The sequence below is a fragment of the Calidifontibacter terrae genome (genome assembly GCF_054778835.1).
Map to the genome: position 1 here is coordinate 1 of NZ_BAAGZF010000006.1, position 55828 is coordinate 55828.

At 66.6% G+C, this 55828-nt stretch carries 55 protein-coding genes, 3 tRNA genes and 3 pseudogenes (1 of these 61 cut by a window edge); 18 read left to right on the forward strand and 43 right to left on the reverse strand.

Annotated elements, in window-relative coordinates; all coding sequences use genetic code 11:
• Positions 1-126: 126 nt before the first annotated feature.
• Positions 127-444: a WhiB family transcriptional regulator gene (locus tag ACYU98_RS08170; RefSeq protein ID WP_460467717.1), complete on the reverse strand. Its 318-nt coding sequence runs from the start codon at positions 442-444 to the stop codon at positions 127-129.
• 344 nt (positions 445-788) lie between these two features.
• Between ACYU98_RS08170 and ACYU98_RS08175 the strand changes: the two genes are divergently transcribed.
• Positions 789-862: transfer RNA gene (locus ACYU98_RS08175), tRNA-Pro, on the forward strand.
• A gap of 118 nt (positions 863-980) precedes the next feature.
• On the opposite strand, the gene ACYU98_RS08180 is transcribed toward ACYU98_RS08175, so the two are convergent.
• On the reverse strand, positions 981-1439 hold the full coding sequence (locus ACYU98_RS08180; RefSeq protein ID WP_460467718.1) for an SRPBCC family protein: 459 nt from the start codon (positions 1437-1439) through the stop codon (positions 981-983).
• 70 nt (positions 1440-1509) lie between these two features.
• Here ACYU98_RS08180 and ACYU98_RS08185 point away from each other — a divergent pair, with 70 nt between their 5' ends.
• On the forward strand, positions 1510-2274 hold the full coding sequence (locus ACYU98_RS08185) for a lysostaphin resistance A-like protein (RefSeq protein ID WP_460467719.1): 765 nt from the start codon (positions 1510-1512) through the stop codon (positions 2272-2274).
• The gene (locus ACYU98_RS08190) at positions 2262-3308 is read left to right on the forward strand and encodes an NAD(P)H-binding protein (RefSeq protein WP_460467720.1); all 1047 of its coding nucleotides are present in this window, start codon (positions 2262-2264) and stop codon (positions 3306-3308) included. The genes ACYU98_RS08185 and ACYU98_RS08190 overlap by 13 nt, the downstream gene beginning before the upstream one ends.
• 43 nt (positions 3309-3351) lie before the next feature.
• On the opposite strand, the pseudogene ACYU98_RS08195 reads toward ACYU98_RS08190, so the two are convergent.
• Positions 3352-3783 (reverse strand): annotated as a pseudogene (locus tag ACYU98_RS08195) (ATP-dependent DNA ligase); the annotation flags it as partial.
• A 323-nt stretch (positions 3784-4106) separates the two neighbouring features.
• Between ACYU98_RS08195 and ACYU98_RS08200 the strand changes: the two are divergent.
• Positions 4107-4460, forward strand: a complete 354-nt coding sequence (locus ACYU98_RS08200) for a hypothetical protein (RefSeq protein ID WP_460467721.1) — start codon at positions 4107-4109, stop codon at positions 4458-4460.
• 68 nt (positions 4461-4528) lie between these two features.
• Here the strand turns inward: ACYU98_RS08200 and der are convergent, their stop codons facing one another.
• From der to xerD, 9 genes are all read right to left on the reverse strand, one after another.
• Positions 4529-5995 carry a ribosome biogenesis GTPase Der gene (gene der, locus ACYU98_RS08205; RefSeq protein ID WP_460467722.1) on the reverse strand — a complete coding sequence of 489 codons (1467 nt, stop codon included), beginning with the start codon at positions 5993-5995 and terminating at the stop codon, positions 4529-4531.
• A gap of 36 nt (positions 5996-6031) precedes the next feature.
• Positions 6032-6700, reverse strand: coding sequence for a lysophospholipid acyltransferase family protein (locus ACYU98_RS08210; protein WP_460467723.1), 669 nt, complete (start codon positions 6698-6700; stop codon positions 6032-6034).
• Positions 6697-7380 (reverse strand): (d)CMP kinase, encoded by a 684-nt coding sequence (gene cmk / locus ACYU98_RS08215; protein ID WP_460467724.1) that lies wholly within the window; start codon positions 7378-7380, stop codon positions 6697-6699. Before cmk ends, ACYU98_RS08210 begins: the two co-directional genes overlap by 4 nt.
• Entirely contained in the window at positions 7373-8449 is a 1077-nt protein-coding gene (locus ACYU98_RS08220) for a prephenate dehydrogenase (RefSeq protein WP_460467725.1), read from the reverse strand. The genes cmk and ACYU98_RS08220 overlap by 8 nt, the downstream gene beginning before the upstream one ends.
• Before the next feature lie 31 nt (positions 8450-8480).
• Entirely contained in the window at positions 8481-9320 is an 840-nt protein-coding gene (locus ACYU98_RS08225) for a pseudouridine synthase (protein WP_460467726.1), read from the reverse strand.
• Positions 9317-9967: an SMC-Scp complex subunit ScpB gene (gene scpB, locus ACYU98_RS08230; RefSeq protein WP_460467727.1), complete on the reverse strand. Its 651-nt coding sequence runs from the start codon at positions 9965-9967 to the stop codon at positions 9317-9319. The genes ACYU98_RS08225 and scpB overlap by 4 nt, the downstream gene beginning before the upstream one ends.
• Complete coding sequence (locus tag ACYU98_RS08235) at positions 9957-10886, reverse strand: segregation and condensation protein A (protein ID WP_460467728.1); 930 nt, start codon at positions 10884-10886, stop codon at positions 9957-9959. Before ACYU98_RS08235 ends, scpB begins: the two co-directional genes overlap by 11 nt.
• Complete coding sequence (locus ACYU98_RS08240; RefSeq protein ID WP_460468350.1) at positions 10855-11655, reverse strand: ParA family protein; 801 nt, start codon at positions 11653-11655, stop codon at positions 10855-10857. The genes ACYU98_RS08235 and ACYU98_RS08240 overlap by 32 nt, the downstream gene beginning before the upstream one ends.
• A 201-nt stretch (positions 11656-11856) precedes the next feature.
• Positions 11857-12783 carry a site-specific tyrosine recombinase XerD gene (xerD, locus tag ACYU98_RS08245; protein WP_460467729.1) on the reverse strand — a complete coding sequence of 309 codons (927 nt, stop codon included), beginning with the start codon at positions 12781-12783 and terminating at the stop codon, positions 11857-11859.
• Positions 12784-12844: 61 nt separating this feature from the next.
• Here xerD and ACYU98_RS08250 point away from each other — a divergent pair, with 61 nt between their 5' ends.
• Positions 12845-13450 (forward strand): hypothetical protein, encoded by a 606-nt coding sequence (locus ACYU98_RS08250; protein WP_460467730.1) that lies wholly within the window; start codon positions 12845-12847, stop codon positions 13448-13450.
• On the opposite strand, the gene hisS is transcribed toward ACYU98_RS08250, so the two are convergent.
• On the reverse strand, positions 13441-14784 hold the full coding sequence (gene hisS / locus ACYU98_RS08255) for a histidine--tRNA ligase (protein ID WP_460467731.1): 1344 nt from the start codon (positions 14782-14784) through the stop codon (positions 13441-13443). The two genes, ACYU98_RS08250 and hisS, sit on opposite strands and share 10 nt — an antisense overlap.
• Positions 14785-14806: 22 nt before the next feature.
• Positions 14807-15502, reverse strand: coding sequence for an MBL fold metallo-hydrolase (locus ACYU98_RS08260; RefSeq protein ID WP_460467732.1), 696 nt, complete (start codon positions 15500-15502; stop codon positions 14807-14809).
• Between the two features lie 115 nt (positions 15503-15617).
• Between ACYU98_RS08260 and ACYU98_RS08265 the strand changes: the two genes are divergently transcribed.
• Genes ACYU98_RS08265 through ACYU98_RS08275 form a run of 3 tightly spaced genes read left to right on the forward strand, consistent with a single transcriptional unit; the run spans position 15618 to position 18982 of the window.
• Entirely contained in the window at positions 15618-16334 is a 717-nt protein-coding gene (locus ACYU98_RS08265) for a peptidylprolyl isomerase (RefSeq protein WP_460467733.1), read from the forward strand.
• A 2-nt stretch (positions 16335-16336) separates the two neighbouring features.
• Positions 16337-17695: a DUF349 domain-containing protein gene (locus ACYU98_RS08270; RefSeq protein ID WP_460467734.1), complete on the forward strand. Its 1359-nt coding sequence runs from the start codon at positions 16337-16339 to the stop codon at positions 17693-17695.
• A gap of 3 nt (positions 17696-17698) precedes the next feature.
• Positions 17699-18982, forward strand: a complete 1284-nt coding sequence (locus tag ACYU98_RS08275) for a M18 family aminopeptidase (RefSeq protein ID WP_460467735.1) — start codon at positions 17699-17701, stop codon at positions 18980-18982.
• A 51-nt stretch (positions 18983-19033) separates the two neighbouring features.
• Here the strand turns inward: ACYU98_RS08275 and ACYU98_RS08280 are convergent, their stop codons facing one another.
• The 11 genes from ACYU98_RS08280 to pdxT form a co-directional block, all read right to left on the reverse strand.
• Complete coding sequence (locus ACYU98_RS08280) at positions 19034-21313, reverse strand: RelA/SpoT family protein (RefSeq protein WP_460467736.1); 2280 nt, start codon at positions 21311-21313, stop codon at positions 19034-19036.
• A 19-nt stretch (positions 21314-21332) separates the two neighbouring features.
• The gene (locus tag ACYU98_RS08285; RefSeq protein WP_460467737.1) at positions 21333-21854 is read right to left on the reverse strand and encodes an adenine phosphoribosyltransferase; all 522 of its coding nucleotides are present in this window, start codon (positions 21852-21854) and stop codon (positions 21333-21335) included.
• Positions 21851-22981, reverse strand: a complete 1131-nt coding sequence (gene secF / locus ACYU98_RS08290) for a protein translocase subunit SecF (protein ID WP_460467738.1) — start codon at positions 22979-22981, stop codon at positions 21851-21853. The genes ACYU98_RS08285 and secF overlap by 4 nt, the downstream gene beginning before the upstream one ends.
• A complete protein-coding gene (gene secD / locus ACYU98_RS08295) occupies positions 22981-24975 on the reverse strand; it encodes a protein translocase subunit SecD (protein ID WP_460467739.1) in 1995 nt (664 codons plus the stop codon). Before secD ends, secF begins: the two co-directional genes overlap by 1 nt.
• A gap of 4 nt (positions 24976-24979) precedes the next feature.
• Positions 24980-25312, reverse strand: a complete 333-nt coding sequence (gene yajC, locus ACYU98_RS08300; RefSeq protein ID WP_460467740.1) for a preprotein translocase subunit YajC — start codon at positions 25310-25312, stop codon at positions 24980-24982.
• A gap of 141 nt (positions 25313-25453) precedes the next feature.
• Positions 25454-26542, reverse strand: a complete 1089-nt coding sequence (gene ruvB, locus ACYU98_RS08305; protein WP_460467741.1) for a Holliday junction branch migration DNA helicase RuvB — start codon at positions 26540-26542, stop codon at positions 25454-25456.
• 6 nt (positions 26543-26548) lie between these two features.
• Complete coding sequence (ruvA, locus tag ACYU98_RS08310; protein WP_460467742.1) at positions 26549-27148, reverse strand: Holliday junction branch migration protein RuvA; 600 nt, start codon at positions 27146-27148, stop codon at positions 26549-26551.
• Positions 27145-27708 carry a crossover junction endodeoxyribonuclease RuvC gene (ruvC, locus tag ACYU98_RS08315; RefSeq protein ID WP_460467743.1) on the reverse strand — a complete coding sequence of 188 codons (564 nt, stop codon included), beginning with the start codon at positions 27706-27708 and terminating at the stop codon, positions 27145-27147. Before ruvC ends, ruvA begins: the two co-directional genes overlap by 4 nt.
• Before the next feature lie 155 nt (positions 27709-27863).
• Entirely contained in the window at positions 27864-28625 is a 762-nt protein-coding gene (locus ACYU98_RS08320) for a YebC/PmpR family DNA-binding transcriptional regulator (protein ID WP_460467744.1), read from the reverse strand.
• 61 nt (positions 28626-28686) lie between these two features.
• The gene (locus tag ACYU98_RS08325; protein WP_460467745.1) at positions 28687-29208 is read right to left on the reverse strand and encodes a globin domain-containing protein; all 522 of its coding nucleotides are present in this window, start codon (positions 29206-29208) and stop codon (positions 28687-28689) included.
• 17 nt (positions 29209-29225) lie between these two features.
• Positions 29226-29849, reverse strand: coding sequence for a pyridoxal 5'-phosphate synthase glutaminase subunit PdxT (pdxT, locus tag ACYU98_RS08330; protein ID WP_460467746.1), 624 nt, complete (start codon positions 29847-29849; stop codon positions 29226-29228).
• Between pdxT and ACYU98_RS08335 the strand changes: the two genes are divergently transcribed.
• Positions 29850-30818 carry a GNAT family N-acetyltransferase gene (locus tag ACYU98_RS08335; RefSeq protein WP_460467747.1) on the forward strand — a complete coding sequence of 323 codons (969 nt, stop codon included), beginning with the start codon at positions 29850-29852 and terminating at the stop codon, positions 30816-30818.
• A 20-nt stretch (positions 30819-30838) separates the two neighbouring features.
• Here ACYU98_RS08335 and pdxS read toward each other — a convergent pair whose 3' ends face one another.
• The 6 genes from pdxS to ACYU98_RS08365 all read right to left on the reverse strand — a co-directional run bounded on the left by pdxS (position 30839) and on the right by ACYU98_RS08365 (position 35683).
• Positions 30839-31753 carry a pyridoxal 5'-phosphate synthase lyase subunit PdxS gene (gene pdxS / locus ACYU98_RS08340; RefSeq protein ID WP_460467748.1) on the reverse strand — a complete coding sequence of 305 codons (915 nt, stop codon included), beginning with the start codon at positions 31751-31753 and terminating at the stop codon, positions 30839-30841.
• 80 nt (positions 31754-31833) lie between these two features.
• A complete protein-coding gene (locus ACYU98_RS08345; protein ID WP_460467749.1) occupies positions 31834-32412 on the reverse strand; it encodes a hypothetical protein in 579 nt (192 codons plus the stop codon).
• Positions 32412-33581 (reverse strand): glycosyltransferase family 4 protein, encoded by a 1170-nt coding sequence (locus ACYU98_RS08350; RefSeq protein ID WP_460467750.1) that lies wholly within the window; start codon positions 33579-33581, stop codon positions 32412-32414. The genes ACYU98_RS08345 and ACYU98_RS08350 overlap by 1 nt, the downstream gene beginning before the upstream one ends.
• Positions 33578-34489, reverse strand: coding sequence for a phosphatidylinositol mannoside acyltransferase (locus tag ACYU98_RS08355; RefSeq protein WP_460467751.1), 912 nt, complete (start codon positions 34487-34489; stop codon positions 33578-33580). Before ACYU98_RS08355 ends, ACYU98_RS08350 begins: the two co-directional genes overlap by 4 nt.
• Positions 34486-35112 (reverse strand): phosphatidylinositol phosphate synthase, encoded by a 627-nt coding sequence (gene pgsA, locus ACYU98_RS08360; RefSeq protein WP_460467752.1) that lies wholly within the window; start codon positions 35110-35112, stop codon positions 34486-34488. Before pgsA ends, ACYU98_RS08355 begins: the two co-directional genes overlap by 4 nt.
• 28 nt (positions 35113-35140) lie before the next feature.
• Entirely contained in the window at positions 35141-35683 is a 543-nt protein-coding gene (locus ACYU98_RS08365; RefSeq protein ID WP_460467753.1) for an HIT family protein, read from the reverse strand.
• Between the two features lie 79 nt (positions 35684-35762).
• Here ACYU98_RS08365 and ACYU98_RS08370 point away from each other — a divergent pair, with 79 nt between their 5' ends.
• Entirely contained in the window at positions 35763-36203 is a 441-nt protein-coding gene (locus tag ACYU98_RS08370; RefSeq protein WP_460467754.1) for a nitroreductase family deazaflavin-dependent oxidoreductase, read from the forward strand.
• On the opposite strand, the gene ACYU98_RS08375 is transcribed toward ACYU98_RS08370, so the two are convergent.
• The 5 genes and pseudogenes from ACYU98_RS08375 to ACYU98_RS08395 all read right to left on the reverse strand — a co-directional run bounded on the left by ACYU98_RS08375 (position 36175) and on the right by ACYU98_RS08395 (position 41680).
• Positions 36175-36876: a gamma-glutamyl-gamma-aminobutyrate hydrolase family protein gene (locus ACYU98_RS08375; RefSeq protein WP_460467755.1), complete on the reverse strand. Its 702-nt coding sequence runs from the start codon at positions 36874-36876 to the stop codon at positions 36175-36177. The two genes, ACYU98_RS08370 and ACYU98_RS08375, sit on opposite strands and share 29 nt — an antisense overlap.
• Positions 36877-36886: 10 nt before the next feature.
• Positions 36887-37339: a GNAT family N-acetyltransferase gene (locus tag ACYU98_RS08380; RefSeq protein ID WP_460467756.1), complete on the reverse strand. Its 453-nt coding sequence runs from the start codon at positions 37337-37339 to the stop codon at positions 36887-36889.
• A 34-nt stretch (positions 37340-37373) separates the two neighbouring features.
• Positions 37374-38819: pseudogene (locus ACYU98_RS08385) on the reverse strand (sugar porter family MFS transporter); the annotation flags it as partial.
• A gap of 329 nt (positions 38820-39148) precedes the next feature.
• Entirely contained in the window at positions 39149-41152 is a 2004-nt protein-coding gene (gene thrS, locus ACYU98_RS08390) for a threonine--tRNA ligase (RefSeq protein ID WP_460467757.1), read from the reverse strand.
• Positions 41153-41320: 168 nt separating this feature from the next.
• Positions 41321-41680: an antitoxin gene (locus tag ACYU98_RS08395; RefSeq protein WP_460467758.1), complete on the reverse strand. Its 360-nt coding sequence runs from the start codon at positions 41678-41680 to the stop codon at positions 41321-41323.
• Between the two features lie 194 nt (positions 41681-41874).
• On the opposite strand from ACYU98_RS08395, the gene ACYU98_RS08400 reads away from it, so the two are divergent.
• Positions 41875-42675: a COG4705 family protein gene (locus ACYU98_RS08400; protein ID WP_460467759.1), complete on the forward strand. Its 801-nt coding sequence runs from the start codon at positions 41875-41877 to the stop codon at positions 42673-42675.
• Between the two features lie 12 nt (positions 42676-42687).
• Here ACYU98_RS08400 and ACYU98_RS08405 read toward each other — a convergent pair whose 3' ends face one another.
• Complete coding sequence (locus ACYU98_RS08405; RefSeq protein ID WP_460467760.1) at positions 42688-44364, reverse strand: serine/threonine-protein kinase; 1677 nt, start codon at positions 44362-44364, stop codon at positions 42688-42690.
• Positions 44365-44696: 332 nt separating this feature from the next.
• Here ACYU98_RS08405 and ACYU98_RS08410 point away from each other — a divergent pair.
• Together ACYU98_RS08410 and ACYU98_RS08415 are read left to right on the forward strand one after the other, a co-directional pair.
• Positions 44697-45165: pseudogene (locus tag ACYU98_RS08410) on the forward strand (transposase); the annotation flags it as partial.
• A 256-nt stretch (positions 45166-45421) separates the two neighbouring features.
• A protein-coding gene (locus ACYU98_RS08415) for an IS3 family transposase (protein ID WP_460467761.1) occupies positions 45422-46617 on the forward strand; the annotation gives its coding sequence in 2 pieces (ribosomal slippage) (positions 45422-45694 and positions 45697-46617; 1194 coding nt in all).
• A 216-nt stretch (positions 46618-46833) separates the two neighbouring features.
• Here ACYU98_RS08415 and ACYU98_RS08420 read toward each other — a convergent pair.
• The 3 genes from ACYU98_RS08420 to ACYU98_RS08430 form a co-directional block, all read right to left on the reverse strand.
• A tRNA-Val gene (locus ACYU98_RS08420) sits at positions 46834-46910 on the reverse strand.
• A 75-nt stretch (positions 46911-46985) separates the two neighbouring features.
• Positions 46986-47417 carry a TIGR02611 family protein gene (locus tag ACYU98_RS08425; protein WP_460467762.1) on the reverse strand — a complete coding sequence of 144 codons (432 nt, stop codon included), beginning with the start codon at positions 47415-47417 and terminating at the stop codon, positions 46986-46988.
• A 25-nt stretch (positions 47418-47442) separates the two neighbouring features.
• The gene (locus ACYU98_RS08430; protein WP_460467763.1) at positions 47443-48273 is read right to left on the reverse strand and encodes an aminotransferase class IV; all 831 of its coding nucleotides are present in this window, start codon (positions 48271-48273) and stop codon (positions 47443-47445) included.
• Between the two features lie 178 nt (positions 48274-48451).
• On the opposite strand from ACYU98_RS08430, the gene ACYU98_RS08435 reads away from it, so the two are divergent.
• Genes ACYU98_RS08435 through ACYU98_RS08445 form a run of 3 tightly spaced genes read left to right on the forward strand, consistent with a single transcriptional unit; the run spans position 48452 to position 52248 of the window.
• A complete protein-coding gene (locus ACYU98_RS08435) occupies positions 48452-49498 on the forward strand; it encodes a cupredoxin domain-containing protein (protein WP_460467764.1) in 1047 nt (348 codons plus the stop codon).
• Between the two features lie 9 nt (positions 49499-49507).
• The gene (locus ACYU98_RS08440; protein WP_460467765.1) at positions 49508-51601 is read left to right on the forward strand and encodes a sensor histidine kinase; all 2094 of its coding nucleotides are present in this window, start codon (positions 49508-49510) and stop codon (positions 51599-51601) included.
• Positions 51598-52248: a response regulator gene (locus tag ACYU98_RS08445; RefSeq protein ID WP_460467766.1), complete on the forward strand. Its 651-nt coding sequence runs from the start codon at positions 51598-51600 to the stop codon at positions 52246-52248. Before ACYU98_RS08440 ends, ACYU98_RS08445 begins: the two co-directional genes overlap by 4 nt.
• A 4-nt stretch (positions 52249-52252) precedes the next feature.
• Here the strand turns inward: ACYU98_RS08445 and ACYU98_RS08450 are convergent, their stop codons facing one another.
• Both ACYU98_RS08450 and ACYU98_RS08455 read right to left on the reverse strand, forming a co-directional pair.
• Entirely contained in the window at positions 52253-53290 is a 1038-nt protein-coding gene (locus ACYU98_RS08450; protein WP_460467767.1) for a chorismate-binding protein, read from the reverse strand.
• A 103-nt stretch (positions 53291-53393) separates the two neighbouring features.
• Positions 53394-53466, reverse strand: a tRNA-Gly gene (locus ACYU98_RS08455).
• Positions 53467-53583: 117 nt separating this feature from the next.
• Here ACYU98_RS08455 and ACYU98_RS08460 point away from each other — a divergent pair.
• Positions 53584-54282, forward strand: coding sequence for a TetR/AcrR family transcriptional regulator (locus ACYU98_RS08460; protein WP_460467768.1), 699 nt, complete (start codon positions 53584-53586; stop codon positions 54280-54282).
• A complete protein-coding gene (locus ACYU98_RS08465) occupies positions 54279-55514 on the forward strand; it encodes a glycosyltransferase (protein WP_460467769.1) in 1236 nt (411 codons plus the stop codon). The genes ACYU98_RS08460 and ACYU98_RS08465 overlap by 4 nt, the downstream gene beginning before the upstream one ends.
• A 106-nt stretch (positions 55515-55620) precedes the next feature.
• Here the strand turns inward: ACYU98_RS08465 and ACYU98_RS08470 are convergent, their stop codons facing one another.
• Positions 55621-55828 carry the 3' end of a hypothetical protein gene (locus tag ACYU98_RS08470; RefSeq protein ID WP_460467770.1) on the reverse strand. The gene runs 395 nt beyond the window's last position, so 208 of the gene's 603 nt are visible here — the last part of the coding sequence; its start codon lies beyond the right edge, outside the window; the stop codon is at positions 55621-55623.

Consider the following 55828-nt stretch of genomic DNA (forward strand, 5'->3'; position numbering starts at 1 on the left):
CCGCCAGCCGAGTACGAAGCAGCGTTCTATGCTGCCCAAGAAGCTGACCCCGCCGGGGTTGGAATCCAATAGATCGAGCCTCCATCAAACCCAGGGTGGTTCACATGTAGTTCGGGTCCCGGCCACTCATGCTGCACCTCGTGCCAGCGCCCGACGTTCGGCCCGGGTGGTTGCGCCCCACACGCCCCATTCGTCCCGAGCGATCGCAACCTGAAGACATGAGTCGAGGACTGGGCACTCCTGACAGATCTTCTTGGCCTGGCTGATGCGCGACCGCTGAGACGAGTGGAACAGGTCCGGGTCGACCTGGGCGCACGAGAGTTCGTTGTCCTCGACCACCGGGAACGGGTGGGCGTCGACCAGGAGCGCATGTCCGGAGGGTTGTTCGGCCGTGTTCTTCCTGCGGGCCTTGGTCAGTGTGGTGTCTGCGAGGGCGGTGCTCATGGTGCACCGCAGTAGCGCGAGAGGTTCATGCCGTGACGGTGAGACGTCGGCTGGCAGGCCTCACCCCGGCCAGGCGCAGGTACGCCGCTGAGGGACGTAGGTAGCCGTGCCGCGCCACGTGGTGCCGCCCCAGTCGTCCTTGCCGAGTATGCATGTCCATCGCGCGGCTTTCTCGGTTTGACGCCTGGCCCGGGTGGGCCTACCGGACACGGTGAGACGGCCCGTCCAACGCCTCGTCGCGGAGTCTCGATTCGGCCACAGGAGGGTGTCGCGGTATAGTTCACCCGCTGTGCAGACGCGGTCAGACGCCCTGAACCAAGTACGTGCAGCGCACGATTGAACAACGGGCTGTAGCGCAGTTTGGTAGCGCACCTGACTGGGGGTCAGGGGGTCGCAGGTTCAAATCCTGTCAGCCCGACCGTGGGATGTCTCAGGACACCGGCAAGAAGCCCCGAACCCTCATGGGTTCGGGGTTTCTTGCGTTTGGGGGTGGGTTCAGGGGCGTCGCCGGAAGACTTCACCGGCGGTGACGTCGCTTAGCGCAGATGGTTGTCGAGATTGCGCGCGAATCCGTTGCCCATCTGGGTCATCACGACGGTCATCGCGGTGCGGACGGCCGGACCCATCAGTTTCGGGAAGGGCAACCGCGCGATCATGTCGATGTCGATCCTCAGGTCGGTGCCGTCGTTAGTGGGTGTGAGGGTATAGATGCCATTGACCGCGACGAGTTCCTTAGTCTCGGCCGGGTCGGGGGCGTAGGAGATCTTCTCCCGAGGCTGGAAGTCCATCAACACGGTGAAGGTCGGGCGGATCTTCTGGTTCAGCACCGGCACGGAGGTCATCTCCCACAACCAGCGGTTGCCGTCTGGGGTGATCTTGCGCACCAACGGCGTCAGCTGTTGCAGGGTCTTCGCGTCAGTGAGCACCTCCCACAGGCTGTCGACGTCGTAAGGCACGGTCGCTTGGGAGACGTTGCGTGCGGAGAATGAGTTCAAGGCGATCATCCTTCGTGGCGTGGGGTGTCCCAGACTAGGAGCAACCACCGATCCTGAGGAGTTTGCCGCCATGCGTCGTTCGTCGCGCTTGTCCGCGTCCGTTGCACGCGCTAAGCAGTTGCCCTGGATGCGTCCGGTCGACCGGGACCACTGGCAGACCCCGGCTGATTTCCGTCGTCGGCAACTGGTCTGTCTCGGCACGCTCGTCGTCGGTGCACCCGTACTACGGACGGCGCTCGGCCGCCCCCCGGGAAGTCGATCATTCCAGCGTTGGACGGTCGCGCTCGCTGGCATCTGGACGGCCGGGGCGTTCGCCTCCGGGCCGTTGTACGTGGGGCGCTCCCCGTCCTCCCACGGACCGGTGCGACCGCTGGTCCGGCCGGTGATGATCGGCACCACCGCAATTGCCGTGTTCGCTGTGGGAGGCATGCTGGTGGTGCAGATTCCCCTGTTGCGCAAGGAGATCGAGAGCGTCGTCCGGCATGCGCGACTCGGCGACCTGAGGGTGGTGTTTCCACTGACCATCGCCACTGGTGTCGCTGAGGAACTCTTCTTCCGAGGTGCCCTGTACGCCGCGACCCCGCAACCACACCAGGTGGCGGTGACGACCGCGGTGTACGGAACGACGACGATGGCCACGGGCAACCCGATGCTGGTGTTCGCCTCGGCGTTGCTCGGCGCGATGACCGGCCTGTCCCGCCGCGTGACCGGAGGGGTCGCCTCGCCAATCATCATTCACGGGGTTTGGTCCAGCGGGATGCTGCTCATCCTGCCGCGGCTGACCGAACGCGCCGCCGACTGGCACGAACTGCTGTCCGCCAGGTGGCGCCGTTGATCCTGGTCACCGGCGCCGGCGGCTACGTCGGCAGTCGGCTGGTGCCACGGCTGTTGGCCGACGGCCACCGCGTACGCGCGACGTTCACCGATCCTTCTCGGGCCGCTTCGGTGTGGTGGCGGTCCTACCCACTGGTGGACACCGTGCAGATGGACGTCTTCGATCCGGCGTCCGTGGACGCCGCGCTGGCCGGGGTGACGACCGCCTACTACCTGATCCACGGGCTCGCCGATCGCGACTTCGAGCGGTTAGACCGCCAGGGCGCCGAAATCTTCGCGGATGCCGCGACGAAGGCGGGTGTCGAGCGAGTCGTCTACCTGTCCGGGATCGTGCCCGAGCTGCCGGCCGCGCAGCTGTCGCCGCATCTGCGCTCCCGGTTCGAGGTCGAGCGGGTGCTCACCGCCCGCGCACCCTCCGCCGTGACGCTGCGCGCCGCGATGGTGATCGGCGGCGGCTCCACCTCGTTGGAGATCATGCGCCAGCTGAGCGAGCGCCTACCCGCGCAGCCGCTTCCCACTTGGATGAACTGCCAGCTGCAGCCGATCGCGGTCGTCGATGCGCTGGAGGCACTGGTCGGAGCGCTCGATCCTGGAGTGCCAGCGCGCTGGTACGACGTCGGCGGACCGACCGCGATCGGTTACGGGATGTTGTTGTGGCAGTTCGGTCAGGCAGCGGGGTTGTCGCGCCGCCCACGCGCGTTCGTCCCTTTCTTGCCGCCGCGCCTCGTCGCCGAACTCGCCGGCGCGCTGATTGAGGCTCCAGGTGCGACGGTCGAGGCGCTGGTCGAGAGCCTGGCCCACGACATGGTGTGTTCGAGCGACGACTTCGTCGGCGATCTGCTCCCAGCGGGATGGCGCCTGGTCGACCTGCCGCGAGCCATGGCCAGGTCGGTGGCTGATTCCGATTCGGCTGGCGGCCAACGCGATCCCATGCAGCGAATGCCGCACGACGCGAGTTGGACCGCGTCTTCGCGGGGGGTGTCGGGCGGGATTGCCCGGATCGCGGCCTACGGCGTCCGACGACTCGCGCACTGACGCCTCGTTGACGGCTTGACCACGACGCGAACGTACGGCTGTGGGCGAGCGGGTCGAGCCGGCGCTGCAGGTTCGCCAGGGTGCGGGCGTCGAAACCGGTGCCAACCTTGCCGACGTAGGTGAGTCGGTCGCCATCGGTCACGGCGAGCAGCAGCGACCCGATGCGGCCGCTGCGAGCGCCGTTGCCCGGCTTCCAGCCGACCACGATCACCTCCTGCGCGCGCACGTTCTTGATCGTGATCCACGTGCGGGCTCGGGCACCCGGGCGGTAGATCCCGTCGACCGTCTTGGCGACGACTCCCTCCAGCTGCATCTCCTTGCTGGTGTTCAGAGCCAGCTCACGGTCGCGACCAAAGGTCACCGGCACGTGCACGTGGCGCCCCTCCACTCGCAGTGCTTCCAGCGCGGCGCGGCGCTCCTCGTACGGTGTGTGCAGCAGGGACTCGCCGTCCAGGTGCAGCAGGTCGAACGCCATGTAGTGGGCCTTCACTTGTCCGCCCCACCCTGTTTCGTGTGGATCAGCGCGAACTTCGCGACACCGCCGAGGCCACCACCGTCGCGACCGTGCAGCACAGCCACGACCTCCGCGCCGTCGTGCTCCATAGGTGGCCTCACGCTCGTTGTGCGACAAGGTCAGCGCCTTAGTGGTCCCGGTCGCCGGATAGGTCCGCAAACCACGTCGGTCGCTACGGATGTATTCGGCTACCCCTGAGTAATTTGCGTGGTGGGTTGGCTGACACACAGAGTGATCCACGGCATAATGGGCTTCGACGTTTCCGTGGATCCAGGAGGACCCTCATGCACATCTCGCGCAAGCTCGTCGGCATCGGCACCGCCGCTGCGATCGCTCTGGGCATCGGTGGCGCCAACGTGGCATCGGCCGACGCCACCACCGGCGTTGCCACCATCCGCCAGTTCAAGGACGTTGACATTGCCAGCGAGTTGGCCGGCGCCCTGGGCATCACCAAGGCCCAACTGATCAGCAAGGCTTACGGCCAACACATGTCGGTCGCCGAGATCGGCGCAGCGCAGGGCCTGTCGCGCAGCCAGGTCATCACGCGACTCAACAACCGCGCCGCCACCTTCCTGCTGCCCAAGGACCGCGCGCTGGCTTCGTCGATCATCATGCAGAACCTCGACAAGCACATCTGAGCATCGCTCACCACACACAACGAAAGGCCCGGATCCGTTAAGGATCCGGGCCTTCGTCGTACGGCGGGTCAGCGCTGCTTGCGCTTCTCACGCACGCGGACGGAAATCTCGATCGGGGTTCCCTCGAAACCGAACTCCTCGCGCAACCGGCGCTCAACGAAGCGGCGGTAGCCGGCCTCGATGAAGCCCGAAGCGAACAGCACGAACCGCGGCGGGCGGGTCGAGGCTTGGGTGGCGAACAGGATGCGCGGCTGCTTGCCACCCCGGACCGGGTGGGGGTGGCCGGCGACAATCTCGCCGATGAAAGCGTTCAGTCGGCCGGTCGGGACGCGGGAGTCCCAGGAGTCCAAGGCCGTTTCGATGGCCGGAACCAGTTTCTCGACGCTGCGACCGGTGGCCGCGGAGATGTTGACCCGCGGCGCCCATGCCATCTGCACCAGGTCGCGCTCGATCTCACGCTCCAGGTAATAGCGGCGTTCCTCATCGAGCAGGTCCCACTTGTTGAAAACCACAACGAGCGAGCGACCGGCGTCGATGACTTGCTGGATGACCCGAATGTCCTGCTCCGCGATCGATTCCTCCGCGTCGATCAGCACCACGGCGACCTCAGCCTTCTCGATCGCGGTCTGGGTGCGCAGCGAGGCGTAGAAGTCGGCGCCACGAGTCTGGTGAACTCGGCGGCGGATGCCGGCCGTGTCGACGAAGCGCCAGGTGCGGCCGCCCAATTCAATGAATTCGTCGACCGGGTCGCGGGTGGTTCCGGCGACATTGTCGACGACCACGCGATCTTCACCGGCGAGCTTGTTCAGCAACGAGGACTTGCCGACGTTCGGGCGACCGACGATGGCGACTCGGCGCGGACCACCGCGCTGGTAGGCACCGGCAACTCCGGAAAGGCGGGGCAGAACATCCAGCAGGGCGTCGAGCGCGTCACCCGAACCGCGGCCGTGCAGGGCAGAAACCGGGTAGGGCTCCCCCAAACCGAGCGACCACAGCATCGCCGCATCAGCCTCGGTGCGCTGGTCGTCGACCTTGTTGGCCACCAGCACGACCGGCTTCTTCGAGCGGCGCAGCAACTTCACGACGGCCTCGTCGTCGTCGGTGGCGCCGACGGTGGCGTCGACCACGAACAGCACCGCGTCGGCAAGGTCGATCGCGACCTCGGCCTGTTCCGCGACCCGCAGGTGAATGCCCTGCGCGTCAATCTCCCAGCCGCCGGTGTCGACCAGCGTGAAGCGGCGACCGCTCCACTCAGCGTCGTAGGCGACCCGGTCGCGGGTCACGCCGGGAACGTCCTCCACGACGGCCTCACGGCGGCCGATGATGCGGTTGACGAGGGTGGACTTGCCCACATTGGGGCGGCCGATGATCGCCACGACGGGACGCGTGGACTCCTCGTCCTGGACGTCGGCGTTGGCAGCGCCGGCCTCGAGCAGCTTGCGGTCCTCGTCGCTGAGGTCAAAATCCTCGAGCCCGACCCGCAGGGCGCTCTCCACCGAATTGTCGATGTCGTGCGCCGGGGTGTTGTCAGTCATTACACCAGTGTCCCAGGCACCGCGCAGATCGGCGAATCACACCGTTGGCAGGGTCATCCCGGTCTCTTCGACAGCGGCCGCAACGTGCTGGGCCAACCGGTCGCGGATCAGTTCGGTGGCCGCGGCAAGCTTCGCGCGGCCGGGCTGCCCTTCGTACGCGGGCAGGTCGAAGGGGTCCCCGAAGACGACCCGCAAGGGCGAGCGCAGTTTGGGCCACGATTCGTGGCCGGCGCCGGTTCCACGGGTGCCAAGGGTCGCGGCCGGAACGATGGTCGCGCCGGTCTGTAGCGCCAACCAGGCGGCGCCCTGATGGGCGCTGGCAACGGTGCCGAGACCGCGAGTTCCCTCGGGGAAAATGCCCAGCGCGTGACCTTGACCCAGCAGCGAACGCGCGGCGGCAAGCGCGGCCCGGTCGCCGGTGTGCTGTTCGATCGGGATCTGGCCGACGCCGACCAGAATCTTGCCCCAGGCCGATTTGAAGTAGGACTTCTTCACCAGGAAGTGCACGGTGCGGGGTGCGAGGCAGAACACAACCGGCCCGTCGAGGAACCCGGTGTGGTTGGACACGATGATGATCGGGCCGGTCGTCGGCACTCGATCTGCGTGCAGCGCGCGACCGTCGTAAAGAATCCGCGCCACGCGCATTCCGATGCGGTGGCCGCGGTCGGCCCAGCCACGATCGAAGTCCAGCTCAGCGCCGGTCATCGGTTCATTCCTGCCGCCACGATCGCCCGCACCGCGGCGACCGACTGCTCGAAGGTCAGGTCGGAGGTGTCGACGGTGGTGACGCCGTCGGCGGCCGTGGTGAACTGCGAGACAGTCGAGTCGGCTTTGTCCCGGTCGACGATCTGCGCCCGGGTGGCCTCGACGCTCGATTGCAGTTCGCTCGAGCGGCGGCGCAACCGCGCCTGCTCGCTGGCGGTCATCAAGATCCGCACCTCGGCATCCGGCGCGACGACCGTGGTGATGTCGCGGCCCTCGGCCACCACTCCCCCGTGTTCGCCGGCCTGCGCGCGCATCAGGTCTCGCTGGCGCTGCTGCAGCACGGCTCGTACGCCGAGGTTCGTGGCGACCCGCGCCACCTGGGAGGTGAGTTCCGGCTCGCGGATCTCGCGGTCGATCGGTCGCCCGTCGACACTGACCGTCGGGTTCGCGGGGTCGGTGCCCAGCTCGAGCGGGAAACTGGTCGCCTCGGCCTCCACGGCGCTCTGGTTGTCCAGATCGATGCCGCGGTCGAGGCACCACCAGGTCAGCGCGCGATACATCGCCCCGGTGTCGACGTAACCGAAGCCGAATTCCTGCGCGACCAGCTTCGACACCGATGACTTGCCGGTTCCGGATGGGCCGTCGATTGCCACCCGGAAACCTGCCTTCGCCTCATTCATGGACACGCCAACCCTTCGCACTCAGTTCCTCCCGCAGGTGTTCGGCCGCTGCGGGCAGGACGGACAATTCGGCCAGACCGACCGGAACTCCGGCGCCGTGTTCGAGGCGCATGTCTTCCAGGTTGACCCCGGCCGCTCCGACATCGGTGAACAACCGGCCGAGGGTGCCCGGTTCGTCGGGCAGCACCACGACCAAGATCGCGTACGCGGTCGGCGCCCCGCCGTGTTTGCCGGGGATGCGCGCGTGACCGATCTGACCGTCGGCGATCGTACGGGCCAACACGCGCCGAGCGCCGTCGGCGTCGCCGGCCGCCAGCGCGCGCAACGCATCGCGAACCTGCAACACGTCGTCGGCGAGGGCATCGATCACCGGGGTGATCGCGGCCGCGTTGCCGGCAAGGATCTGGGTCCACAGCAGCGGGTCGCTCTCCGCGATCCGGGTGACGTCGCGCACCCCTTGACCGGCGAGTCCAACTGCGGCAGTTGGAAGTTCGCGCAATCGAGCGGCGACGAGGCTGGCCGCGATCTGGGGAACATGGGAGACCACGGCGACCGCATCGTCGTGTTCGTCGGCCGGCATCTGCACCACGGCGGCACCGGTGGCCTCGGCCATCCGGCGTACGGCGGCCACGTCAGCAGCGTCATTGCCCTCACCGGCGCAGATCACCCAGGTTCGACCGTCGAACAAATCGCCGCGGGCGGCGACCGCTCCGGAGCGTTCGCGACCGGCCATCGGGTGGGACCCGACGTAACGCGCGAGATGGGCTGAGCCGGAAGCACGGACGTCGTCGAGCACCGTCTGCTTGACCGAGGCAACGTCGGTCACCACGGCGCCGGGGTGGCGCTCGAGCGCCCCGACCACGACCGACGCGACGACATCGGGCGGGGCGGCGACCACCACGAGGTCAACCGATTCGCTGTCGGCCGCGATCCGTCCCGCGCGCAGGTCACGAGCGATCGCGACAGCCGTCGGCGAGGGGTCCTCCAGGCTCACGTCATAGCCCGCCGCGCTCAGCGCGAGACCGATCGAGGTGCCGATCAGCCCGCAGCCGATGATGTGAACACGCATCAGCCGGCATGCTCCCGATGGGGGTGTTTCATCACAGCTCGGCGGACTTGTAGAGGCCGGCGACCTCCGCCTTGGTCAACGGCCGCATCTTGCCCGGGCGCAGGTCACCGAGGCGGACCGGACCGACGTCGGTGCGGACCAAGGACTCCACCGGGTGACCGACCTCTTCCATCAGGCGGCGCACGATCCGGTTGCGTCCTTCATGCAGGATCAGTTCGACCATGACCCAGCCGGGGCGGCTGTCGATGACCTTGAACGAGTCGACCTTGGCGAAGCCGTCTTCGAGCTCGACACCCTCGCGCAGCTGCTTGCCGATGTCGCGCGGCAGCGGCCCGGGGACCACCGCAACGTAGGTCTTCGGCACCCCGTAGCGCGGGTGCTGGAGCCGGTTGGCGAGGTCCCCGTCGTTGGTCAGCAGCAGCAGACCCTCGGTGTCGGAGTCCAGTCGCCCGACGTGGAAGAGGCGCTCCTTGCGCATGACAACGTAGTCGCCGACGTTCTCCCGGCCCAGGTCGTCATTCATCGTCGACACGACGCCGAGCGGCTTGTTGAAGGCGAGGTAGACGCGGCTCTCGTCGAGCACGACCCGGTCACCGTCGACGTGGACGGTCTGTGTGTCGGGGTCGATGCGGACGCCGAGTTCGGTGACGACGTGGCCGTCGACCGAGACACGACCGTCGGTGATCAGGTTTTCGCAGACCCGGCGGCTGCCCACGCCGGCAGCGGCGAGCAGCTTCTGCAGGCGTACGCCGTCGGGGTTGTGCACGTCGACGGGCTCCTCCGGGCCGCGCTTCGGCGGCACGGGCGGACCGCTACGGCGCATTCCGGAGTTGGACTTGTTGCCGGTCGAGCGGCGCTTCGGGGAGTTCATGCGTGTCCTTGTTCGAGCAGTTCGTCGATCACATCGGTGTCGGGCAGGTAAGGCGCGAGCGCCGGCAAGTCATCGAGCGACGACAGGCCGAGGCGCTGCAGGAAATAGGGGGTCGTGCCGTAGAGGTGAGCTCCGCCCTCACCGTCGGTGCCCATCTCGGCGATGAGTCCCCGGGTGGTCAGGGTGCGTACGACACCGTCGACGTTCACCCCGCGTACGGCGCTGACTCGCGCGCGGGAGATCGGCTGACGGTAGGCGATCACGGCCAGAGTTTCCAGTGAGGCCTGGGTCAGTTTGGCTTGTTGGCCGCCCATCAGGAACTTCTCCACGGCCGACGCGTAGTCGGCTCGGCTGTAAATGCGCCAGCCACCGTTGATCTCGCGCAGGCTGAAACCGCGCTGGGCGGCGGCGTAGTCGCTCTCCAGGGCCACCAGGTGGTCGTGGACCTCGGACACCTCGAGTTCGAGGGCGTCCGCCAGGTCGAGCTCGGACAGCGGCTGGTCGACCACCATCAAGATCGCCTCGATGGTGCTGCGCGCACCACCGGGGAAATCCTGGACGTCGAAACTCTCCGGCTCGATCGTGACCTCGGGCGCGGGCAGCGATTCGTCCAGCGGATCTTGTTGTGGCACTCCGTCATTCGTCACGCTGCTCCTCCTTCTGGGTGGGGTCTTCTTCGTCGAACTCCGCGCTGACCTCGACCTGGGCGTCGGCATCGGTCGCCCACCGGACGGTGAGATCGCCCAGCGCTTCGTTCTGTTCGAAGACGATCGCGGCCTCTTTGAACAGTTCCAGCACCCCGAGGAACCGCGCGACGATGACCAGGGTGGTGTCGGCGTCGGCCACCAGGTCGCGAAAGCTCGCCACCCGCACCGACCGCAACTTCTCGGCGACGATCCCGGCCTGTTCGCGCACGCTCACCGTGGCGAGGTGCAGGTGGGTCAGCCCGATGGTCGGTTCGGGTTTGGGAACCATCGCCGCCGCGGCGATCATCGCCAGTTGTTCGGGCGTGATGTTGATGACCAGCTCCGGCAGCAGGCCGGCGAACCGATCCTCCAGCCCGGCCTGACGCGCGGTGATCCGGCCCGCCGTGGCCATCCGTTGTTCGAACAACGCTGCGACGTCCTTGAACGCGCGGTACTGCAGGAGCCGGGCAAACAGCAGGTCTCGCGCCTCGATCAGCGCCAGGTCCTCCTCGTCTTCCGGTCCACTCTGCGGCAGCAGACGGGCGGCCTTGAGGTCCAACAGGGTTGCCGCGATGAGCAGGAACTCCGAGGCCTGGCCGAGATCCCATTCGGTGTTGCCCTTTTGGGCCGCCCGAATGTGCGCCATGAACTCGTCGGTGACTTTCGAGAGCGCGATCTCGGTGACGTCGAGCTTGTGCTTGGAGATCAGTCCGAGCAGCAGTTCGAACGGTCCGGAGAAGACGTCGAGGTGCACCTCGAACGGGGCTGCCGACGAGCGTTTGGTGATGACGCCGCCGGGAACCTGCGGCGCCCCGTCCGATGACGGGGCGATCGCGTCGGCGGGGCTCTCAGGCTGCGTCGCCGCGGGCGATGAGCTCACGAGCCAACTGTCGGTAGGCCTCGGCAGCACCGTGGTTCGAGGCGTAGGTGGTGATCGGTTCGGCGGCCAAAGTGGCGTCGGGGAACTTCACCGTACGGTTGATCGTGGTGTGGAAGACCTTGTCACCGAAGTGCTCCACTACCGAACGCACGACGTCGCGGCTGTGCAGGGTGCGACCGTCGTACATCGTGGCCAGAATGCCGTCGACCTCAAGCCGCGGGTTCAACCGGTCGGTGACCTTGTCGATCGTCTCGACCAGCAGGGCCACGCCGCGCATCGCGAAGAACTCGCATTCCAACGGAATCAAAACGCCGTGGGCGGCGGTCAGCGCGTTGACGGTCAGCAGACCGAGGCTCGGCTGGCAGTCGATCAGGATGACGTCGTAGTCGTCCAGCACCGGACGCAGCACCCGGGCCAGCACCATTTCGCGAGCGACTTCGCCGACGAGTTGAACCTCGGCGGCCGACAGGTCGATGTTGGCCGGCAACACGTCGAGGTTCTCGGTGGCGGTCTGCTGGATGATCTGGCGGATGTCGTGGCCGCGCTCGATGAGCAGGTTGTAGACCGTCTCGTCGAGTTCGTTGCTGCGCACCCCGAGGCCCGCGGACAAAGCGCCCTGAGGGTCGAAGTCCACGAGCAGCACCTTGCGGCCGTATTCGGCCAGCGCAGCGCCAAGGTTGATGGTGGTCGTCGTTTTGCCGACGCCGCCCTTCTGGTTGCACATCGCGATGATGCGAGCCGGCCCGTGGCCGGTCAACTTCGGGGGCATCGGGAAGGACGGCAGTGGTCGGCCCGTGGGGCCGAGGGTCTCCTGCTGGCTCACTGTTCTCCCGGAGATAGACGGTGTTCTGGCTCTCGCCGATCAGCGGCCACCTTATCGCGGACCGAGGGTCGGTTGCGCCCGGGCAGTTCCCACTGATCGGTCACGGAACGAAGGTGGCGGGGATTTCGCCGTCGCAACGGCACACGATCAGATCGCCCTCGGGTGGGAGGTGGCAAACACTTCCCGCAGCTGTTGCACCGTGACCAGCGTGTAAATCTGTGTCGTGGTCACCGATGCATGCCCGAGCAGTTCCTGCACCACGCGAACGTCGGCGCCGCCGTCGAGCAGGTGGGTGGCGAAGGAGTGCCGCAGGGTGTGCGGCGAGAGGTGTCCGGGGAGTCCGGCGCGCTGCCCACACTCCTGGAGGATGGTCCACACCGACTGCCGGGACAGCCGCCCGCCGCGGTTGTTCAAGAACAGCGCTGGGGTGCCCTTGCCGTTCTGCGCGAGGGCAGGCCGGGCTCGTACGACATACGCCTGAACGGCGTCCTTCGCATAGGACCCCAGCGGCAGCATCCGTTCCTTGTCGCCCTTGCCGACCACTCGTACGGTGTCGGCCGCGAGGTCGACGTCGTCGACGTCCAGCCCGGTGGCCTCACTGACGCGGGCCCCGATGCCGTACATCAGCTCGAGGATCGCCCGGTCGCGCAACGAGCCCGGGGTGTCGCCGACGCTCGCCGCGTTGAGCAGCCGTTCGATCTCGCTCTGGCTGATCGCTTTGGGTAGTCGCCGGCCAGCGGCCGGTGGCGTGACGCCCGCCGCAGCATCGGCGATCGTGTCGCCCTCCAGGGCCAGGAATTTGTGGAAGCCGCGGACCGCCGCGAGACTGCGCGCGGTCGAGGAAGCCGCCAACGGTGGGTGGTCTGCATCGCCGGTGCGCAGATGGGCGACGAACTGCGCGACGTGTTTCTCCTGAACCTGCTCGGGCGCTGAAATCTCTTGAGAAGAAAGGAAATCGACGTATTTGTCGAGGTCGCGTCGATAGGCCGCGAGGGTGTGGCTCGACAACCCGCGTTCAACGCGCAGGTGGTCCAGCCAGCCCCGCACGGAGCGCTCGATCGCGGTGGTCGCCATGGCGGCATCCTCCCAGGTGGGTGCGCGGGTCGGTACATTCCTGACCAGGAGGGGATGCCCGATGAAGCTGTACGCCGAACTGCGGCCGCGCTTGGCGCGCCAGATCGTCTTCGACCTGGTGGTGGCCGGTTGGCTGATCTGGTGGATCCGACTGGGGATGCGGGTGAACTCCAAGGCTGACGGCGCCCGCGCCGGCGCGGACAAGCTGCAGACCGGCGCGGCGGGCCTCAGCAGCAACTTGAACACCGCCGGGGGCCGCCTGGAGAAGGTTCCGCTGGTCGGGGGCACCCTGCGCGAGCCCTTCACCAATGCCGCAAAATCCGCGACCGACTTGTCCGCCTCCGGCCGGCAGATGTCCACGGGCATCGATCAGTTGGGCGACCTGCTCGGATTCCTGACCGCCCTCGCCCCGGTGCTCTTCGCGCTGCTGCTCTGGACCGTCGTACGGCTGCGATACGCGCGCCGTGCTGGTGCTGCGGCCCGGCTCCGGGCAGCCGGCGGCAGTGATCTGCTGGCCCTGCGCGCCCTCGGCAGCGCCGACCCGGCCCGGGTCGTCGCGGTTGATCCCGAGGCCACGGCCAAGTGGCGCGAGGGCGACGAAGTCGTCATCAACGACCTGGCCGCGCTGCATCTACGGTCGTGGGGGCTGCGCCCGATTCACGACTGATCCGGCAGAACCAACGTCGGTTTCAGGTCGGCCTCGGCGGGGCGCCACGAACTGCGATCCGCCTCAACCTGGTCGCCGCTGCGAATGTCCTTGACCTGGTCGGCTTCGTCGCCCGCACCGGGGAACCAGACATAGGGAATCCCCCGCCGATCGGCGAACTGGATCTGCTTACCGAACTTGGCGGCCTTCGGAGCGACCAGGGTCGCAATCCCGTTGCCGCGCAAGGCAGCTGCAATCCGCATCGATTCCGGACGCGACTGCTCGTCATTGACCGCGACCAGAACAGCCACCGGGGTGTCACGCGAAGCGGTCAAGCCCTCCTCCCCGATCAACAGACCGAGCAGTCGGGAGACGCCGATCGAGATGCCGACGCCGGGGAAGGTGCGCTTCCCGTCAGAGGCCAAGGCGTCGTAGCGACCGCCCGAGCAGATCGAGCCGTAGCCCGGGTCGCGCGACAGCATCGTCTCGTAGACGGTTCCGGTGTAGTAGTCGAGGCCGCGGGCGATCCGCAGGTCGGCGACTGCGACGCCCGGCGCGTGTTCGGCGGCGGTGTCGATCACCGACTTGAGGTGGGCCAGGCCCTCCTCCAGCAACTCGTTCTCCACACCCAACGCCCGCACCTCATCCACGAACGAACTGTCCGTGGAGTGAATCCGGGCCAAGGCAAGACATTGGTCAACCTGCTCCCGGGTGCAACCGGCGGCCAGCAACATCTTGGCCACCCCGTCGTCACCGATTTTGTCCAACTTGTCGACGATCCGCAGGGTGCCGATCACATCGTCGATGCCGATCCCGGCGTAGAAGCCTTGGCAGATCTTCCGGTTGTTGACGTGAATTTGGTAGTCGCCGACTGGTAGCCGCGAGAACACGTCAGCAATGACCAACAGCAACTCCGCCTCGTAGTGCGGCGGCAACTCGTTCGCGTCGACGATGTCGATGTCGGCCTGGATGAACTCGCGGTAGCGGCCGCGCTGCGGGCGCTCGCCGCGCCACGCCTGCTGGATCTGGTAGCGCCGGAACGGGAAGGTGAGCTTGCCGGCGTTCTCCAGAACGTAACGCGCGAACGGCACCGTCATATCGAAGTGCAGGCCGAGCGACGGCTCGCTGCCCTCGCCAGCGGGCGCCGCCAACCGGCGTACGGCGTAGATCTCCTTGTCGGCATCCTCGCCCTGCGCGGACAGCCGCTCCACCGGCTCGACGGATCGGGTGTTGATCGAGGCGAAGCCGTGTAGCTCGAAGACCTCGCGGATGGTGTCGAGCACGAACAGTTCTGCGATCCGTTCCCGGGGCAACCATTCCTGGAAGCCACTGATCGGAGTGACCTTGGAAGCCATGAAAGTCCTTGTGTCTGGTGGTTCAGAGGTTCTGCAAGAAGGGGTTGGTCGCGCGCTCCTGCGCCATCGTGGTGCCGGGGCCGTGGCCGGGAAGAACCAGGGCAGTGTCGGGCAGCGGCAGAACCTTGTTCTTAAGGGACTGCTGCATCGCCTCCGCTGACCCGCCGGCGAGGTCGGTGCGTCCGATGGAGCCGGCGAACAGGACGTCGCCGGACAGCACCGTCGAGGTGACCTCGACCGTGTCCGGCAGACCGTCCGGAACCTCGTCGATCCCGAACATCACCGAGCCCTCCGTATGCCCGGGGGCATGAGTGACAGTGAAGTTCAGCCCGGCGATCGTGAGGCGCTGAGCATCGTTGAGCTCCACGACCTTCTCCGGGGCCTTCCACGTGGCGGCGCGTCCGAACTGCTGCTCGAACATCCCGACCATCTGCGGGCTGAGCAATTTGATCGGGTCGGCCAGCCGGTAACGGTCCTCGGAATGGATGTACGCAGCAACGTCACCGCCACAGACCGGAGTCACCGAATAGACGTGGTCGACATGGCCGTGGGTCAACAACACCGCCGCAGGTTTGAGCCGCAAATCGCCGAGGATCTCGCCCAATCGATCCTCGACCCCGATGCCGGGGTCGACGATCACACACTCTTGCCCTTGGCCACCGGCAAGCACGTAACAGTTGGTCCCGAACGCCTCAGCGGGGAAGTACACGGTCAGCACCCGGCCGAGCCTATCGGGTGGGTTGTGTCCGCCCTGTGACCGTATATCCCGCCGACCCCCACATGCCGTTGCTTAGACTGGCGCGCGATCGCCACATTCCATCGGAAGAGAACCTGTGTTCCTGCCTTTCACCCACGGCCGTTCAGTTGTCGGCAGTATTGCTGCCGGCCTGCTGGCCGCCACTGCCCTCGCTGCGTGCGCCGACGGCTCCACCAGCCCCCAGGATGTGACTGTGGGGGAAACGTCTTCGGCTGCTGCTGGCGCGGTGACCTGCACCAAGCCGCCGCAGGCCCAGGCGAAGAACCAGGCGCTGACTCTCCCGGACAAGGCGGCCAGCCAGGGCAAGACCTACCTGGCAACGGTGCAGACCAACTGCGGTGCGATCGTGCTGGAACTCGACGGCTCGAAGGCACCGCAGACCGTCGCCTCGTTCATCCAGTTGTCCACGAGCTATTACGACAACAGCCCGTGTCACCGCTTGGTGGCCGACTTCGTACTGCAGTGTGGCGACCCGACCGGCACAGGCAGCGGCGGTCCGGGCTACACCTTCGGGTTGGAGAACGCACCCAAGGACAACCAATACCCCCGCGGAGTACTCGCGATGGCCCGCCAGGCCAACGACGGCAACTCCAACGGCGGCCAGTTCTTCATCACCCTGGCCAACACCCCGATTCCCGCCGACACCGCTGGCGGCTACACCATCTTCGGCAAGGTCGTCAGCGGAATGAATGTCGTTGACTACGTTGCTGCCAAGGGAGTCGCTGCAGGCAGCGAGTCGCCCACCCAGCCGATCTCGATCCTGAAGATCACCGTTCAAGAGAAGAAGGCCTGACCATGTCGACCGACACTCCGAAGCCGACCCCGCGCCCGGGCGTGCCGACCCCTGCGGCGATGAAGCCGCACGCGCCGGTCGCAGCCATGGCTGGGTCCCCGGCTCCCGCTGCGCCGGCCATGTCGAGCAGCAACGCCGCCACCTTCGGGCGCGTCGCGGAAGACGGCACCGTTTTCGTCCGCACCCCCGACGGTGAGAAGGAGGTCGGCTCCTACCCGGAGGCAACCCACGACGAGGCGCTGGCCTATTTCGCCCGCAAGTACGACGAGATTGCCGCTTCGGCCACCTTGTTGCTGCAGCGCGTGGTGCAGACCGACCTGTCGGTCTCCGACGGGCGTACGGCGTTGAAGGGTCTGCGTGAGCAGGTCGACAGCGCGAACGTGGTCGGTGACCTCGCGGCTCTCGATGCGACCGTGGAGCAGATCGAAACCGCGCTGACCGCCAAGGCGCAGGTTGAGAACCAGCAGCGCGCCGAAGCCAAGGCCGCGGCGCTGGCGAAGCGCGAGGCAGTGGTCGCCGAGGCCGAGGAGATCGCCGGCCAGCCCGTCAACAAGGTCCACTGGAAGCAGTCGACCGCTCGGATGCGCGAGCTGCTCGATGAGTGGAAGACGTTGCAGCGCGGGGGTGCTCGTCTGGACAAGGAGACCGAGAACAGCCTGTGGCAGCGCTTCAGCCACGCCCGCAACGGCTTCGACAAGACCCGTCGCTCTCACTTCGCCAAGCTCGACGACGAACACTCCAGCGCCAAGTCCGAGAAGACTCGACTGGTCGCCGAGGCCGAGAAGCTGTCGACGTCGACCGAGTGGGGCCCCACTGCTGGCGCCTTCAAGCGGCTCATGTCGCAGTGGAAGGACGCCGGGCGCGCCTCCCGCAGCGATGACGACGCACTGTGGAACCGGTTCAAGGCCGCGCAGGACGCGTTCTTCAACGCCAAGGACGAGGTCGTCGCCGCCGAGAACGTCGAGTTCGAGTCGAACTTGAAGGTTAAGGAAGAGCTGCTGACTCAGGCACAAGCGTTGCTCTCGATCAAGGATCTCGGCCGCCAGAAGGCCGCCCTGCGCGATCTTCAGGAGAAGTGGGACGCTGCCGGAAAGGTGCCACGCAAGGACATCGAGCGGATGGAACGCGCTATGCGCAAGGTCGAGCAGACCGTGCGCGACGCCGAGGACAACCAATGGCAGCGCACCGACCCCGAGCTGACCGCCCGGGCGCAGTCGATGGTCGATCAGTTGGAGTCCGCGATCGCTGATCTGCAGAAGAAGCGGGCGAAGGCCGACCCGGCCAAGGCCGCCAAGCTTGACGAGGAGATCTCGGCGAAGCAGACCTGGTTGGAGCAGGCCCGGCGCGGACTGGGAAACTGACCCGTGACTTCGGCCGCCGACGGTCTGATCGACTACCTGAACGCCAGCCCCTCCCCCTTCCACGCCTGCGAAACTTCCGCCGAGCAACTACAGGCCGCGGGCTTCGTACGACTGGAAGAACGCGACGCGTGGCCGGCCGAAACCGGCCGCTGGTTCGCGGTACGTGGTGGGAGTCTGATCGCGTGGTCGACGGAGCATTCTGACGGTCCGGCGACCGGATTCCGGGTGGTCGGTGCCCACACCGACTCCCCCAACTTCCGGATCAAGCCGCGCCCAGACCGCGCAACGCTCGGTTGGCAGCAGTTGGGTGTGGAGCCGTACGGCGGCTTGATCACCAACAGCTGGCTCGATCGTGACCTCGGGCTTTCGGGGCGGGTCGCGGTGCGTGGCAAGAATGGCGTCGAACAGCGCCTGTTGCGGGTCGACGAGCCACTGCTGCGCATCTCCCGGCTCGCGATCCACCTCGACCGCAGCGTGCGCGAGGGCGAGAAGTTCAACGAACAGTTCCAGCTCTCACCGCACTGGGGGTTGAGCCAGGCCCCCGCGTTCACCGAGTTCCTCGCCGACCGACTCGGGGTCTCCCGCACAGCCGTCCTCGGCTGGGATGTCATGACCCACGACGTGCAACCCGCCGCGTTCACCGGGCTCCACCAGGAATTCGTTGCGGGCGCGCGCATGGACAACCTCGCGACGGCCTACGCCGGAACCCGCGCCCTCATCGAGGCTGTCGGCAGCGCTCCGGCGCGATCGACCACCCAGGTGCTCGTGCTGTTCGACCACGAAGAGATCGGCAGCATGACCGATCGTGGTGCGTTCTCCTCGCTTCTGCCGACCGTCCTGGAACGGATCACCACCACCCTGGGCGGCAGCCGCGACGACCTGCACCGGGCGCTCGCCGACACCGTCATCGCCTCCGGTGACATGGCCCACGCCACCCATCCGAACTATGCCGACCGCCACGAACCGGAACACCGGATCGCGATGAACGGCGGTCCGGTGTTGAAGGTGAACACCAACGGCCGCTACGCCACCGATGCGGTCGGTCAGGCCGCCTTCGTCGATGCGTGTCACCAGGCGCAGGTTCCGGTTCAGACGTTCGTCGTACGCAGCGATCTGCCCTGCGGGTCCACCGTCGGTCCGATGACCGCGGCGCTGACCGGTGCCGTCACGGTCGACTTCGGCGCCCCGACGCTGTCGATGCACTCGGTGCGCGAGTTGGTGGGAACGCAGGACCAGCGGATGTACGCCGCGGCCCTCGCCGCGTTCCTCTCCCCCAGCGCTGGTTGAGCGGGTCGAGGCATTAGCCGAGACCGTGTCGAACCCGATGGACGCCTGGACCTACTTCGCTCGCTGCCCCGAACCAGTGAGCCGGTAGACGTCGAAGACACCCTCGACTTTGCGCACCGCGCGGATGACGTGGTCGAGGTGGCCAGCATCGCCCATCTCAAAGGTGAACCGGGAGATGGCCACACGGTTGCCCTGAGTCGCCAGGTTCGCCGACATGATGTTAACGTGTTGCTCCGACAACACCCGGGTGATGTCGGACAGCAGTCCGTTGCGGTCGAGGGCCTCCACCTGGAGTTGGACCATGAACACACTGGCCGCTGAGGGCGCCCACGCAACATCGATGATTCGTTCGGGTTGCGCGCGCAACTGTTCGGCGTTGGTGCAGTCGACGCGGTGAACCGATACACCGCTGCCGGTCGTCACGAAGCCCATGATCTCGTCGCCTGGCATCGGCGTGCAGCAACGCGCAAGCTTCACCCATACGTCGTCGGATCCGACCACCGTCACGCCAGGGTCTCCGGCGCGGTGCCGAGTCTGGGCCCGGGTGACGATCGGCTCGTCTTCGGACTCCGTCTCCTGAACGGCCGGTGGACCGACCGCGTCGCGCAGCAGCTTGCTGACGTGTTCAGCCGACACATGGCCGTCGCCGATCGCGGCGTAGAGCTGGTCGACGTCTTGGTAGTGCAGCCCCGCGGCCACGGCTTCCAATGCGTCGGCACTCATCAACCGTTGGATGCCGATGCCCTGCTTGCGCAGACCCTTGGTGAGGGATTCCTTGCCCGAGTCGATCGACTCCTCGCGGCGCTCCTTGGAGAACCACTGGCGAATCTTGCTGCGGGCGCGCGGGCTCTTGACGAAGTTCAGCCAGTCCCTCGAGGGTCCGGCGCCGCCGGCCTTGCTGGTGAGCACCTCAACGACGTCGCCGTTCTCCAGCGGAGACTCCAAGGGGGCCAGCCGGCCGTTGATCCGCGCACCGATGGTGTGATGGCCGACCTCGGTGTGGACGGCGTAGGCGAAGTCGACCGGGCTGGAGCCGACAGGGAGCCCCACGACCTCGCCCTTGGGTGTGAAGACGTAGACCTCCTGGGAGCCGACGTCGAAGCGCAGGTTGTCGAGGAACTCGTCGGGGTCAGCGGTCTCCCGTTGCCACTCCAGCAACTGCCGGAACCAGGCCATCTCGTCGACCTGGGACTGCTCGGAGGGGGCTGCGCCGGCAACTGCGGCCCGGGCATCATCCTTGTATTTCCAGTGGGCCGCGACGCCGTACTCGGCGCGGTGATGCATCTGGTGGGTGCGGATCTGGATCTCCACCGGCTTGCCGTCCGGACCGATGATCGTCGTGTGCAACGACTGATACATGTTCAGTTTCGGGGTGGCGATGTAGTCCTTGAAGCGGCCCGGCACCGGACTCCACCGGGTGTGCAGAGTTCCAAGCACCGCGTAGCAGTCCCGCACCGAGTCGACCAGGATGCGTACGGCGACAAGGTCGTGGATGTCCTTGAACTCGCGTCCGCGAACAATCATCTTTTGGTAGACGGAGTAGTAATGCTTGGGCCGCGAGGTCACCGCGGCATCGATCCGCGCGGCGCGCAGATCGGCGGTGACCTGTTCGCGGAATCGGGAGAGATACTCCTCGCGAGCCGGCGCCCGATCGGCGACCAACCGAGCAATCTCGTCGTAGACCTTGGGATGCAGCACCGCAAAACAGAGGTCCTCGAGCTCCCACTTGATCGTGTTCATCCCGAGCCGGTGGGCCAGCGGGGCGTAGATCTCGAGGGTCTGGGTTGCCTTGCGGGTGGCCGACTCGACCGACACATAACGCCAGGTGCGGGCGTTGTGCAGACGGTCGGCGAGCTTGATGACCAGCACCCGGATGTCCTTGGCCATCGCCACGACCATCTTGCGCACGGTCTCGGCTTCGGCGGCGGCGCCATAGGTCATCTTGTCGAGCTTGGTGACTCCGTCGACCAGGAGGGCGATTTCCTCGCCGAACTCCTCGCGCAACTGGGTCAACGAGTAGTTGGTGTCCTCGACCGTGTCGTGCAGCAGCGCGGCGGCCAGCACGGCCGGTTGCATGCCGAGCTCGGCGAGGATCGTGGCCACCGCGAGCGGGTGGGTGATGTAGGGATCCCCCGACTTGCGCACCTGTCCGGCGTGAGCCCGATCGGCAACGGAGTATGCCCGCTCGATCAGCGCAATGTCGGCCTTGGGATGGCTCTGCCGGACGGTGCGCAGCAGCGGACCAAGGGCTTTGTGCTCCGGAGTCCGCGGGGTTCCGAGGCGCGCCAAACGCATTCTGACGCGCGAACCGGACCGCTCCTCCTGCACCATGTCGGGAGTCTAGTCGGCGTCAGACAGTGGCGATGACGTGCACCACGTGGTCCCCCAGCGCCGCGCGACCCTCAAGAGCGCCGACCTCGAGCAGGAAGTCGACACCGGTGACCTTGCCACCCGCATGTTCAACCAGGCGTACGGCCGCGGCCGCAGTTCCGCCGGTAGCGAGCACGTCGTCAACGACAAGGACCCGATGTCCGTCGCAGGCGCCGGCCGGGACCTCGATAGTCGCCGAGCCGTATTCGAGATCGTATGACACGCTGACGGTCTCCCCCGGCAACTTGCCCGCCTTGCGAACAGGCAGGAAACCCAGGCCCATTCGCTGCGCCAACGGCGCACCGAGGATGAACCCACGAGCCTCGATCCCGGCAACCAGGTCGACCTGACCGACCCACCGCTGGGCGATGTCGTCGAGCACCTCCGCGAAGGAGGCGGCGTCGGCAAACAGCGGATTGAGGTCCTTGAACAGAACTCCCGGCTCGGGGAAATCTGCAATATCGCGGACGCGGGCCAGCAACGTCTCGCGGGTTGTGGTCACTTGTCGTCCCGCTTCGCCAGCGGGTGGACCTCACGCTTGGTCGCCTGGCGCGCGGCTCGGGCTGCGGCCAGTTCCTTCTCGCGCTCCGGCTCGACGACACCTGACATCGATTCGGCGCCGTCGAGGTCGCCACCGGTGGCGTCCTGGTAGGCCTTCGCGCGCCGCTCCAGATCTTGCACCGCTGCTTCCCGGTGACGCAGCGAGACCAGGGTCGGCGTTGCGATGAAGATCGAGGAGTAGGTGCCGACTGCGATACCGATGAACAGCGCCAAGGCGAGGTCGAGCAGGGTGCCCGGACCAAGCAGGGTGACACCGACGACCAGGATCGCGGCGATCGGCAGCAGCGCAACGACCGAGGTGTTGATCGACCGCACCAGGGTCTGGTTGACCGCGTAGTTCGCCGCTTGAGCGTAGGAGCGACGGTGGTTGGCGAATGCCTCATCGCCGTTCTCGCGCACCTTGTCGAAGACGACCACAGTGTCGTAGATCGAGTAACCCAGGATCGTCAGGAAGCCGATCGTGGTGGCCGGCGATACCTCAAGCCCGGTGAGGGCATAAATACCGACCGTGAAGATGAGGTCGTGCAGCAGCGCGATGAGCGCGGCCGCAGCCATGGCCCACGTACGGAAATACACCGCCAGCAGCAATGACACCAGCACCAGGAACACGATCAGCGCCATGATCGCCTTGTTCGTGACCGTGGATCCCCAGGAGGGACCGATGAACGAACTGTCGACCGAGGACTGCTTGACCTTGAACTCGCTCGCGAGGGCCGCGCTGACCTTGTCGGTCGTCGTCGCTGAGTTGTCGCCGAGCGTCTTGGCCTGCACCCGGATCTGGCCGGAGCCGATCTTGGTGACGGTGAGCGCCTCGTTGGAGCCGGTCGCCTTGTGGACGGCTATCTCGGCGCGCTTGTCGTAGTTGTGGGTGTCGGTGACGCCCTGGACGCGCAGCTCGGAGCCGCCCTTGAATTCCAAGCTCAAGTTGAGTCCGCGACCGAACAGTCCCACCGCCGCAATCGCGATGAGGACGGCCGAGATCAGATACCAGAGGCGTCGTCGACCAACGAGGTTGTATTGCCGACGTCCGGTGTAAAGGTCGTTGCCGAACTGAGCGAAGCTCGCCATCAGAGGTCCCCTCCCGCGGTGGCGGCCTTGCGGTCCGCGATCGTCACTCGGCCACGTCCGGCGTAGGTCACGCCGCGAGCTCCGAGCCGGTCCGGATCAAAGCCGGAGAAGCGGTGTCCGCCGCCGAAGAACTTGGTTCGGGCCAGCAGGCTCAGCACCGGGTGGGTGAACATCATCACGACCAACAGGTCGATCAGCGTCGTGATCCCGAGGGTGAAGGCGAAGGCCTTGACGCTCGACTCCGACAGCACGTAAAGCACGGCCGCGGCGAGGAAGTTGACCGTATCGGAGATGATCACCGTGCGTTTTGCGCGCGACCACCCGGTCTCAACGGCCGCCCGCAATGGGCGCCCGGATCTGACTTCGTCGCGAACACGTTCGAAGTAGACGATGAACGAGTCGGCGGTGATACCGATCGACACGATCAGACCGGTGACCCCCGCCATCGTCAGGCGGAAGTTGTTCGCGAACCCCAAGAAGGTCACCGCGCCGTAGGTGATCAGGCCGGCGGTGATCAGCGAAGCGACCGTCACCAGTCCCAGCGCGCGGTACTGGAACAACGAGTAGAGGATGACCAGCAGCAGGCCGATGGCACCGGCCATCAGACCCTTCTGCAACTGGTCTGTTCCCAGCTGGGGACTGATCTGGTCGGAGGTCAGCTCCTTGAAGCTGAACGGCAGCGCGCCGTATTTCAGCTGGTCGGCCAGCAAGCGCGCCGAGTCGGTCGTGAATCCACCACTGATCTGCGCTCGTCCGTCAACGATCGCGTTCGTGGTGCCGGGCGCGGAAATGACCAGGCCGTCGATCGTGATCGCCGAGCTGTTCTGGTCGCCCTGCATGGCAGCAAGCCGGGTGGTCATCTTGCCGAAGGCAGTCTTGCCCTTGCCGCTGAACTCCAGATTGACGGCGACCTCGCCGGTCGAGATGCCCTGCGAGGTGGTCACCTGGCCGAACGAAGCATCGGTGATCTCGGTGCCTTGGACCTCCGACGGGCCGAGCAGGTAGGTCTTCGTTCCGTCCTTGGAGCAGGCGACGGTCGGGCTGGCCGCGGGGGCCTGCGCCGAGACTTCACGCCACTGGGTAGCGGTGGGACCGGCCTTGGCATTCAAGTTCGAGCAGCTGATCGACGCGAGCAGGGTGGCGTAGGTGTCGCCCTTCTTTGCCAGCCCGGACTTCAGCCAGTAGGCGTCGGCCGGTTCCTGCGCCCACGCGGTGTCGCTAGGGCTGGTCGGCTTGCCGGCCGCGGCAGCTGCCGCGGTGGAAGAGCTCGGGGTGGCGCCCGGCAGAGTCGGCGTCGGCTGGGCGGCGGCGGGAACCTGAGCAGCTGGCGCGGTCGGAGCAGCGGTGGTGGTGCTTGCTGTTCCGCTTGCGGCCTTGACCAGAGCTTCGGGGAAGGCGGCGTTGGCGCCGGTGGAGGTCGCCGTTGACGAGGTGGAGGTCGACGCGGACGACGGGTTCGGCGCGACGGCCGAGGACTTCACAGCCGAGCTGGACGTGGCCGCAGACGACTTCGCGGCCGAGCTCGTGGCGGCCGCCGTGGTCGGCGGCAACGGCAGGGTCGGCTGGGTGGTCTGGTCGATGGTCGGCTGGCCGGACTGGATGACCGCTCGGAACATCAACTTCGACGACTGCGACAGCGAGTCAAGGACTTCCTTGGACGGGTTGCCCGGGATGGCCACGACGATGCTGGAGCTACCGAGGGTGCTCACCTCCGCTTCACTCACGCCGGTGCCGTCAACGCGGTTGCGAATGATGTTGACGGCCTGGTTCACCTGGCCGGAGTTGACCTTCTGACCCTGACCCAGCACCGGCTGCAGAACGATCTGCCGGCCACCTTCAAGGTCAAGACCGAGCTTCGGGCTCCACTGACCGGCGGGGTTGCCCCATTGGGTGGTCGCCGCGATACCGCCGAAGAGGGCAGCAACGATCAGGAACAGCAGGAAGAGGGTGCGTTTGGGCGCAGCCGCAGGCGCGCGTCGAGCACGGGTAGCCAAGGAGTCAGGCCTTTTCGTCGGTGGTCTGGGACGGGTCGGCCGCAGTCGGCTCAACCAGTCTGCGGGGCACGATCGCCCGGCGGTCAAAACTCAGTTGGACGCCCGGGGCGACCTCAAGAACGCCCACCTGGTCGTCCAGGGATACCAGGCGACCGAGCAGGCCGGACGTTGTCGTCACGTCGTCGCCCACCTCGATCTGTCGTTGGGCCTGCTGCATTTGGCGCTGACGGCGCCGGCTCACCCAGAACATCACTGCGAGGAGAACGATCGGGAGCAACAGCAAAAGCATGCTCTGCGAGGAGGACGAGCCGCTCGAGGCTGCGGCAAGGGCGTACATGCGGAAAAGCTCCCGGTGGTCTGAGGTGGTCCTGCAGCGACGGCTCTCGCCGTCGCGTGAGTCTAGGTGAGTAAAGCCGCCCACCCAAGTTCGGGGTGCGGCGCGTCACATTGCTGCGCGGCAGGTCGGTGGTCGATCGGGTCAGTCGGAAAAACGCCCGTCACCCTCTGGCAACGACAACTGGCCACCCCACGTTCCGGCTCCGGCAGGCGCGGTGAGACCCAGGTGGTCCCATGCCATTGCGGAGGCAGCGCGACCTCGCGGTGTTCGAACCAGATACCCCTCCCGCACCAAGAAGGGCTCGGCAACCGTCTCCACCGTGTCCGGCTCTTCACCCACCGCGACGGCCAGGGTCGTCAGACCGACCGGACCGCCACCAAAGCGTTTGCACAACGCCTCGAGAACGCCCCGGTCGAGCCGGTCCAGGCCCTTCGCATCGACATCGAAGAGCTTCAGCGCGGCCAGCGCGGACTGGTGGTCGACGACGCTCTTGCCGTGGATTTGGGCATAGTCGCGCACCCGCCGCAGCAACCGGTTCGCGATGCGCGGGGTGCCGCGCGAGCGGCCGGCGATCTCGGCGATCCCCTTCGGGGTCGTCTCGACACCGAGCAAGGCGGCGCTGCGTTCGATGATCGTGGCCAGGTCTTTGGCGGAGTAGAAATCGAGGTGGCCGGTGAACCCGAAGCGATCCCGCAGCGGGGCGGGCAGCAGCCCGGCTCGAGTGGTCGCACCCACCACCGTGAACGGTGGCAATTCCAACGGGATCGCGGTTGCGCCCGGACCCTTGCCGACGATCACATCGACCCGGAAATCCTCCATCGCGAGATAGAGCATTTCCTCCGCCGGTCGCGCCATCCGGTGAATCTCGTCGAGGAACAGCACCTCACCCTCGGCCAGCGAGGAGAGGATCGCGGCGAGGTCGCCTGCATGTTGGATGGCCGGCCCGCTGGTGATCCGGATGGGCTGTTCGAGTTCGGCGGCGATGATCATCGCCAGGCTGGTTTTGCCCAACCCCGGTGGCCCGGAGAGCAACACGTGGTCGGGGGTCGTTCCTCGCCGTTTGGCGGCCTCCAACACCAGCCCGAGCTGCTCGGAGACGCGCGGTTGGCCGGGGAACTCCGACAATCGCCGCGGCCGCAGCGCCGCTTCGAAATGGCGCTCGTCGGGCGCGCCACCGGGATCCACGATCCGAGCGGTGGCTTCGTACGAAGAGTCGTCGTAATCACTCACGGCTGGTTACCGTCCTAGGTCGCGCAGGGTCGCGCGCAGCAGGCCGGCAACCTCGGCGGGTGCGTCAGCCATCTCAGCAACTCGGGTCACCGCTTCGGTGGCCTGCCGGGCAGACCAGCCCAGACCAACCAGGGCGTCGGCCACCTGCTGGTGTACGACGTCTCCCGCGGCAACCGCGGGCGCTTCCGGGGTGGCGCCGCCGGCATAGGCGCCCACCTTGTCCTTCAGTTCGAGCACGATCCGCTCGGCGCCCTTCTTGCCGATGCCGGGCACCTTGGTCAGCGCGGTGAGGTCTCCCCCACTGATCGCACTGGCGAGCGGGGCGGGCGCGTGGACCGCGAGCATCGCCAGCGCCAACCGCGGGCCGACCCCGCTGACCGTCTGAACCAGCTCGAACAGGTCCTTCTCATCGTCGTCGCCGAAGCCGTAGAGCGTGAGGGAGTCCTCGCGGACCACCAGCGTGGTGGCGTAGGTCGCGGGCTGACCCTCACGAGCCGCGGCCGCGTGGGCAGGGGTCGTGTGGACGAGCATGCCGACTCCCCCGACCTCAATGACGACGTGGTCGAGGCCACGGCGCAGCACGTTGCCACGCAGCGAGGCGATCATCGGGCGTACCTCCTGACGGAACGGTCGACATCGACCGGGGGGCGGGTTAGGCGTTGGGCGGCAGCTGCGGCCGCGATGCGGTCTTGGGCGCCACCACGCCACACGTGGCAGATCGCAATCGCGAGCGCGTCGGCGGCGTCAGCGGGCTTCGGCGCAACCTCGAGACGCAGGATGCGGGTGACCATCGCGGTCACCTGGGCCTTGTCGGCGCGACCGTTGCCGGTCACCGCGGCCTTGACTTCCGAGGGGGTATGCAACACCAACGGGAGACCACGGCGCGCGGCCGCCAGCATCGGCACCGCCGAGGCCTGGGCGGTGCCCATGATGCCCTTGATGTTGGCCTTGGCGAACACCCGCTCCACCGCGACGGCGTCGGGTTCGTAACGTTGCATCCATTCGTCGATCTCGGTCTGCAGGCTCAGCAATCGGTAGGCCGGGTCGTCGTCGACCGGGGTTCGGACCACTCCGACCGCGATCATCCGCAAGGGGTCGCCAACGCCGCCCTCAACGACTCCGAGACCACAACGGGTCAGGCCGGGGTCGACACCCAGGACGCGCACATCTTCTCCTCGCACACATGTTCGGTGCGATCACCGTAACCGGCAGCTCCGACAACCGTGGCAGCGCCACGCCGAAAGCGGAATCCGCGCGAGTTCCTGCCGGCTGAAACAGGTTCAAGCGGCAGAAAGTCGCGCGGATTTTCGTAGGTGTTCGGTCAGTCGTCCTCGGCGTCGAGTTCGGCCATGACCTCATCGGACACATCACCGTTGGCGAAGACGTTCTGAACGTCGTCGGAGTCCTCGAGGGCCTCGATGATGCGGAACATCTTCTTGGCACCGTCGGCGTCAAGGGGCACCTCGACGGTCGGCAGCCAGGAGGACTCGGCCGAGTCGTAGTCGACGCCGGCAGCCTGCAGGGCCTGCCGGATTGCGACGAAGTCGGCGGCGTCGGAGACGATCTCGAAGCTCTCGCCGAGGTCGTTGATCTCCTCCGCGCCGACGTCCAGCACGATCTCCAGCAGGTCGTCCTCGGTTTGGTCGCCCTTGGGGACGATGACGACGCCCTTGCGGTGGAACTGGAAGGCGACCGAACCGCCGTCGGCCATCGAGCCGCCGTTCTTCTGCAGTGCGGTGCGAACCTCGGCGACAGCGCGGTTCTTGTTGTCGGTGAGGCATTCGATCAGCAGCGCGACACCACCGGGCGCGTAGCCCTCGTACATGAGATTCATGTATTCGGCGCCACCGCTCTCGGCGCCCGAACCACGCTTGACCGCGCGGTCGATGTTGTCGTTGGGGACCGAAGACTTCTTCGCCTTCTGGACCGCGTCGAAGAGGGTGGGATTGCCGGTGAGGTCACCGCCGCCCTGGCGCGCCGCGACCTCGATGTTCTTGATCAGCTTGGCAAAGAGCTTCCCGCGCTTGGCATCGATCGCAGCCTTCTTGTGCTTGGTCGTTGCCCATTTGGAGTGACCGCTCATGTCTCCCTCTACGCGTGTCGTCGTCGTGGTCGGCCCGATCGGATCGGACGCAGGCCGCCGGTCATCTTACGTCGCCACGACCGCGATGGACATCGGGACCGGTCGACTGCTGGTCCGCGGGCGCCGTCACCGGACCTTCCCACGTCCACCGGGTCAGCGGCAGATCGCGCGGGACATCTCCGGCGGCATCCGGATAGCTCTGCATGGGCACACGCGTGGCCCACGCCCAGTAGTCGTGCAGCGCGCCAGCCAACTCCGGGTCGTCGGCGAGGCCGGCATCGGTGATCGCTCGGTCAAAGCAGGCGATCGCGGCGGCGTTCATTTCCGGGTGCAGGCCGTTGCCGGAATGCAGGCGTACGACCTCGGTCTGGTCACCGAAAAACCCGGAGTAGGAGATGGGTCCGCCGAGCGCCTCACCGAGATAGGCCGCCAGGCGCTCGACGTGGTCATCCCGGAACCCGTGGCTGAACGCGTGGCCGACAACCGGATCGTCGACTGCATGAACATGCCAGGCGGCAGCCAACCGGCGCATCGCGCTCATCCCACCGGCGGCCTCGAAGATGGTGCCCTGCTCCGGATCCATCGCTCCACGCTACTGCTCTAACTGGCGGCGATGACCAGATCGACGAAGTGCGCATGAACCCGGTGGTCTCCGGTCACCTCGGGGTGGAACGAGGTGACCAGCAGCGCGCCCTGCTGCACCGCGACGGGGCGACCGCTGGCCACGCCATGGCCGTCCGGAACCCGGGCGAGAACCTCGACTCCGTCGCCGATCTCCTCCACCCACGGCGCTCGAATGAACACCGCGTGGACCGGGTCAGCGCCGATAACAGGCATGCTCAGGTCGGTCTCGAAGGAGTCGACCTGTCGCCCGAAGGCATTGCGCCGCACCGTGATTCGCATTCCGCCGAGAGTTTGTTGATCGTGGGTTCCGTCGATGATCTGGTCGGCGAGAAGGATCATTCCGGCGCACGATCCGTAGGCCGGCATCCCGTCGGCGATGCGGCGAACGATCGGCTCGCGGATCTCGAAAATGCGGGTCAGCTTGTCGATCGTGGTCGATTCACCGCCGGGCAGAACAAGTCCGTCGATCCGCTCGACCTCTTCCGGGCGGCGTACGGGGACCGCCTCCGCGCCCGCCGCGCGCAGCGCTGCGAGGTGCTCGCGTACGTCCCCTTGGACCGCCAGCACGCCGATCAGTGGCGCACGCCTACCCTGCGTCATGTGTCTGCTCCTTCGGTGGTGATCCGGCCGCGCCGGTCTTCTGATATTCCGGCATTGATCGATGCGCTCGGCGCACAACAACCGTATTCGCGCTATCCGCTGATCTGGCCGCTGCCCCAGGGGGCCGAGTCGTTTATCGTTCGTGAGTCCGAGGTGGGGGCCTGGACCGCCGAGGTCGACGGGATGATCGCCGGCCATGCGAGTCGCACCGTCGTGGCTGACGATGCGACCGGCCGCGTTTGGGCCGATGCGCTCGGGGTGAACGTCGACGAACTCGGTTGCCTGTCGGTCTTGTTCGTCGGTCCGCAATTCGCGGCCACCGGGGTCGGCGGACGACTCCTTGACACCGCTGTGGCCGAGATTCGGGCGTCCGGTCTGGTCCCGGTGCTCGATGTCACGACCGGAACCTCGTCGACCGCCTCGCAGGTCTACCGGCACCGCGGCTGGCAACTGGCCGGCACCGGCCGGCCGGAGTGGCTGCCCGACGGCGAGCCGGATGTCGAGTTCTATGCGTTACCCGCCGAGGTAGGAACCGAGCGCTGGACCGGGACGGTCGTTCGTGGCCACGGCGTCGCTTCGGGCAGTTCCACGGCAAGCCCCTATCCGGCTGGGGCGATCGAGTTGCAGGCGCCCCACTTCGCCGACCGGGGGTTCTCGCTGCAGGGCTTACGCCAGGCGACGATCAACCTCGATGTGGGCGAACCGGTCGAGGTCGTTCGACCCACCGTCACGTTGACCGAGGTGGCCTGGACGCCCCTGCACGGCCCCGAGACCTTCTCGTTCGTGCGCTGCTCGGTCGACGACCGCCAGGGCTATCTGTACTGGCCACACCCGGACACCAAACCACTGCACTTCCAGTCGGGTTCGGTGATCGAGTTGCTGCTGCCCGAGGTCCCAGGATTGTCGTACGGGGACCGGCTGGAGGTCGAGCTACCGGTCGGCGCCCTGCGTCGGGTGAACCAACAATGAGGGCGCCGCCCGAAGGCTGATTACCAGCCGCGCTCGGACAGCCGGTGCGGCTGCGGGATCTCGTCGACGTTGATGCCGACCATCGCTTCGCCCAGTCCACGCGACACCTTCGCGATCACGTCGGGGTCGTCGTGGAAAGTGGTCGCCGTCACGATGGCCGCCGCGCGCTCCGCCGGGTTGCCGCTCTTGAAGATGCCGGAGCCGACGAACACACCCTCGGCGCCGAGCTGCATCATCATGGCCGCGTCGGCCGGGGTGGCGATGCCGCCAGCGGTGAACAGCACGACCGGCAGCTTGCCGAGCTCGGCAACCTCCTTGACCAGTTCGTAGGGTGCCTGAAGTTCCTTCGCCGCAACGAACAGTTCGTCCTCGGGGAGGTTCTGCAGGCGACGGATCTCCTGGCGGATCTGGCGCATGTGGGTCGTCGCGTTCGAGACGTCACCGGTTCCGGCCTCGCCCTTGGAGCGGATCATCGCCGCGCCCTCGGTGATGCGGCGCAGCGCCTCACCCAGGTTCGTTGCGCCACAGACGAAGGGCACGGTGTATTGCCACTTGTCGATGTGGTTGGCGTAGTCGGCCGGGGTCAACACCTCGGACTCGTCGATGTAGTCGACGCCGAGGCTCTGCAAGACCTGCGCTTCAACGAAGTGACCGATGCGGGCCTTGGCCATCACCGGGATCGAGACGGCCGCGATGATGCCGTCGATCATGTCCGGGTCGCTCATCCGGGAAACGCCGCCCTGGGCGCGGATGTCGGCCGGGACGCGTTCGAGGGCCATGACCGCCACAGCGCCGGCGTCCTCGGCGATCTTCGCCTGCTCGGCAGTGACAACGTCCATGATGACGCCGCCCTTGAGCATTTCGGCCATGCCGCGCTTCACGCGGGCGGTGCCGACGGACGGGGCCGACTGGTCGGGGTTCGAGGTGTTGTTCATGGCTCCAGCGTACGACCCCGCTGCGGCAGCTACCTGCCAAATTCTGCGCTATGACACTTTGCGGACGCGGCAGATTGGCGTCAGGGCTCGACCAGCTCCGGCAGTTCGCTGTCGAAGTCGACCACCTGAGGCATCGAGGTGCGCCCAGCCAGTCGGAACACCCGCACCAGCGGCTGGGTTCGCACCCTGCGCACCGCGCGTACGGCGTCATCGTGGAACGCGCGAGCCAGCACCACCCGACGGTTTGCCTGCTCGACCCGGCGAACGGCGGCCTCTCCCCCGGGAATCTGCTGCAGCTCCCGCACAGCCTCACCGGCAAGCGTCGCTCGTACGGTGTCAGTCAGCTCCGATTCGATCTGCGCCCGATCGGCGTCGACGCCGTGTTCGCGCACCTCAACGTGAACCTCTGCTGCGTCCGAGGCATCCAGCGATCGGGTCGCAGCCTCGGCCAGCAACATCGAACTCGCCGGATCGAGGCTGCCGGAGTGGGCCAACTCCATGACCGTCTCGGCCCGTCGAACCAGTTGCGCGTCGAGCGCAGAGACCGAGCCCTCGACGCGGCCGTGCAGGCGGTCGAGGCGAGCAGCCGTGTAGGAGAGATACCACGCGACCAGCGCCAAAACGGCCACCGCGAGTACGACCCAGAACCAGACCCGCATCACACGTTCCCTCTCCACCATCGAACCGGACGAACTTCGGCCGACACCGGCGCCGGCGCGGAGGCCGAGCGGACGGTCTCGTAGACATCGAACACGTCGGCGGCCACTCGGGACCAGTCGAAACGCCGCGCGCGCCTGCTGCCATTTGCGGCCAACTGACCGCGTTGTTCGCGATCGAGCAGCAGGTCGCCGACCACCGCGGCCAAATCGGCGGAGTCCTCATTGCTGAACATCGCCCCCGCCCAGCCGTCTTCCAGGACCGCGCGGAACGCCGGGATATCGCTGGCAATCACCGGGGCGCCGGCGCTCATCGCCTCGACCAGGATGATGCCGAAGCTCTCGCCACCTGTATTGGGTGCGACATAGCAGTCGGCGGACCGCAGGAAGGACCGCTTTTCGGCGTCGCTGATCGCGCCGAGGAACTCACAGGCGGCGACCACCGAGTCCGGATGGCCGTGCAAGACCGCCGCTTGGTCGCCCGGGCCGGCGATCAGCAGGCGTACGCCGGGGATTCGCTGCTGGATCATCGGCAGCGCGTGCAGCAGCACCTGCAGGCCTTTGCGCGATTCCTCGATGCGACCGAGGAAAGCGATCGTCGGTCGCTCGGGGCTGCCACGCCACGCGTCGATCGGTTGCGCGCTGGCGAAGCTGTCGACGTAGACGCCATTGGGGATCACCACCGCATCGCCCTGGATATGTTCGCGGACGAACCGGCGCGCCATCTGCGACACCGCGATCCGCCCCTGCAGCTTCTCCAGCCCCGGTTGCAGTATCGGTCCGACCGCCATCAGGGCGCGGGAGCGGTCATTGCTGGTGTGGAAGGTGCCGACCAACGGGCCCTCGGCGGCCCACATCGCCAGCATCGACACGCTCGGGCTGATCGGTTCGTGGATGTGCAACACGTCGAACCGGCCGCGGTCGATCCATCTGCTGACCCGCCCCGCGGTGACCGGACCGAAGGTGAGACGAGCCACCGAACCGTTGTAACGGACCGGAACAGCGCTGCCGGCGCTGACGACGTACGCCGGCAGTTCGGCTTCGGGTTCCGCCGGCGCCAGCACCTCGACGTAATGGCCATGCGAGATGAGGTACTCCGCGAGGTCGCGGACGTGCAGTTGCACTCCCCCGGGAACGTCGAAGGAGTAAGGGCTGACCAGGCCGATCCTCACCGCAGCGGGTCCAGGTCATCCAGGAACACCCGCTGCATCATGTGCCAGTCCTCGGTTTTTTCGGCGATAGCTGCGCCGAGCCCGTCGATGCACTGCTGGGTCATCGCCCGCACCTGCTCCGCGCGATCCGCGTCGGGAACTGTCACCCGGGGACCGAATCGGGCGATCACGCGCTGCATCGAGCGGCCGGGGATCGGTTCATAGGTCACCGAGAGTGGGAACAACGCGGCGCCGGTGTCGAGCGCGAGTCGCGCCGGGCCGGTGGCTGCTTTGACCCGATGGCCCAGCATTTCGACCTCGACCCCGTGGCTGGTCAGGTCGCGGTCGGCCAGCAACGGCACGAAGCCGCCCTCGTTGAGTGCCTCGATCAGCTGCGGATAGGGATTCTCATCGCCGGTGAGGGCCAGAATCCGCATGCCGAGCGACTCTCGGAACGCCAGGAACTCCCGGAAGAGCTCCTCGGGTTCGAGCCGTTCGGCCACCGTGGTGACCTTCGCAAAGTGGGTGGTCGACCAGGCGCCGGCCATATCCCAGTTGCCCATGTGGCCCAGGAACAGCACGATCGGCTCCCCGCGAGCCACGATCGCGCGACCCTCCTCGTCGCCGGTGAGTTCGACGGCACCAGCCAACTCCCGCGCGGAGAGGACCGGCAGCCGGAACGCGTCGCACCAGTAGCGCAGATAAGACCGAACCCCGGCGCGCACCAGCGCGTCGAGTTCGCGCTCACCCAGCTCCGGGCGTACGCGGGCGTAGTTGGAGCGCATGCGTCGCACGCTCTTGCCGCCACGGGCTGCGGTGCGGTCGGCGATCGCGTCGAACAGGGCGTACGCGGGTCGTTCCGGGAGGGTTCGGACCAGACGCCAAGCCGCACGAAACCCGGCAACCTGGGCGCGATCGGCGAGACTCACAGCGGCTTGCCGAGTGCCTGTTTGCGGACGGTGAGCATGCGCTGCAGGACGGTGATGAAGCTGGCGACCGCGAGCAACGCCAGGACAGTCCCGAGGATCCAGACCTCCCACTGCTTCAGGAACCAGCCGCACAATCCGGTCGTGACCAGCACGGCGACCAGCCGGTCAGCGCGCTCGGCGATGCCGACGTTGGCGGTCATGCCCAAGCCCTCGGCCCGCGCCTTGGCATAAGACACCACGCTGCCCAGGATCAGGCAGGCGAGGGCGAGGCCGGCCATGACCATGTTGTGGCCTTCGGTGCCGGCGTAATAGATGACCAGGGCGCCGAAAATCGCGGCGTCACCGACGCGGTCGAGGGTCGAGTCGAGGTAGGCACCCCACAGGCTCGAACGCCCCGACATGCGCGCCATCAGCCCGTCGACCGTGTCGCTGAACACGAAAGCGGTGATCACGAGCGTGCCCAAGAAGAACTGGTGGCGTGGGTAGAAGGCCAGCGCGCCGAAGCAAACGCCGAGCGTTCCGATGATGGTGACCACGTCGGGACTGATGCCGAGTTTCAGCAGCAGTCTGGCGACGGGAGTGAGAATCTTGGAGAAGAAAGCTCGGGCGTACTTGTTCAGCATGGTGGGTCGAGGGTACCTACTGCGCAGTTCAGTTGTTCGGCCATGCCGCGGCGAGCCGCGAACGGGCGTCCTCCAGCAGCTGCGGCAGCGCCTTGGTCTGAGCCACCACCGGCAGGAAGTTCATGTCGCCCGCCCAGCGCGGAACGATGTGTTGGTGCAGGTGGGCGGCCACCCCGGCGCCGGCGACTTCGCCCTGGTTCATGCCGAGGTTGAAGCCCTGCGGATTGGAGACCACCTGCAACGCCTGCAGGCCTTGCTTGGTCAGCGCGGTGAACTCCTGCGTCTCCTCATCGGTCAGGTCGAGGTAGAGCGGAACGTGCCGATAGGGACAGACCAACAGATGACCGGGGTTGTAGGGGAACAGGTTCATCACCACGAAGCAATGAGTGCCGCGGTGCACGATCAGGCCCTGCGCGTCGTCCTTTTTCGGCGCAGCGCAGAACGGGCAGGCTTCGTCGTCGGTGTCCTCGGGTTTGTCGGCCTCGATGTAGGCCATCCGGTGAGGTGTCCACAGACGGTCGAAACCATCGGGCACCCCGGCGAAACTCGACGCGGGTTCACTCTGAGTCACGCCACGATCCTAGGGGCCGGGAATAGCCGCCGCCCTGCGGCAGGTTGCCCGGAAGGTCCGTTCGACACAAGGAGTCAACATGCCGTTGCAGGGTGAGTTCGCGAAAGAGAAGACCGGGTGGGTCGCAGACCAGCTCGCGAAGATCGATGAGGCTGGCACCACCGAGGTCGCCGACGTGATGGGAATGTCCGTTGTGGTGTTCACCATCCGCGGCCGCAAGTCCGGTCTGCTGCGCCGCGTTCCGCTCATGCGGGTCGAACACGACGGTGCCTACACCGCGGTTGCTTCCAAGGGCGGCGCCCCGGAGCACCCCGTCTGGTACGGCAACCTCAAGGCCAACCCTGAGGTTGAGGTTCAGGATGGCGACCAGCACTTCGACGGTGTCGCCCGGGAGCTTTCCGGCGCTGAGCGCGATCAGTGGTGGGAGCGCGCGGTCGCTGCCTATCCCCCGTACGCCGAATATCAGACCAAGACCGACCGGCTGATCCCGGTCATGCTGATCGAGACGAAGCAGCGCTGACCAACCACCGGAACGGCGCCAACTGCGCCGGGTCGGTCCCGCATTGCAGCTCGGGGTGCCATTGCACCCCGAGCCACGCGTTCTGCCGGTGCTCGATCGCCTCGACCTGGCCGTCCTGGGTGCGGGCGGTCGCCCGCAGCCCGTCACCGAGTCGGCCGACCACTTGGTGATGCAGGCTGCGACCCTCCCAGGAGGGCGCGCCGATGAGTCGCTCGATGAGGGAGTCCGGCTCACACACCATGATCGGGTGGGTTGAGTCACGATGCTCAACGCTGGTCTCCTCGAGGTGCTGCACCAAGTCACCGCCGAGCGCCACGTTCAACGACTGCATCCCGCGGCAGATGCCCAGCACTGGCAGTTGTCGCTGGAGAGCGGCGGCCAGGATCGCGGTGTCCGCCCGGTCCTGCTCGGGCGACACCTGGTTCAACTTCGGGTGAGGCTGTTGACCGTAGAGGGCCGGGTCTGAGTCTCCACCGCCCGGCATCAGCAACGCGTCAGCCAGGTCGAGCGACTCCGCGAGCAGATCGCCCCCTTCAACCGCGATCATCACCGGCAGGCCGCCTGCGGCGACGATCGCGGTTGCCACGGCGCGGCGCACCTCCAGACCGACGACCTTCTCGTCTTTGTCGTCGGAGGTGTAGCGCGCAGCAACGGCGATGACGGGGCGTTTCATGACGCCGACCCTACGACCGGCGCACCATCAGTCGCTCGTTCGGTGCCTCGAAGCCGAGCCGTTCGTAGAGGCTGCGCGCTTTAGGTTCGGCATTGAGTTGGTAGCGCTCGATTGCATGGACATCGCCCCACGCGATCATGTCGGTCAGCATTCGTTCGGCGACTTTCTGCCCGCGCGCCGCGGGCACCACAAAGACGTTCTTCACGTGGAGCCAGCCAGTGGTCGGTCGGCAGAGGCTGGGCAGCTTGCGGATCCAACTGGTCACCACGAAGCCGACGGCCGACCCGTCCGGCGCGAAGGCCAGCCAGGTCGGCAGGTGGTCGAAGTCGGCGAGCCAGGCGTCGGCGAACTCAGGGATGAAGCCCGCCCGGTTGGTCCCGGCGTACTCCACGTCGGCTTGGAGCGTCAGCGCACCAAGGATCAGAGCGTGGTCACGCTCGGCCTGGACGATGCGTACGGTCATGCACGCATCGAAGCACACGGGCCAGCCATCGGTCTCAGGTCGCGGGCTTCTCGTGCAGCGTGGTGCCGGTCATCGACTCCAACTCAGCGCCGGCCGTTTCCGGGATCTGACTCTTGACGAAGAAGAACGACACGAGGGCGAAGAACGCGTAACCGCCGTAGATGAAGCCGAGCCCGACTCGGTCGGAGAGCCAGGGGAACGACACGGACACGATGAAGTTGCAGATCCAGTTGGCTGCCGCGCCGATCGCGAGAGCGTACGCACGCTGCCGGTTGGGGAACATCTCGCCCAGCAACACCCAGACGATCGGACCCCAGGTCGCGGCGAAGAAGATCACGAACAGGTTCGCGCCGATCAGTGCGACGACACCCCACGGCTCGGGAAGGGAGATGTTGTCGCCGCTGCCGACCTGGTTGAAGAACGCCAGTGAGGCCATTCCCAAACCGACCAACATGCCGATCGAACCGATCAGCAGCAACCGGCGGCGGCCGAAGCGGTCGACGAACAGGATCGCGACGAAGGTCAACACCACGTTGATCACCGAGGTGATGACCGAGGTGATGAACGAGTCCGACTCGCTGAAACCGACCGACTTCCAAAGAGTGGTCGAGTAGTAGAAGATCGCGTTGATGCCGACCAGCTGTTGCAGTCCGGCCAGCGCAATTCCGACCCAGACCAGGCGCTTCAAGCCGAAGAAGTCACCGCGGATGTCCTTGAAGCTCGCGCGGTCCTCCTGGCTGATGGTGGTGCGGATCTCGGCGATCTTGGCGTGCGCGTCGCGCTCGCCCATGTCGTGCAAAATGTGCTCGGCCTGCTCTTCCTTGCCCTCACGGACCAGGTAGCGCGGCGATTCGGGCAACCCCATCGCCAGCAGGGCGTAGACGATCGCCGGGACGGCGCCGACCAAGAACATCCAGCGCCACGCGGCCAGACCGAGCCAGGTTTCGTGACTGGCGTCGCCGGCAATATTCGCGATGAGGGTGTCCGACAACAGGGCCGCGAAGATTCCGACGGTGATCGCCAACTGGTGCAAGGAGGTCAGCCCGCCGCGCATCCGCGCCGGCGCAATCTCGGAGATGTACGCCGGTGAAATCACCGAGGCGATCCCGATCCCCAGGCCACCCACCACGCGCCACACCATCAGTTGGTAGACCCCGCCGGCGAAGCCGGCCCCGATGGAGCTGATCAAGAACAGGGCCGCCCCGACCAGCATGACCGGCTTGCGGCCGAAGCGGTCGGCCAGACCACCGGCGTACCAAGCACCAACAGCGCAGCCGAGCAACGCGATCGCAACCGTGAAGCCCTTGATACCGGATCCGAGTTGAAACCCGCTGCCGATCGCGTCCACTGCGCCGTTGATGACGGCCGAGTCAAAACCGAAGAGGAAGGCACCGACTGCGGCCGACAGGCTCGCGGCAATCACCTTCCCGCGACTGGCTGGTGACGTTGTCGATTGTGCGCTCATCGCCTGCTCCTCCTGCTGCGTCGTAGCACTTTCCGGGGGCCGACGTTACTCCGCGCGCAGGCTCCGGTGGTGCCCGGAGTCAGGGGAGATCGTGCTGTCTCACAACGCACTTCGCACTACTCAGATGGCTGCGATGGTGCCAGTCGTCAGGGTTGGCTGCAACGCGGGACCGAACCGAGCGTTGTGGTTGAGGTATACCTCGCTGCCCTCTTCGAAGCCGCAAAAGCTCCAGTAGCAGTAAGGGATTCCGAGCGCGCGCAGAACGACACTGATGTCCTCGGACGCGGTCGCCGGGACCGTCTGCTCGAGGTGTTCCTCACCGAGCGCCTCGATCAGCTCCTAGTTCAGCTGAGGTCGTCAGCCGTATTGATCTGCTTCTTCTGGTCAATCGCGTTGCGCACCAAGGTGATGGCGTCCTCGATCGACACCCCGTTGCGCTGCGAACCGTCGCGGAAGCGGAAGGACACCGCGTTGTTGCTGCGGTCCTCCTCCCCGGCGATCAACACGAACGGCGCCTTGCCCTTGGAGGCGTTACGAATCTTCTTCGGGAACCGGTCATCGCTCTCGTCGAGTTCGACGCGGACGCCCTGCGCTTTCATCATCGACAGGACGTCCCAGAGGTAGTCGTTGTATTCCTCGGCAACGGGAACACCCAACACCTGGACCGGAGAAAGCCACACCGGGAACGCGCCGGCGTAGTGCTCGACGAGCACCCCGAAGAAACGCTCGATCGACCCGAATTTCGCCGAGTGGATCATCACCGGCTGCTGACGGGTGCCGTCGGCAGCCTGGAACTCCAGACCGAACCGCTCGGGCTGGTTGAAGTCGTACTGGATCGTCGACATCTGCCACGTACGGCCGATCGCGTCGCGCGCCTGCACCGAGATCTTCGGGCCGTAGAACGCAGCGCCGCCGGGGTCAGCGACCAGTTCGAGACCGGAGTCAGTCGCCACCTTTTCCAGAACGTCGGTGGCCACCTTCCACTGCTCGTCGGATCCGATGAACTTGTCCTTCTTGTCGCCGACCTCATCACGGGTCGACAGTTCGAGGTAAAAGTCATCGAGCCCGAAGTCGCGCAGCAGGCTGAGCACGAAGTTCAGCAGGTGCTTGATCTCATCGGGCGCCTGCTCGGCGGTGACATAGGAGTGAGAGTCGTCCTGCGTCATGCCGCGCACCCGGGTCAGGCCGTGGACCACGCCCGACTTCTCGTAGCGATAGACCGACCCGAACTCGAAGAAGCGCAGCGGCAGTTCCCGGTAGGAGCGACCGCGCGACTTGAAGATCAGGTTGTGCATCGGGCAGTTCATCGCCTTCAGCTGATACTTCGCGCCCTCGAGTTCCATCGGCGGGAACATCGTGTCGGCGTAATAGGGCAGGTGGCCAGAGGTGTGGAACAGCCCGTCCTTGGTGATGTGCGGGGTGCCGACGTAGTCGAATCCCTCTTGGATGTGCCGCGCGCGGACGTAGTCCTCCATCTCCCGCTTGATCACGCCACCGCGGGGGTGGAAGACCGGTAGGCCGGAACCGAGTTCGTCGGGGAAGGAGAACAGGTCGAGTTCGGCGCCCAGCTTGCGGTGGTCGCGCTTCTCGGCCTCGGCCAAGCGATCGAGGTAGACCTTGAGGTCGTCCTTGCTGGCCCAGGCGGTGCCGTAGACACGCTGCAGCTGCGGGTTCTTCTCCGACCCGCGCCAGTAGGCGCCGCCCGAGCGCAGCAACTTGAACGCATTGCCGAGCAACTTGGTCGACGGAACGTGCGGTCCGCGACACAGGTCGCCCCAGGCGCGCGAACCATCGCGGCGCAGGTTGTCGTAGATCGTCAGCTCACCGGCGCCAACCTCGGCGTCGGCACCTTCTGCGGCGTCGGCGGCGCTGCCTTTGAGCCCGATCAGTTCGATCTTGTACGGCTCCGCGGCCAGTTCCGCGCGCGCCTCGTCGTCGGAGACGACCCGGCGGGAGAAGGTCTGGCCCTCGTTGACGATCTTCTGCATCGCCTTCTCGAGGGCCTTGAGGTCCTCTGGCGTGAACGGCTTCTCCACGTCGAAGTCGTAGTAGAAGCCGTCGGTGATCGGCGGACCGATTCCGAGCTTGGCCTCGGGGTTCACCTGCTGCACGGCTTGAGCGAGAACGTGGGCGGCCGAGTGTCGCAGGATGTTCAGCCCGTCTTGCTGGCTGAGGTCAACGGGTTCAACGTTCGCGCCAGCAGGCACCTCACGGAAGAGGTCCTGCAGCGCGCCGTCTACCCGCATCGCCACGACGGTGCGGTCGCCGCCGAACAGGTCGGAGCCGGTAGTGCCCTGGTCCACCTGTCGCTCGCTTCCGGCGATGGACACGGTGATCTGGTCGGACACGTGGTGCTCCTAGCAAAAGGTCGGGAATGAACGCTCTCAGGCTATCCGCAGCGGCGCCGGCTCCACGACCCGATATCGCCCACGCGAGAGGCCCGCAGACGCTGGGTGCGTCCGCGGGCCTCCTGCGAACCGGGTTGATCCCCGGATCAGTCGCTGTTTTGTGGTTGATCAGTCAATCGGGCCGGGACGGTCGATCGGGTCGGGCGATGCGATCGGGTCGCGGACCTCGCCAACCTTGCGACCGGCTTCGTCAGCGGCTGACGACGGGGTTCCGGCGTGGCCGGCGTCGGTCAGCGGCTTGCTGTGAGCACCCTTTTGCACCGTCTCCTCGACCTTGTCGCTCGCCTTGGAGATCTTGTCGGCGTACTTGCCCTTGGTGACCTTGTCGGCCGCGCCAGCAACCTTGTCGATGCCGCCGCGAATCTTGTCAGGGTTTTCCTTGGCAGTCTGCTTCGCCTTCTCGACTCCGTCGACTGCGACCTTCTGGGCCTTGTTGAACAGGTTCTTCGCCTGGTCGAACTTCGACATGTTCCTTCTCCTCCTGGGGACGATCAATCAGTCGGTGCAACGTCCGGTGGGACGTTCTTGCTCCCAGCATGCCGCGGAAGGAACGCCCAGGGGCACCTCCGCCCCGAGGATGTGTGACAGCTCCCGGCCCGCTCCCAGCGTTCTTCCAGGCTTCACGGACGAAGTCGCCAGCAGGCGCCGGTAGTTTGCGGCGCATGCCGACGACCACCGACCTCACGGCCACCACCGACATTCCCTCCGTACGCTCCCTGCTGCCGAAGGTGCCGCATGTCGCGGCCGCGTTCTGGGTCGTGAAATTGCTGACGACCGGGATGGGCGAGGCGATCTCGGACTGGCTGGTTGGCATCAGCCAGTACGCCGCTGTCGTGGTCGGCTTCGTGGGTTTCGTCGTGATGATCACCCTGCAGTTGCGGGCGCAGCGCTACCGCCCCGTTCTCTACTGGGGAACAGTGGCCATGGTCGCGGTCTTCGGCACCATGGCAGCCGACGCCGTACACGTCGTTCTCGGTGTCCCCTACGCCGTCACCACCGCTGCTTACGCCCTCGCGGTCGCGGTGGTGCTCATCGCGTGGCAGCGCGTCGAGGGATCAATCTCGATCCACTCCGTCACGACTCGCCGTCGCGAAATCTTTTACTGGGCAACGGTGCTCGCCACCTTCGCGCTCGGCACTGCCGCGGGAGACCTGGCCGCATTCACCCTCCACCTGGGCTACCTCGCCTCCGACGGTGTCTTCGCGCTCGCGATGTTGGTGCCGCTGATCGGCTGGCGCAGCGGAGTCCTCGGGCCGGTCGCCTCGTTCTGGACCGCTTATGTTCTGACCCGCCCGCTGGGCGCATCGTTCGCGGACTGGTTCGCCAAGCCGTCGACCAAAGCAGGCGGCCTGGGCTTCACGGACGCGGCTGTTTCACTGATCGCGCTCGCGGTGTTTGCCGTGTTCGTCGCGTGGTTGCAGCGCAGCGGAGCCGACCAGCCGAAGGCGGGCGAACCGGCCTGACGTTCGTCGCGCTCAGACGATCAGTCGCCGGGTAGCGCTTGTGTCGGCGTAGTAATAACAGTGCTCGATCTGCGCATCCCAACGATAAAAGTGGCCAACCGGGTGGCTTCCGTCCAAGAATTTCCCGTACGGCGACCCGGCCGAAGCGGTTGCATAGGGCTTGACGGCGGCGCAAAGACCGGCCTCATCCGGGTCCGCCACGGTGGTCGGGGCATAGACCGTGTAGATCTGCTGGCCGTCTTTGATCGAGCGGATCGAGCCGCAGGACGGGCGCATGTAGGACGCTCCCGGGAACTGCGCCAAGGCCGCGGTCACGTCGCTGCGCTGCTGGTCCACCGAATTGGAGGCCGAGCTATGCAGGACGACCACGCCTGCGCCGCCGCAGCCGGGGGCTGAGATCGACTGGGCGAGTCCGAGGTCCCCTCCGGGGCCGACGGACTCCGAACTGCTGGAGCTGGTGGGGCTGCTCGTCCTGCTGGCGGTGCTACTGGAACTGGTGGAAGTGCTGCTGGATGTCTCGGTCTGGCTCTTGATGATGACCGGTGGATTCGCCGGCGTCGATGGCGGGCTGCTGGGGCTACTGGCCGTCGATGAGGGCGGGCTGGATGTCGGCCTGGTCGACGAGCTGGCACCTCCGTCCGTGCTCGTCATGATTGTCGATCCCACCGTGTTCGGAGTAGGGCTGCTGTTCGGCCACACCAACACCGCAACAGTCGCGGCCGCCGCGACAGCGACCAGCGCGAACGTCCCGACCCACACCGCTTTATTTCGACCTGTTGCGATTCCCGCGGCCGAGGTCCCCGTGGCGCGGCCCTTCGTACGGTCGACCTTGGTCACCAGAGTTGATGCCTCAGGTGCCATCGTTGCCACTCGCTCGAGCGCTGCGACCATCGCGCCGGCTGAGGACCAGCGATGCGTCGGATCGACCGCAAGGCCGCGGCGGATCACCCGGTCGACCGCCTCAGATAGCTCTGGGTTCAGGACGCGCAGCGAGGGACGCGGTTGGGTGAAGTGTGCGGCGATCAGGGCTGCGGTCGTACGAGCATCGAATGCCTTTGCGCCACAGAGCATTTCGTAAATGGTGCAGGCGAAGGCGTAGACGTCGCTGCGTTCATCGGCGCGCGCACCGTCGAACTGCTCGGGCGACAGGTAAGACATCGAGCCGACGACCGTCCCTTGGCCGGTCGAGCTGTTCACCTCTTCGACCGCGCGGGCGATCCCGAAGTCGGTGACGACCGCGGCCGGTTGGCCCGAGGTCGGCAGCAGGATGTTGGCCGGTTTGATGTCGCGGTGGATGACGCCGTTCGCATGGGCGTGGTCGATCGCATCGGCGACCGCGCGCGCGATTCGCAGCGCGTCGGCGACGGACATCGGCCCCGCGCGGCGCAGTCGGGCGAGCAGGTCCTCCCCTTCCACAAACCGCATCGCGATCCAGAGTCGGCCGCCGTCCTGGCCGCGGTCGACAACATCGATCACGGACGGATGGTCTAGTCGCGCAACGGTTTCGGCCTCGCGCAGGAACCGCTGCTGGGCATCGGGGACGTCGACGCTGCCCGTCCGCAGAATCTTCAGCGCGACCCGGCGCGGCAGCCGCGGATGCTCGGCCAACCAGACCTCACCCATGCCGCCCGTGCCAAGGGATCGGAGCAGGCGGTAGCCGCCGATGACACCCTGCTCCCCCGGCTCCATCGCTCTCCCCTGACGGTCGTTTCGACCAATCTAGGTGTGGGAGCGGGCGGCTGACCGGAGTTCGGTCCGGATCGTGATGCGACCGACCGACCGTCGAGTCAAAGGGACGGATTTTGAAGGGTGGACCTCATCGTTCACTACTCGAAACAGCATCGTCACTACGACGCCATCCCGGAGATCGAGCAGGTCGACTGTCGCCGACCGCCTTCGGATCAAGCTCGGTCGTGGCTGCCCCACGCCCTGTCCCAGCGCCTGACCGACGACGACAGGGAAGCGATTGTGGCGGCATATACAGTCGGCGAGTCCGCAGCGACACTCGCGCAGCAGTCCCGACCGTCGCCCGGGTCGCTGAAGGGCTCGGCGTTGCGTGGGACACCGCCAACGACGCCGTGTTGGCCGAGGGGCACCGCGTCCTGACCGACGATCCGAGCAGGTTCGACGGCGTCACCACCATCGGGGTCGATGAGCACGTGTGGCGCCACACTCGCCACGGTGATAAGTACGTGACCGTCATCACCGACCTGACACCAGTGCGTAACGGCACTGGCCCAGCACGGTTGCTCGACATGATCCAGGGCCGCTCCAAAGCAGTCTTCAAGAGCTGGCTATAAGCGTGCAGCTGATGTTCTCGCCTTCTTCGACCGGCCCGGCACCAGCAACGGCCCCACCGAGGCGATCAACGGCCGCCTCGAGCACCTACGTGGCAGCGCTCTCGGCTTCCGCAATCTGACCCACTACATCGCAAGGAGCCTGCTCGAAGCCGGCGTCTCCAGGGCACAACTACACCCTCGTTTGGGATGAGCCGGTTACCGCCGCGTGGGGACCTTTCGTCGAGACTATGCGCCAGGATAGATAGACGCCCCTACTCCTCTCCGGAGAGTATCCCCGCGCAAAAATACGATGACCGCGAACACTAAGCAACACACACCAAATAGAAGCATTGCGACCGCAACCCCGAAGTCGGACCAAACCGACCCCGTCAGAATCCGGGACTGCTGCACGAGTTGGTGACATCTGAACTGTGGTGCCGAACGGCGCCGCTGGAAGGATGTGCACTGTGCCCAAGCCCTACCCCAAAGAATTCCGTGACGACGTTGTCCGCGTCGCCCGTAACCGCGAGCCGGGTCAGCAGCTGAAACAGGTCGCCGCGGACTTCGGGATCAGCGAGTCCTGTTTGACGAACTGGTTGAAGCAAGCTGACGTCGAAGATGGCGTGAAGCCGGGAACGACCGCGGCCGAGAACGCCGAGCTGCGCGAGGCCAGGAAGCGGATTCGGTTGCTGGAGCAGGAGAACGAGGTGTTACGTCGGGCCGCGGCGTACTTGTCGCAGGCCAACATCGGCCCAAAATGATGTACCCGCTCGTCCGTGAGCTGGCCGTCGACGGGATCCCCGTGACGGTGACGTGTCGGGTGTTGAAGATCGCCAGGGCGCCGTACTACCGGTGGCTGCAGGCACCGGTCGCCGCGACAGATCTGATCGCCGCTTGCCGGGCGAACGCGTTGTTCGACGCGCATCGCGACGACCCGGAGTTCGGGTATCGGTATCTGGTCGAGGAGGCCGCCGACGCGGGCGAGGTCATGGCGCAGCGGACCGCGTGGGCGATCTGCTCCCGGCAGGGCTGGTGGTCGGTGTTCGGGAAGCCCAAGCGGGGCAAGAAGAGCAAGAAGGCCGGCCCGCCGGTGCACGACGATCGGTGCGCCGTGCTCGACCAGCACGGCGTGACCCGGCACGTCTTCACCGCAGACGCACCCAACCGGTTGTGGCTGGCTGACATCACCGAGCACCACACCGGCGAGGGAAAGCTGTACTTGTGCGCGATCAAGGACGTCTACTCCAACCGGATCGTGGGCTACTCGATCGACTCACGGATGAAGTCTCGGCTCGCGGTTACCGCGCTGGAGAACGCGGTCGCTCGGCGCGGTGACGTGGCTGGTTGCGTCCTGCACACCGACCGCGGGTCGCAGTTCCGCAGCCGTAAGCATGTCCGTGCGCTCAGCCGGCACGACATGGTCGGATCGATGGGCCGGGTCGGTGCCTGCGGGGACAACGCAGCGATGGAGAGCTTCTTCTCGCTGTTGCAGAAGAACGTCCTGGACCGCCGCTCCTGGGCCACCCGAGACGAGCTTCGGGTCGCGATTGTCACCTGGATCGAACGGACCTACCACCGCCGCCGGCGGCAGGACGCGCTCGACCGATTGACCCCCATCGAGTTCGAGACCATCATGACCACATCAGCCACTCAGGCAGCGTGACCGAACCTGTCACCTATCCGTGCAGCAGTCCCGTCGTCAACGACCCCTTCCTCACGCTCCTGGACGTCCACACCGAGTGGCTCCGTATCGAGTCAACCTACCGAGGCACAAAAACAGGAAAGCGCCTCGCTGTTCGCGAGGCGCTCCTAACCTGGGATGAACCGAACCATGCCACCCGCGACGTTTCGGATGTCGTTGGTTCGAGTAGGACGGTTCTGGTGGATGTAAAGGGACTCGAACCCCTGACCTCTCGCGTGTGAAGCGAACGCTCTAACCAACTGAGCTATACATCCGGGTCTGGCACTGCGACCAGCACGAGGACGAACTTTACCCAACCGACCGGGAGTCCTCCTAATCGGGTGAACCGATCACAAGCCGGGCATCGCGCGCAGGAAGTCCTTCGCTCCACTGGGCAGGAACCCGGGAACGCCGCCGATGCGCAAGGTGAGCCAGACGATGAAGCAGACGAACGCGAAAGTGAGCAGTGCGAACAGCCCTTGGAACCACAACGGCTGCCGCTTGAACCAAGCGTTCCAGGCGTCGAGCTTCTCGCGGGCCCAGTTGAGCAGCCTTGCGGCCCAAAGGAACTCGGTCGCCCAGACCCCTAGGCCAATGAAGACGATCAACCAGCCGGGCCCAGGCAGCGGCACCGCTGCGATGCCGACCGCGACGATGATCAGACCGACGATGGCAACGCCAATTCGGTAGGTCTTGTCCGACACCGGGTTGGCCGCCAACTTCCGGCGCCAGGCGTATCGGTGGGACTTCGGGTCGAACGATTCCCTCAGTTCCTCCTGCACAGCGGACTCCCCCAACGTGTTCCTCCTAGGCCAAGTGTGGCGCGTGATCAGCGAACGCCCGCGCGGTCCGGACCGTGACGGGGCCCGGCGCAGACAGTTCGCGATCATCAACGCGCGAGACCGCCTGAACGTCCCGCGTCGAGGAGGTGATGAAGACCTCGTCGGCAGTCTGCAGAATATTCAGCGGCAGCGTCTTCTCATGAACCGGAATGCCGGCTGCCTCACACGCCTCGATCACCAACGCGCGGGTGATGCCCGGCAGCAGACCCGACTCGACCGGCGGGGTGAGCACCTCACCGTCGACCACCACGAAGATGTTGCTGCCGGTGCCCTCACACAACTCGCCCTGGGTGTTGGCGAAGATCGCTTCGCTGCCACCGCGCTCCTTAGCGCGGGCGAGCGCGACGACATTCTCGGCGTACGACGTGGTCTTGAGACCAACGACCGCGCTGCGCTCGTTGCGGGTCCACGGCACCGTCGCGATCTCCGTTGTCGGCGTCGGGCGGGGAACCGGGGAAGCGAGCACGATGTAGGTCAGCGGCGAGTCGCTGCGATCTGACCCGAGCGGGCCGATCCCTGCAGTGACCGAATAGCGCACCCGACCGAACTCGAGGCCGCCCACGAGAACGGCGCTGATGCCTTCGGCGAGCACCTGACGGTCAGCGGCCGGCAGACCCAGGCCAGCCAGCGATCGGTCGAGTCGATCGTGGTGACGCTCCAGCGCGAACACAACACCGTTCTCAACCTTGCAGGTCTCAAAGACCCCGTCACCGACCGTCACGCCGTGGTCGAGCGCGCTCACACTCGCGCCGTCACCCACCAACGACCCGTTGACCCACACCCTGATTGCATCCATCGCTGACCCTTTCCGAGGCACGTCCGGCCAGTGTTTCACGCAGGGCGGGCGCGGCCGTCCTGGGACAAATGTTCCCGGCGGTTCGGGACACGCGCCCGATGCGCCTGGGAGGTCTGCGCGGCAACAGTCGAAGGCGTCAACCAATCCGCCTCCGCTCGGAGAATGAGGAGAACCCGTCATGAAGTCATCTTTTGGCCGCCCGCTGGTTGCCACCGTTGGAATGTGTGCCCTTTTGGCCACATCGACAGTCGCCGTAGGCAGCGCTTCGGCTGCCCCAACGGCGCCGGTCGGCAACCAGGTCGTCGTCGACACCACCAACATGAACTACCAGGTTCAGGGCGGTGTCCGGCCGGGCATCGTGTCGATCACCTGGCACAACCGCGACGACGACCTGCACATGATGAGCATGGGCCGACTGAAGGCCGGAGTCACCCAGCAGCAGCTGAAGGCGGCCGCCGGCAAGGGCGACAAGGCCCTCGGTGCCCTGCTTCTGGACAGCCCGGACACCACCTACGGCGCGCCAGCTCTACTATCCGCAGGGGAAACCGAGACCGTCACCACCACCCTGCAGTCCGGCAATTACGCGCTGATCTGCTTCGTGATGGGCAAGGACCACATGACCCACGCCGCGATGGGCATGGTCGGGATCCTTAAGGTCGCGGGAGCGACGAGCAACCAGGCTCCGTCCAGCAGTGGAATTATTGCGGTCGGCGACAACGGCATTCGGTGGCCGAACCACTTCACCGGACATGGCACGTATTTGGTGAAAGACACCGGCCACAAGCCACACTCGCTCTCGCTGGCCCGACTCGACAGGGGCGTGCCCCTGCTCCAGTTCGCCGGGAGCGTCAACAACGCGCTGCAGTCGGGGTCGCAGCCACAGGGCGGCAAGCTGGTCAGCGGTATCGACTCGCTGTCACCAGGGCAATCGGCCTGGATCACCCTCGACCTGACCGATGGCCACTATGGCTACGTTTCGCCGACTGACATCAGCGGTCCGCAGCTGCCCAAGCAGGCGGGCGAGTTCGACCTCGGCGGCACCGGAACACCCACCAGTTCGCCGACAGCTACGCCCACCGCAAGCGGTCCGGTCGTGGTCACGGACGGTCCGATGAGGTCTCAGCGCGCCGGGACGAACTGGTCGCTGGTCTCTTGGCTCTCCGTCGCAGGCGCAGCCGTGATCGCCAGCGGTGCGGGCCTGCGTCGCCGAGTTCAGCGCCGATAGCCCTGGACGATGACGACCGGATTTGCCACCGATCTGCCCTCGCGCAAGCACGGCCAGCAGGAAGATGGACAGATGCAGACGATCGAGCGGCTGGGCCAACGGCGCTGGCGCCGCGCGCTCGTCACGTGCTGGATCGTCTGCCTCCCCCTGCTGGCCGTGCTCGCCTGGGCGAATCGGTCAATCCCGGTCGACGTCTGGGCTCCAGGTGACCTCACCCTGGGCCTAAGCCTCGGGCTCAGCGGGCTGCTCATCACCGGCCGGCTGCCCGGCAACGTGGTCGGCTGGTTCCTACTCCTTGGCGGGGCAACGCAGGCGCTCGTCGGGGTGCTGGACGAGACCGTCGTACGCGGGGCCTGGACGCCGACCGGCTCCCCCTCGGCGCTGCTCTGGGACTGGCTCGCCTGGATCTCGGCGGTGATCAGCCCGATCGGACTGATCACCTTGCCCCTGGTCCTGTTGCACTTTCCGGACGGCAGATTGCCCGGGCCACGTTGGCGGCTGACGCGAACGGCGACGTACGCCGCGGGCGCAGCGTCGATGACACTGAACGCCTTCGCGCCCGGCACGGTGTCGCCCGCATTGCCCTCGGTGCGCAATCCCGCCGGAATCCGCGGGCTGCCGGTCGGCGCGCTCTACCCGGTGGTCATGATCGCGACGGCGCTGCTCATTCTGGCCGGCTTGGCCAGCTTGGTCGTGCGCTGGCGCCGCTCCGAACCCGAGGTGCGACAGCAACTTCGGCTGGTCGTGGTGAGTGCGGTGCTGCTGGCCTTGGCGGCTGCTCTCGAGATCACCACTTTGCTTCCGGTGTCGCTGTCCCCAGTTGCCGCGATGATCTTCGTGGCGAGCGTCGGCTTCGCGGTTTTGCGTCACCATCTGTGGGACACCGAGGTGGTGCTCAATGTCTCGCTCGTCTACGCGGTGCTGACCCTGCTGATCACCGGCGTTTTCGTCGGATCGGTCGTGCTCACCGGAGTGCTTGTCGACGGCCGCCCGCTGTGGTGGCCAGGAATTGTCGGCCTGGGTGCTTCGCTACTTGTTGCCGTTCCCCTGCACCATCAGGTCCAGTTGGTCGTCGACCGGCTGCTTTACGGACGGGGACACGACCCACACCGCGTCTTGGCCTCGCTGGGTCGCCGCACCACCGCCGGCCTCGACGCGCCAACCGTCCTGCAGGACCTCGTCGATGAGATCGCCGCCACCTACCTACGGCTGAACTACGTCTGTCTCACCACCGAGTTGGGCAGCGCTCAGACCGGTACCCCCGGGGCTGAAGCCCTCACCTTGCCGATCCGATTTCAGGGCGAGCGCATCGGCAACCTGCGGGTGAGCCCGCGACAGGGCGCTGGCGTTCCGGCGAACGTGCTCAGTTCGTTGGAGGTGGTGGTGGATCAGATCGGCCCGGTCCTGCACAGCCTCGGCGTCACCCTCGCCGTCGGCCGGCTGCGTCAGGAGGTCACCACCGCCCGCGAGGAGGAGCGGCGCCGGTTGCGCCGTGACATCCACGACGGTGTCGGGCCGGCACTGGCGGCCGTCGCGCTGCAGATCGAAGGCGCCGCGGCCCTGGTCGACCGGCGCCCGCAAGAAGCCAAACAAACCTTGCAACGGCTCACCGGCGAGGTCGGCGAGGTGCTCAATGATGTGCGCCGGATTGTTCACGACCTTGCTCCCCCTGTCCTGGAAGCCCTTGGCCTGGAAGGCGCCCTGCGCCATCAAGCGGCGGCCTTCTGCACCGTTGCCACCGCCGAACACGACGCCCTAACCGTCACGGTCGAGATCACCGACCCGATGACCGATCTGCCTGCGGGCATCGAGCTGGCGACCTACCGGATCGTCTGCGAAGCGCTGACCAACGTCACCAAGCATGCGCAGGCGCGATCCTGCCGGGTCACCTGCGCGACCGAAGCCGACCAGGTTCGGCTGCGAATCGACGACGACGGCGTCGGATTCGGACCCGGCTCGTACGGCGTCGGCACCCTTTCGATGATCGAACGGGCAACCGCTGTCGGCGGCTCCTGCCGGCTGCTGCCCTCCCCGTTGGGCGGCCTGCGGGTCGAGGTCTACCTGCCGGTCGGCCACCTCGCCGGCAACGCGGTGCGGCCATGACCGATCCGGCGCCCACCCGCGTGCTCATCGTCGATGACCACCCGATGTTCCGGGAGGGCCTGCGCTTCGTGCTCGCGGCGATGGACAACATCGAGGTCATCGCCGAGGCCGCCAATGGAGCAGATGCAGTGACCGTCGCCGATGAGCTCCAGCCCGACGTGATTCTGATGGACCTGCACCTGCCGGAACTGCTCGGCGTCGATGCCACGCGCGCCATCACCGCGCGCAGCCCACACATCGGGGTCATCGCCTTAACCATGTTCGAAGACGACGCCAGCGTCGCAGCGATGATGCGGGCCGGCGCGCGGGGTTACCTCGTCAAGGGAGCTGACGGGGCGGCGATCGCCAGGGCGGTACGTGCCGTTGCCGGTGGCGAAATCATGCTGGGGCCACGCGTTGCCCGCCACCTGCAGAGTCTGCTCGCCACTCCCCCGACGGCGACCTTCGCCGAACTCAGCCCGCGCGAGGTCGAGGTGCTCGACCTGATCGCCCAGGGCCGCAACAACCAGGACATCGCCAACCACCTCGGCATCTCCCAGAAGACGGTTCGCAATCACGTGTCGAACGTCTTCGCCAAACTGCGGGTCGCCGACCGGGCGGCCGCGATCATCCGAGCCCGTGAAGCTGGGCTGGGCGAACCGCGCTAACGGGTCAGCTGTTCAGCGCGCGGTCGGCCAGCGAGATCAGGCGACGGGCCTTCAACTCGGTCTCGGCCCACTCACCTTCGGGGTCCGATCCCCAGGTGATCCCGGCGCCGGTTCCGAACCGCAGCAGGCGCCGCCCGGCCTCGCGCTCCGCCCAGAACGTACGGATCCCGACGGCCAGTTCGGCGTGACATGAGCGACCATCCGGATCGTTGTCGACGAACCCGATCGCGCCGCAGTACGGACCGCGGGGAACTCGCTCCAATTCGGTGATCGCCTGCAGCGCAGTCGATTTGGGCGCCCCGGACACCGAACCCGGTGGGAAGCTCGCGCCGAGGATGGCGGCCCACGTGACGTCGTCGCGCAACTGCGAGCTGACGGTCGAGACGAGGTGGACCAGACCGGGGTGTTCCTGCGGAAGGCACAACCCCTCGACCGCAACACTGCCCGGCCGGCTGACCGGCGAGAGGTCGTTGCGCACCAGATCGGTGATCATCACGTTCTCCGTAGTGTCCTTCGGCAGCAGCTGCGCCACGGTCGGCGCGGTGCCCTTGATCGGCATCGACACCAGACGGCTGTCCTGACGCGAGAGATACAGCTCAGGAGACGCGCAGACGATGTCGAGGCCGGCATCCGGGATCTCGATCCGGGCGGCGTACGGGGCCGGGTTGCCCTGCTCCAGCAGCTGCGCCAAGCGCTGCATCGGGAAGCCGTCGGGGATCTCCCGCTGCATCACCCGGCAGATGTTCGCCTGGTAGACCTCCCCCCGAGCAACCCTGCGGCGCACGTCCTCCACGGCCTGCTCATAGCCGGCGGCATCCAGCGAGGAGGACCAGGCGGAGGTGTCGACAACATCGGCGGCGACGAACGCAGCTTCGGGCTCCGGTCTGCGGGCGGAGGTGCGGCCCATCCGTACGGCGGTCAGTGCCCCTTCAAAGGTGCACACCACGACCCAGAAGCCGGGCTCGTCGAGGGCGGCGGCATCGTGACGGATCTCGATCGGATCCCACGCGCGCACGGCACCGAAGTCCGCTTCACCACGCATGAGCCCTCCGATCCACCGGGAGATACGAGAACGGCGCCCCGCTAGTCGCGGGGCGCCGCCAAGTGGTGGGCGATACTGGGATCGAANGAAAAGAACAACAAAGAGCGGACAACCGGGCTCGAACCGGCGACCTCAACCTTGGCAAGGTTGCGCTCTACCAACTGAGCTATGTCCGCCTGCCGCCCTTGCGGGCAACGGAGAGAACTTTACCTGATGGCTGCCCGCAGTTCCAAAACGGCTCACCTGCGCGGAGGCTGGCAGTTCCGGCAGCGCGGATCAGCGCGATCCGTCGCATGTCCGAGGTGCTCGGTCAACTCCCCGCCACGTCCTTCCCGAACAGCTTCAGGGCCCGCTGGGCGCACGGCATCTGTGTAGCCTCGACCTTCGCTTATTTTCGCGCTAGTGTCATTAACATGAAACGGCAATACAGGATGTCGGCCCGCGCCGACGCGGCCCAGCAAACCGGGGAACGCATCCTGGCGGCGGCGTTCGACCGCTTCACGGTGGCAGTCTTTGACGAGGTCACCCTTGACCAGATCGCGGCCGACGCCCAGGTCACCGTGCAGACCGTCATTCGCCACTTCGGCTCCAAGGAAGGGATCGTCTCGAGACTGACGCAGATCCGCGGGGCACAGGTGGAGGAACAGCGCGCTGTAGCACCGGTCGGTGACGTGGCCGGCGCGGTGCAGAACCTGGTCGAGCACTACGAGGCCGAGGGCGATCTGATGATGCACCTGCTGCGCCAGGAGAACAGGGTGCCGGCGTTCGCGGAGGTTGCCGAGCGCGGCAGAACGGTCCATGCCGAGTGGTGCGCCCGCGTGTTCGCGCCCTGGCTCGAGGCCCGCTCCGGTGTCGCCCGTCAACGTCTGGGGGCACAGCTGCTCGCCGTCTGTGACCTCTACACCTGGTCCCTGCTGCGTCGTCAGCAAGGGCTGTCCCAACGCCAGACCAAGCTGGCGCTGCTCGAGCTTGTGGAAGGAACGCTGAAATGAAGGTTCTCGTCTACACCGCGCCCGCCCGGGGCCACTTGTTCCCCACCGTGCCGATCCTGCTCGAGCTGCAGCGGCGCGGCCATGACGTGGTCATCCGGACGATCGCGGCCGAGGTGACGGGACTGCGTGCGCTCGGCTTCACAGCGGACGCGGTCGACCCCGCCATCAGCGCCATCGAGCTCCTCGACTTCACGCAGCACAACCCGCTTTCATCGCTCAGGGCGGCCGTCGCCAACTTCATCGCCCGCGGCGAGCTTCAGGTCCCCGAGGTCCAGCGCGCGATCCAGGACGATCGGCCCGATCTGCTCCTCATCGACGTCCTCTGCTGGGGCGCGGCTGCCGTCGCCGAGGCCTCGGGACTGCCCTGGGCCTCGATCCAGCACTCCCCGACGCCATTACCGGCGCCCGAGGTGCCCCCGTTCGGGCCCGGCCTGAGGCCGATGGCCGGTCCGTTGGGCCGGATCCGGAATCGGGCGCTCACGCCTATGACCATGGGCATGCTCGAGCGGATCGCGCTGCCCCGCACGAACTCCATGCGGGTCGAGGCCGGGGCATCGCCGCTACGGGACGCCGCGGACATGTTCACCCGACCACCACTGACGCTCTACCTCACATCCCGAGCCCTGGAATACCCCCGCGCGATGTGGCCCGAGTCGTTCGTCTTCACCGGTCCGTTGGCCTGGGACCCGTCCAGCGATCCACCGGCCTGGCTGTCCGGGCTGACCCGGCCGGTCGCACTCATCACGACGTCCTCGGAGTTCCAAGACGACGGCGAGCTCGTGCGCACATCCCTTGCCGGCCTGGCCGGCGAAGACCTCGACGTGGTCGCGACGATGCCGGCCGGACTCGAAGCGTTCGACATCTCCGACAACGCCCACCTCGCCGAGTTCGTACCGCACTCGCTGCTGCTGCCGAAGGCAGCTGTCGCGGTCACGCACGGTGGCTTCGGCGCCACCCAGAAGGCTCTCGCCGCCGGGGTGCCAGTGGTCGTCGTCCCTTTCGGCCGGGACCAGTCCGAAGTCGGCCGTCGCGCCGAGGCCAGCGGAGCCGCCATCATGCTCTCCCACAAGCGACTCACACCCGAACGGCTACGCGCCGCCGTCCGGAAGGCAATCACCTTGAAACCAGCCGCCGCAACGCTGGCCGCGAAGATGGCCGCCGAGGGCGGTGCACCCTTGGCTGCCGACCGGCTGGAAGCGCTCCAAAGTAGTCCAGCCGCGAGACACCCGTGAGATGCGAGAACCTCCGGCTGGTGGGGCCGTCACGGGCCACACCTCGTCCGGAGGTCGTCGTTCGCTCATTCAAGTAACTGCTGCCGACGGCGCAGACCGACCAGGTCTAGGCGGTGCGCGGCACCGCTACCCCGGCGTCCCGAGGGGAAGCCACTGGCTGGTCCCGACGGACCAGCGCAGCGTGACGCAGGCCGAACAGTGCGAGCGCGAGCATCAGGGCTGCGCCGATGAAGGCTGCGATGGCGGCGTACCCGGCAATGGTGCCAATGGTCGCGAACGCGTATCCGTAGAGGAGCAGCCCGCGAAGCGTGTCT

Coding starts and splice junctions, on each gene's coding strand:
- ACYU98_RS08170 (WP_460467717.1), bottom strand. CDS start 444: ATGAGCACCGCCCTCGCAGACACCACACTGACCAAGGCCCGCAGGAAG.
- ACYU98_RS08185 (WP_460467719.1), top strand. CDS start 1,510: ATGCGTCGTTCGTCGCGCTTGTCCGCGTCCGTTGCACGCGCTAAGCAG.
- ACYU98_RS08200 (WP_460467721.1), top strand. CDS start 4,107: ATGCACATCTCGCGCAAGCTCGTCGGCATCGGCACCGCCGCTGCGATC.
- der (WP_460467722.1), bottom strand. CDS start 5,995: ATGACTGACAACACCCCGGCGCACGACATCGACAATTCGGTGGAGAGC.
- ACYU98_RS08210 (WP_460467723.1), bottom strand. CDS start 6,700: ATGACCGGCGCTGAGCTGGACTTCGATCGTGGCTGGGCCGACCGCGGC.
- cmk (WP_460467724.1), bottom strand. CDS start 7,380: ATGAATGAGGCGAAGGCAGGTTTCCGGGTGGCAATCGACGGCCCATCC.
- ACYU98_RS08220 (WP_460467725.1), bottom strand. CDS start 8,449: ATGCGTGTTCACATCATCGGCTGCGGGCTGATCGGCACCTCGATCGGT.
- ACYU98_RS08225 (WP_460467726.1), bottom strand. CDS start 9,320: ATGAACTCCCCGAAGCGCCGCTCGACCGGCAACAAGTCCAACTCCGGA.
- ACYU98_RS08240 (WP_460468350.1), bottom strand. CDS start 11,655: ATGCCCCCGAAGTTGACCGGCCACGGGCCGGCTCGCATCATCGCGATG.
- xerD (WP_460467729.1), bottom strand. CDS start 12,783: ATGGCGACCACCGCGATCGAGCGCTCCGTGCGGGGCTGGCTGGACCAC.
- ACYU98_RS08250 (WP_460467730.1), top strand. CDS start 12,845: ATGAAGCTGTACGCCGAACTGCGGCCGCGCTTGGCGCGCCAGATCGTC.
- hisS (WP_460467731.1), bottom strand. CDS start 14,784: ATGGCTTCCAAGGTCACTCCGATCAGTGGCTTCCAGGAATGGTTGCCC.
- ACYU98_RS08270 (WP_460467734.1), top strand. CDS start 16,337: ATGTCGACCGACACTCCGAAGCCGACCCCGCGCCCGGGCGTGCCGACC.
- ACYU98_RS08280 (WP_460467736.1), bottom strand. CDS start 21,313: ATGGTGCAGGAGGAGCGGTCCGGTTCGCGCGTCAGAATGCGTTTGGCG.
- secF (WP_460467738.1), bottom strand. CDS start 22,981: ATGGCGAGCTTCGCTCAGTTCGGCAACGACCTTTACACCGGACGTCGG.
- yajC (WP_460467740.1), bottom strand. CDS start 25,312: ATGTACGCCCTTGCCGCAGCCTCGAGCGGCTCGTCCTCCTCGCAGAGC.
- ruvA (WP_460467742.1), bottom strand. CDS start 27,148: ATGATCGCCTCGCTGCGTGGCAACGTGCTGCGCCGTGGCCTCGACCAC.
- ACYU98_RS08320 (WP_460467744.1), bottom strand. CDS start 28,625: ATGAGCGGTCACTCCAAATGGGCAACGACCAAGCACAAGAAGGCTGCG.
- ACYU98_RS08325 (WP_460467745.1), bottom strand. CDS start 29,208: ATGGATCCGGAGCAGGGCACCATCTTCGAGGCCGCCGGTGGGATGAGC.
- pdxT (WP_460467746.1), bottom strand. CDS start 29,849: ATGACGCAGGGTAGGCGTGCGCCACTGATCGGCGTGCTGGCGGTCCAA.
- pdxS (WP_460467748.1), bottom strand. CDS start 31,753: ATGAACAACACCTCGAACCCCGACCAGTCGGCCCCGTCCGTCGGCACC.
- ACYU98_RS08345 (WP_460467749.1), bottom strand. CDS start 32,412: ATGCGGGTCTGGTTCTGGGTCGTACTCGCGGTGGCCGTTTTGGCGCTG.
- pgsA (WP_460467752.1), bottom strand. CDS start 35,112: ATGCTGAACAAGTACGCCCGAGCTTTCTTCTCCAAGATTCTCACTCCC.
- ACYU98_RS08370 (WP_460467754.1), top strand. CDS start 35,763: ATGCCGTTGCAGGGTGAGTTCGCGAAAGAGAAGACCGGGTGGGTCGCA.
- ACYU98_RS08375 (WP_460467755.1), bottom strand. CDS start 36,876: ATGAAACGCCCCGTCATCGCCGTTGCTGCGCGCTACACCTCCGACGAC.
- ACYU98_RS08380 (WP_460467756.1), bottom strand. CDS start 37,339: ATGACCGTACGCATCGTCCAGGCCGAGCGTGACCACGCTCTGATCCTT.
- ACYU98_RS08395 (WP_460467758.1), bottom strand. CDS start 41,680: ATGTCGAAGTTCGACCAGGCGAAGAACCTGTTCAACAAGGCCCAGAAG.
- ACYU98_RS08400 (WP_460467759.1), top strand. CDS start 41,875: ATGCCGACGACCACCGACCTCACGGCCACCACCGACATTCCCTCCGTA.
- ACYU98_RS08405 (WP_460467760.1), bottom strand. CDS start 44,364: ATGGAGCCGGGGGAGCAGGGTGTCATCGGCGGCTACCGCCTGCTCCGA.
- ACYU98_RS08430 (WP_460467763.1), bottom strand. CDS start 48,273: ATGGATGCAATCAGGGTGTGGGTCAACGGGTCGTTGGTGGGTGACGGC.
- ACYU98_RS08435 (WP_460467764.1), top strand. CDS start 48,452: ATGAAGTCATCTTTTGGCCGCCCGCTGGTTGCCACCGTTGGAATGTGT.
- ACYU98_RS08440 (WP_460467765.1), top strand. CDS start 49,508: ATGACGACCGGATTTGCCACCGATCTGCCCTCGCGCAAGCACGGCCAG.
- ACYU98_RS08445 (WP_460467766.1), top strand. CDS start 51,598: ATGACCGATCCGGCGCCCACCCGCGTGCTCATCGTCGATGACCACCCG.
- ACYU98_RS08450 (WP_460467767.1), bottom strand. CDS start 53,290: ATGCGTGGTGAAGCGGACTTCGGTGCCGTGCGCGCGTGGGATCCGATC.
- ACYU98_RS08460 (WP_460467768.1), top strand. CDS start 53,584: ATGTCCGAGGTGCTCGGTCAACTCCCCGCCACGTCCTTCCCGAACAGC.
- ACYU98_RS08465 (WP_460467769.1), top strand. CDS start 54,279: ATGAAGGTTCTCGTCTACACCGCGCCCGCCCGGGGCCACTTGTTCCCC.